Annotated in this window: 40 protein-coding genes (2 of these 40 running past the window's edge); 22 read left to right on the top strand and 18 right to left on the bottom strand. The window is 55.8% G+C overall.

The genetic code is table 11. The features are described from left to right. From CAUR_RS20575 to CAUR_RS20560, 4 genes are all read right to left on the bottom strand, one after another. Positions 1-485, bottom strand: partial view of a phosphotransacetylase family protein gene (locus CAUR_RS20575; RefSeq protein WP_242605001.1) — the beginning only. Its footprint begins 589 nt before the window's first position; the window shows 485 of its 1,074 coding nt (coding positions 1-485); the start codon lies at positions 483-485; the stop codon falls past the left edge of the window. An 8-nt stretch (positions 486-493) separates the two neighbouring features. Continuing rightward, the gene (acs, locus tag CAUR_RS20570; RefSeq protein WP_012259750.1) at positions 494-2,584 is read right to left on the bottom strand and encodes an acetate--CoA ligase alpha subunit; all 2,091 of its coding nucleotides are present in this window, start codon (positions 2,582-2,584) and stop codon (positions 494-496) included. 145 nt (positions 2,585-2,729) lie between these two features. Continuing rightward, positions 2,730-3,494 carry a putative photosynthetic complex assembly protein PuhE gene (gene puhE, locus CAUR_RS20565; RefSeq protein ID WP_012259749.1) on the bottom strand — a complete coding sequence of 255 codons (765 nt, stop codon included), beginning with the start codon at positions 3,492-3,494 and terminating at the stop codon, positions 2,730-2,732. A 260-nt stretch (positions 3,495-3,754) separates the two neighbouring features. Next, entirely contained in the window at positions 3,755-4,258 is a 504-nt protein-coding gene (locus CAUR_RS20560) for a ferritin (protein ID WP_012259748.1), read from the bottom strand. Positions 4,259-4,430: 172 nt separating this feature from the next. On the opposite strand from CAUR_RS20560, the gene topA reads away from it, so the two are divergent. After that, on the top strand, positions 4,431-6,761 hold the full coding sequence (gene topA, locus CAUR_RS20555) for a type I DNA topoisomerase (RefSeq protein WP_012259747.1): 2,331 nt from the start codon (positions 4,431-4,433) through the stop codon (positions 6,759-6,761). A 957-nt stretch (positions 6,762-7,718) separates the two neighbouring features. Here the strand turns inward: topA and CAUR_RS20550 are convergent. Next, positions 7,719-8,432 carry a cysteine hydrolase family protein gene (locus CAUR_RS20550; protein ID WP_012259746.1) on the bottom strand — a complete coding sequence of 238 codons (714 nt, stop codon included), beginning with the start codon at positions 8,430-8,432 and terminating at the stop codon, positions 7,719-7,721. Between the two features lie 381 nt (positions 8,433-8,813). On the opposite strand from CAUR_RS20550, the gene phoU reads away from it, so the two are divergent. The 3 genes from phoU to CAUR_RS20535 all read left to right on the top strand — a co-directional run bounded on the left by phoU (position 8,814) and on the right by CAUR_RS20535 (position 16,001). Next, positions 8,814-9,473 (top strand): phosphate signaling complex protein PhoU, encoded by a 660-nt coding sequence (phoU, locus tag CAUR_RS20545; protein ID WP_012259745.1) that lies wholly within the window; start codon positions 8,814-8,816, stop codon positions 9,471-9,473. A 268-nt stretch (positions 9,474-9,741) separates the two neighbouring features. Continuing rightward, positions 9,742-13,335 (top strand): methionine synthase, encoded by a 3,594-nt coding sequence (metH, locus tag CAUR_RS20540; RefSeq protein ID WP_012259744.1) that lies wholly within the window; start codon positions 9,742-9,744, stop codon positions 13,333-13,335. An 893-nt stretch (positions 13,336-14,228) separates the two neighbouring features. Next, positions 14,229-16,001: a choice-of-anchor Q domain-containing protein gene (locus tag CAUR_RS20535; protein ID WP_012259743.1), complete on the top strand. Its 1,773-nt coding sequence runs from the start codon at positions 14,229-14,231 to the stop codon at positions 15,999-16,001. Here CAUR_RS20535 and CAUR_RS20530 read toward each other — a convergent pair. Next, positions 15,975-18,140 carry a diguanylate cyclase gene (locus CAUR_RS20530; RefSeq protein ID WP_012259742.1) on the bottom strand — a complete coding sequence of 722 codons (2,166 nt, stop codon included), beginning with the start codon at positions 18,138-18,140 and terminating at the stop codon, positions 15,975-15,977. The genes CAUR_RS20535 and CAUR_RS20530 overlap by 27 nt on opposite strands. 159 nt (positions 18,141-18,299) lie before the next feature. Continuing rightward, on the bottom strand, positions 18,300-19,715 hold the full coding sequence (gene murJ / locus CAUR_RS20525) for a murein biosynthesis integral membrane protein MurJ (protein ID WP_012259741.1): 1,416 nt from the start codon (positions 19,713-19,715) through the stop codon (positions 18,300-18,302). A 270-nt stretch (positions 19,716-19,985) separates the two neighbouring features. Between murJ and CAUR_RS20520 the strand changes: the two genes are divergently transcribed. Continuing rightward, on the top strand, positions 19,986-21,320 hold the full coding sequence (locus CAUR_RS20520; RefSeq protein ID WP_012259740.1) for a DUF58 domain-containing protein: 1,335 nt from the start codon (positions 19,986-19,988) through the stop codon (positions 21,318-21,320). Positions 21,321-21,377: 57 nt separating this feature from the next. Beyond that, positions 21,378-22,673: a M14 family metallopeptidase gene (locus CAUR_RS20515; protein ID WP_012259739.1), complete on the top strand. Its 1,296-nt coding sequence runs from the start codon at positions 21,378-21,380 to the stop codon at positions 22,671-22,673. Here CAUR_RS20515 and CAUR_RS20510 read toward each other — a convergent pair. The 7 genes from CAUR_RS20510 to CAUR_RS20480 form a co-directional block, all read right to left on the bottom strand. Continuing rightward, the gene (locus CAUR_RS20510; protein ID WP_012259738.1) at positions 22,670-23,260 is read right to left on the bottom strand and encodes an acyltransferase; all 591 of its coding nucleotides are present in this window, start codon (positions 23,258-23,260) and stop codon (positions 22,670-22,672) included. The genes CAUR_RS20515 and CAUR_RS20510 overlap by 4 nt on opposite strands. Positions 23,261-23,279: 19 nt before the next feature. Next, positions 23,280-23,858, bottom strand: a complete 579-nt coding sequence (locus CAUR_RS20505) for a P-loop nucleotide/nucleoside kinase family protein (RefSeq protein ID WP_012259737.1) — start codon at positions 23,856-23,858, stop codon at positions 23,280-23,282. 287 nt (positions 23,859-24,145) lie between these two features. Beyond that, positions 24,146-26,755, bottom strand: a complete 2,610-nt coding sequence (locus CAUR_RS20500; protein WP_012259736.1) for a hypothetical protein — start codon at positions 26,753-26,755, stop codon at positions 24,146-24,148. Between the two features lie 118 nt (positions 26,756-26,873). Further along, positions 26,874-29,429 carry a VWA domain-containing protein gene (locus tag CAUR_RS20495; protein ID WP_012259735.1) on the bottom strand — a complete coding sequence of 852 codons (2,556 nt, stop codon included), beginning with the start codon at positions 29,427-29,429 and terminating at the stop codon, positions 26,874-26,876. A gap of 71 nt (positions 29,430-29,500) precedes the next feature. Then, positions 29,501-30,100: a TadE/TadG family type IV pilus assembly protein gene (locus CAUR_RS20490; protein WP_012259734.1), complete on the bottom strand. Its 600-nt coding sequence runs from the start codon at positions 30,098-30,100 to the stop codon at positions 29,501-29,503. Positions 30,101-30,112: 12 nt separating this feature from the next. Further along, the gene (locus tag CAUR_RS20485) at positions 30,113-30,691 is read right to left on the bottom strand and encodes a TadE family protein (protein WP_012259733.1); all 579 of its coding nucleotides are present in this window, start codon (positions 30,689-30,691) and stop codon (positions 30,113-30,115) included. 327 nt (positions 30,692-31,018) lie between these two features. Next, positions 31,019-31,687, bottom strand: coding sequence for an esterase family protein (locus tag CAUR_RS20480; protein ID WP_242605000.1), 669 nt, complete (start codon positions 31,685-31,687; stop codon positions 31,019-31,021). 137 nt (positions 31,688-31,824) lie between these two features. On the opposite strand from CAUR_RS20480, the gene CAUR_RS20475 reads away from it, so the two are divergent. From CAUR_RS20475 to CAUR_RS20460, 4 genes are all read left to right on the top strand, one after another. Beyond that, positions 31,825-33,015, top strand: coding sequence for an MFS transporter (locus CAUR_RS20475; protein ID WP_012259731.1), 1,191 nt, complete (start codon positions 31,825-31,827; stop codon positions 33,013-33,015). A gap of 76 nt (positions 33,016-33,091) precedes the next feature. After that, complete coding sequence (gene pdo, locus CAUR_RS20470) at positions 33,092-33,754, top strand: protein disulfide oxidoreductase (protein ID WP_012259730.1); 663 nt, start codon at positions 33,092-33,094, stop codon at positions 33,752-33,754. Positions 33,755-34,083: 329 nt separating this feature from the next. Further along, positions 34,084-34,710 (top strand): RNA polymerase sigma factor, encoded by a 627-nt coding sequence (locus CAUR_RS20465; protein ID WP_012259729.1) that lies wholly within the window; start codon positions 34,084-34,086, stop codon positions 34,708-34,710. Continuing rightward, positions 34,697-34,975, top strand: coding sequence for an anti-sigma factor family protein (locus CAUR_RS20460; RefSeq protein WP_015909527.1), 279 nt, complete (start codon positions 34,697-34,699; stop codon positions 34,973-34,975). Before CAUR_RS20465 ends, CAUR_RS20460 begins: the two co-directional genes overlap by 14 nt. Here the strand turns inward: CAUR_RS20460 and CAUR_RS20455 are convergent. Then, a complete protein-coding gene (locus CAUR_RS20455; protein WP_012259727.1) occupies positions 34,953-35,849 on the bottom strand; it encodes a LysR family transcriptional regulator in 897 nt (298 codons plus the stop codon). The two genes, CAUR_RS20460 and CAUR_RS20455, sit on opposite strands and share 23 nt — an antisense overlap. A 284-nt stretch (positions 35,850-36,133) precedes the next feature. Between CAUR_RS20455 and CAUR_RS20450 the strand changes: the two genes are divergently transcribed. The 3 genes from CAUR_RS20450 to CAUR_RS20440 all read left to right on the top strand — a co-directional run bounded on the left by CAUR_RS20450 (position 36,134) and on the right by CAUR_RS20440 (position 39,594). Next, the gene (locus CAUR_RS20450; RefSeq protein WP_012259726.1) at positions 36,134-37,534 is read left to right on the top strand and encodes an MBL fold metallo-hydrolase; all 1,401 of its coding nucleotides are present in this window, start codon (positions 36,134-36,136) and stop codon (positions 37,532-37,534) included. Positions 37,535-37,643: 109 nt separating this feature from the next. Beyond that, positions 37,644-38,339: a helical membrane plugin domain-containing protein gene (locus tag CAUR_RS20445; RefSeq protein WP_012259725.1), complete on the top strand. Its 696-nt coding sequence runs from the start codon at positions 37,644-37,646 to the stop codon at positions 38,337-38,339. A 64-nt stretch (positions 38,340-38,403) separates the two neighbouring features. Then, a complete protein-coding gene (locus tag CAUR_RS20440) occupies positions 38,404-39,594 on the top strand; it encodes an NAD(P)/FAD-dependent oxidoreductase (protein WP_012259724.1) in 1,191 nt (396 codons plus the stop codon). Between the two features lie 1,356 nt (positions 39,595-40,950). Here CAUR_RS20440 and CAUR_RS20435 read toward each other — a convergent pair. From CAUR_RS20435 to CAUR_RS20425, 3 genes are all read right to left on the bottom strand, one after another. Then, positions 40,951-42,369, bottom strand: a complete 1,419-nt coding sequence (locus CAUR_RS20435) for an FtsW/RodA/SpoVE family cell cycle protein (RefSeq protein WP_012259723.1) — start codon at positions 42,367-42,369, stop codon at positions 40,951-40,953. A gap of 339 nt (positions 42,370-42,708) precedes the next feature. After that, a complete protein-coding gene (gene ilvA / locus CAUR_RS20430; protein WP_012259722.1) occupies positions 42,709-43,944 on the bottom strand; it encodes a threonine ammonia-lyase in 1,236 nt (411 codons plus the stop codon). 39 nt (positions 43,945-43,983) lie between these two features. Beyond that, positions 43,984-44,199: a hypothetical protein gene (locus tag CAUR_RS20425; RefSeq protein ID WP_012259721.1), complete on the bottom strand. Its 216-nt coding sequence runs from the start codon at positions 44,197-44,199 to the stop codon at positions 43,984-43,986. Positions 44,200-44,309: 110 nt separating this feature from the next. On the opposite strand from CAUR_RS20425, the gene CAUR_RS20420 reads away from it, so the two are divergent. The 9 genes from CAUR_RS20420 to CAUR_RS20380 all read left to right on the top strand — a co-directional run. Beyond that, entirely contained in the window at positions 44,310-44,618 is a 309-nt protein-coding gene (locus tag CAUR_RS20420; RefSeq protein ID WP_012259720.1) for a nucleotide pyrophosphohydrolase, read from the top strand. Between the two features lie 125 nt (positions 44,619-44,743). Beyond that, positions 44,744-46,018: an isocitrate lyase gene (gene aceA, locus CAUR_RS20415; RefSeq protein ID WP_012259719.1), complete on the top strand. Its 1,275-nt coding sequence runs from the start codon at positions 44,744-44,746 to the stop codon at positions 46,016-46,018. Positions 46,019-46,955: 937 nt separating this feature from the next. Continuing rightward, positions 46,956-49,688 carry a phosphoenolpyruvate carboxylase gene (locus tag CAUR_RS20410; protein WP_012259718.1) on the top strand — a complete coding sequence of 911 codons (2,733 nt, stop codon included), beginning with the start codon at positions 46,956-46,958 and terminating at the stop codon, positions 49,686-49,688. A 964-nt stretch (positions 49,689-50,652) separates the two neighbouring features. Beyond that, positions 50,653-52,227 carry a sensor histidine kinase gene (locus CAUR_RS20405; protein ID WP_012259717.1) on the top strand — a complete coding sequence of 525 codons (1,575 nt, stop codon included), beginning with the start codon at positions 50,653-50,655 and terminating at the stop codon, positions 52,225-52,227. Between the two features lie 117 nt (positions 52,228-52,344). Continuing rightward, positions 52,345-52,977, top strand: coding sequence for a metallophosphoesterase (locus tag CAUR_RS20400; protein WP_012259716.1), 633 nt, complete (start codon positions 52,345-52,347; stop codon positions 52,975-52,977). A gap of 81 nt (positions 52,978-53,058) precedes the next feature. Further along, complete coding sequence (locus CAUR_RS20395) at positions 53,059-53,301, top strand: hypothetical protein (RefSeq protein ID WP_015909521.1); 243 nt, start codon at positions 53,059-53,061, stop codon at positions 53,299-53,301. Positions 53,302-53,360: 59 nt separating this feature from the next. Next, positions 53,361-54,278 (top strand): DUF4032 domain-containing protein, encoded by a 918-nt coding sequence (locus tag CAUR_RS20390; protein WP_012259715.1) that lies wholly within the window; start codon positions 53,361-53,363, stop codon positions 54,276-54,278. Positions 54,279-54,415: 137 nt separating this feature from the next. Then, a complete protein-coding gene (locus tag CAUR_RS20385; RefSeq protein WP_242604999.1) occupies positions 54,416-56,800 on the top strand; it encodes a glycosyltransferase family 39 protein in 2,385 nt (794 codons plus the stop codon). Beyond that, on the top strand, positions 56,797-57,671 hold the 5' portion of the coding sequence (locus CAUR_RS20380) for a winged helix DNA-binding domain-containing protein (protein ID WP_012259713.1). The gene runs 250 nt beyond the window's last position; only the first 875 of its 1,125 coding nucleotides appear in the window; it begins with the start codon at positions 56,797-56,799; the stop codon falls past the right edge of the window. The genes CAUR_RS20385 and CAUR_RS20380 overlap by 4 nt, the downstream gene beginning before the upstream one ends.

Raw genomic sequence — 57,671 nt, 5'->3', positions numbered from 1 at the left:
ACATAACGCTGCACGCTCAGAATGGTATCAACCGACAGGGTTGAGGTGTAACGACAGACGAGCAGACCAGGAGCCTGGAGCATATCAGTAACCTGATCGGCGGTCAGATCGACCAATGCTCCCTCGGCCCAGGTGTTTGTCCCTTCGAGGACAACAATATCTTTCTGACGCGACACGGCCAGGTAAGCATCGCGCAGCGTTTTGGCAAATGAGTGTGGTTGTCCACGTAAAATGGACTCGATCACTCCCGGTGTAATCAACACCGGCGCCACCTGCTCCATCGGCGCATCCAGGCCAATGGTTTGGCGGATAAAGGCAGCATCTTCATCGAGAACCGCATCAGGTGTGTGCGTTACCGAAACGCTCACCGGCTTCATATACCCGACGCGAAAGCCATCTTGCTGCATCCGCCGCAGCAATCCCACACACACCGCACTTTTGCCGACGTAGGTTTCGGTTGAGGCGACATACAGTGTTGCCATCATTGCCTCCATTAGTTGAGGATGATCCGGGCATCGAGGACGACTGCGCCCTCACCTTCATGATGGACGACGAGTGGATTGATATCCATCTCGACAATTTCCGGGAAATCGGTCACCAATTGGCTTACCCGCAGCACCGTCTCTTCAATTGCTGCGATGTCAGCCGGTGCTTCGCCACGCACACCACGTAAGAGCGGGTATGCACGGATCGAACGTATCTGCTCCTGCACCTCTTCAACACTGAGTGGTGCGAGGCGGAAGGCAACATCTTTCAACACCTCGACATAAATGCCTCCCATTCCCACCGCAATAAGTGGCCCGAACTGCGGATCGCGACTCACGCCGACCAAAACTTCACGGCCTTTACGAACCATCTCCTGTACCAGTACGCCCCAAATGCGGGCAGAAGGCAGGTACTTGCGTGCCCGGTATTCGATCAGTTCAAATGCATCGCGTACCGCACTCGCGTCACTCAGACCAACTCGAACGCCGCCAATATCACTCTTGTGCAGAATATCGGGGCTGGATATCTTCATCACGACCGGATACCCGAACTCATTGGCAATCGCGACCGCTTCGTCGGGAGTTTGGGCCAGGCGGCTTTTTGGCAGACGCATACCATACGCCTCGATCACTTCCCGCGCCTCAACTTCGCCTAGCTCTACCCGACCGGCTTCCCGCACACTCGCGAAGAGGCGGGCAACCCGTTCGCGATCAACCGAAAAGGTACGATAGGTTGGAGTGGGACGGCGTTGCCAGAGCGATTGCCGGTACATTGCGGCCAGTGATTGGACGGCCCGTTCCGGGAAGAGATAGTTGGGGATACGCGCAGCATTAAGCGCCTGCACCGCTTTTTCGATACTGGCGCCACCCATAAAACTGGTTACTACCGGTTTATCAGACCCTTTAACGAGATCGATAATCAGGTTGGCGGTCGTCAGGGGTTCAGAGACAGCCTGGGGCGTGAAAAGGATAATCAAGCCGTCCACGTTTGGATCGGCCAGGGCGGCTTTAATCGCCACAGCGTAGCGATCCGGGGTTGCATCACCGATCACATCAATCGGGTTAAAGACATTCGCATTCGGTGGTAATGTTTCCTGCAAATGCCGAATTGTTTCAGGCGTAAATTCGGCCATTGCCAGGCCACTACGTTCGACGGCGTCGGTAGCGATGATCCCCGGCCCACCGGCATTGGTAACAATCGCAACCCGGTTCCCGCGGATCATCGGCTGATAGGCAAAGACCAGCGCCAGATCGAACAGCTCGTTCATGGTGCGGGCGCGCAGAATACCACTTTGCGCAAACGCTGTTTCATAGGCAGCTTCAGAACCGGCCAGCGAGCCGGTATGCGACGAAGCGGCGCGGGTTCCGGCAGCCGTCGTGCCACTTTTGATGGCGACAACCGGTGTCGTCTTAGTCACTTCGCGAGCCACGCGGATAAAACCGGGGCCATCGTCGATAGCTTCGAGATAGGCCAGTATCACTCTGGAATGCTCATCGCGGTTCCAGGCTTCTAGCAACGCTACTTCATCAACATCTGTCTTGTTGCCCAGACTGACAAAACGCGAGAAGCCGATGCCCTGCTGGTGACTCCAATCAAGAATTGCGGTACAAATTGCACCCGACTGCGACATCAAGGCGATGTTGCCGGGGAGGGGCATAGCATTCGCGAATGAGGCGTTCAGCTTGCTGATGGTATCAATGATACCAAGCGAGTTGGGGCCGATCATGCGCATGCCGTACCGGCGCACGGTAGCTAACAGTTCGCGTTCCAGTTCGCGTCCGGCACCGCCAACCTCTTTAAAGCCGGCAGTAATTACGACCAGTCCTTTGATCCCCTTTCGACCGCATTCGTCAACCGCTGCAATCACGTGTTGCGGTGGAATGACGACCACGGCCAGATCAATCGGATTAGGAACATCAAGCACTGAAGGGTAGGCGCACAACCCAAGCACTTCGGTTGCGCGGGGGTGAATGGGATAGATATTGCCTTGATAACCGTGATCGAGAATATTTTTCAGAACACGGTGGCCGAGACGCGCCGGGTCCGGTGACGCGCCAATCACGGCTACCGATTGTGGAGAGAAGATAGCTTCTAGCATGATATGGGTGCTCCTTTTTCGCACACCTTGCGCATTCATCATAACCGATACAGCCGCTGGCGACAAGCGCAGGTTCAGGATGCATATGTACGCATCCTGTAATGCATGGTGCTCAGCCCGGTTACAAGAGTGGTGAGAACAGGCATTAATCGGTCGCCGGCGCGGGGACAGTCGCCGGTGCAGGAATCAAAAGGAGCCAGTGCTCAAGTGCGCCCAGGGTGAGGAGGCTGGCCAACAGGGCAAGCCGAATGGCTGCCGGATCACCGATATGAGCACCGATACTCAGCCATAGCATCAGTGCCAGCAATGTGCTTACCGAGACGCTGGGGCGGAAAAAGGCACTTGGTGGCCCTGGTTGCCAGTAGCTGGCCAGGAAGGCAAGATGCGCCGGAAAAAGATCAACCTGGAGCGAGCGTACCCCATACAGGACGTTCAGTTTTGCGCTCTGTTGCAGTGCCCAACTCAGGCCAAAGGTCAATGGCCCCAGCCAGTGGCTGGCATCCTGGAGCAGCCAAACCAGCAGGCCCAGTTCGAGCAGACAGCTCAATTGATGGTAAAAGTGGGTGCCAAGGGCGTAGTAGAAGCGTTGAAATCCACGAGCGTCGGGTGGACAGGGCTTGCGGCGTGGGCCGGCCAGGATACCACTGTAGAACGCAAGCTCGTGCCAGGCCCAGATCAACATACCGGCAGCAAAAGCCCGGTAGGCCCCGCCTGCGCTCAGATCGTGGCGTGTTGCGAGCAATTCACTGTGGGCGAAGATCAAGACCGGCAGGCTAAGAAATACCGCCCATCCGGCAACCCATTGCCCGCGTCGGTTCAGCCAGATCAAACCAAAGGTGAGACCCAACCATAATGCAACGACCGTGAGTAAGGGCAACAGGTAATAGAAGGCGATATCAGACCAGATCATAGCCTGCACTTTCTATACGTTTTTGCACTAATGTCATAATTGTACACGAAATGAAGAAAATAGTGAAGGGGGACGGCGAGAGGCGGAGTGAAAACGGTGCCTGGCACTGGGCCGGGAAGACTGTACCCTTACGTGAGCCTGGTGAAGGGAAAGGATGAAGGCGGTCTGGATGTCAGTAGGGGCGACGCATGCGTCGCCCCTACTGGTACGACAGGAACCGTAGAGGCACGGCATGCCGTCCCCTTACTCCCTACCACTCGCTACTCATCCTCTTCTTCTTCGCGCTCGGCCAGCTTCCGATCAAGCATCAACAGGCCAACGCCATCATTCCCGATGAGCTTAAGGTGCTGAATGATCTCATCAGCACTCTTCTCTTCCTCAACCTGCTCATCGATGAACCACTTCAACATACTCATCGTGGCGTAGTCGTTCTCCTGCGCGGCCAGCGCATAAATGGCATGGATCGCCGCCGTAACCCGTTGTTCATGCGCCAGCGCATGCTCGAAGGCGTCAAGCGGTGACGCATACTCGTTTTGCGGCTCGTCAATCGCACCGAGGGTTACTCGACCGCCACGGTCATTCACGTAGTCGAAGAAGCGGAGCGCGTGCTCACGTTCTTCTTCGCTCTGGATACGGAACCAGTGCGCAAAGCCGGTCAACGAGAGCGACTCGAAGTAGGCAGCCATGGCCAGATAGGTGTACGAAGCGGCGTATTCATAGGTGATCTGGCGATTCAATGCCTGTTGGATCTTTTCGCTGAGCATGGGACTTCTCCTTTGCTATAAAAACCTTACTGTTATCATACACCATTGTTGTCGGTGTTGCCTGCTCTTGCGCCCGAATCGTTCTTGACAAGCTGGCACGGGCCGCGTATAGTGCGAAAGCAAGATGGACGAGGCTGAAAGACGGACATTACATAATAATAGGAATTATCACATGGGTGAAAAAGTTGTGATTGTTGAGTCGCCGGCAAAGGCGCGGACGATTCAAAAATATCTGGGCAAAGGCTACAAGGTTGCTTCGAGTATGGGGCACGTGCGTGATCTGCCCAAGAGCGGCCTTGCAATCGATATTGAACACGATTTTGCGCCTTCGTATGAGATTGTCAAGCCAAAGGTTGTCAGCGAGTTGAGCCAGGCTCTGCGCAACGCCGAGGCGGTCTACCTGGCGACCGACCCGGATCGGGAAGGCGAGGCGATTGCCTGGCATATTACGCAGGCGGTCAAGCTGCCGAAGAAGACGCCGGTGTATCGGGTGGTCTTCCAGGAGATTACCCGCAATGCTGTGCAACAGGCGCTGCAACAACCGCGCCAGATCAATCAGAATCTGGTGGAAGCGCAGCAGGCCCGGCGCGTACTTGATCGGCTGGTCGGCTACCAGTTAAGCCCGTTGCTTTGGGATAAAGTAAAGCGAGGCTTAAGCGCCGGACGTGTGCAGTCGGTTGCCGTGCGCTTGATTGTCGAGCGTGAACGGGAGATCGAGCAGTTTCAACCGCAGGAATACTGGACTATCGAGGCCGATCTGCTGAAAGATGCCGGTGTCGCCCCGCGTGATCTCTTCCGGGCGGTGCTGATTGAGCGCGATGGGAAGAAGCTTGAAAAGTTTTCAATCGAGAATCGCGAACAGGCCGAGGCGATTGTGGCCGATCTGCAGGGGGCTGCCTATACCGTCGTGCGGGTGACGCGGCGCGACAAGCGGCGCAGCCCGGCTCCTCCCTTTACCACCAGCACCCTGCAACAAGAGGCAGCGCGCAAGTTGGGCTTTAGTGCCAAGAAGACGATGACCCTTGCCCAGCGCCTGTACGAAGGCGTTGATATTGGTGGTGAGGACGGGATGGTCGGTCTGATTACCTATATGCGTACCGACAGCGTCCAGGTTGCTGCGGAAGCGCAGACTGAAGCGCGTGATGTGATTGGCAAGCGTTTCGGCAAAGAGTATCTGCCCGATCAGCCGCCGGTGTACAAGACAAAGGCGAAGGGTGCCCAGGAGGCACACGAGGCGATTCGACCAACCAGCAGCGCCCGCTTGCCCGAACAGTTGAGTGGAAAGCTTGAAAACGATTTGTGGCGGCTCTACGATCTGATCTGGAAGCGGTTTATTGCCTCGCAGATGGCACCGGCAGTCTTCGATAGCACAACCGTTGACATTGCAGCAACACCGGTCGTTGCCGGTGCGCCGGCCTACCTCTTCCGCGCTACCGGATCGGTGCTCAAGTTCCCCGGTTTTCTCGCCGTCTATAACGTCAGCCTCGATGAAGGCGAAGAAGACGAAGACAGTGAACGGCGTTTGCCGCCGCTGGCTGAAGGGGAAGCGTTGCAACTGGTTGAGCTGTTGCCGATCCAGCACTTCACCGAACCACCGCCCCGCTACACCGAGGCCAGCCTGGTGAAAGAGCTGGAGCGGCTCGGCATCGGACGGCCCAGTACCTACGCCTCGATACTCTCGACGATTCAAGAACGCGAATATGTCGAGATGGTCGATAAAAAGCTGATCCCGACAACGCTAGGGCGGGTGGTGACCGATTTGCTGGTGGAGCATTTCGGCAACATTGTCGATTACGATTTTACCTCGGCCCTGGAACAGCAGCTCGATGATATTGCGGAAGGATCGAAGAAGTGGGTGCCGGTGCTGCGCGAGTTCTACGGCCCCTTCCGTTCAACGCTTGAACAGGCGCAGCGCCAGATGCGCAATGTCAAACGCGAAGAGATCGTCACCGATCTCGACTGTCCGAAGTGTGGTCAGGGGAAACTGGTGATTCGCTTTGGCCGGAACGGTGAATTTCTGGCCTGCTCGCGCTACAACCGCGAAGGCGACGGTGAGTCGTGCGATTTTACCAGTGATTTTCACCGTGATGAACAAGGTCAGATTGTGATCGACAAAGCCAGTGCGCCTGAGACGAGCGATGTGCTGTGTAATGTCTGTGGCCGGCCCATGGTGATCAAAAAGAGCCGCTTCGGCCCCTTCCTCGGCTGTTCGGGCTACCCGGAATGCAACAACACCCGCCGGATCGGGCGTGACGGCAAACCAGTGCCGCTTCCCGAACCGACCGGTGTCCAATGCCCGAAGTGCGGCGAGGGTGAATTGCTGCGCCGGCGAGGAAAATTTGGCCGCCCGTTCTACGGCTGTTCGCGCTACCCGAAGTGTGACTACATCACCAATACGCTCGATGAGGCGCAGGCGGGTGAGGCACCGGCAGAGCCGGCAAAGAACGAGCCTGCGTTGCCCTCACCTTCCCGTTCATCAAAGCGCACCCGCAAGAGTGCTTGAGTACTCGTCTGGATCATCTATATTGGTTTTACGGTATGGGCAGGCGGATATAACATCCTTGCCTGCCCTGTTCACATCTGGGTACAAGCCCGCCCTTCTGGTTGTGAGAGCTACCCCCCGGCGATGCGCATTCGTATCGAGGGGGTTGGATTGCGGGTGAGACACCGGCAGAGCCAGCGAAGAACGAGCCTGCGTTGCCCTCACCTTCCCGTTCATCAAAGCGCACCCGCAAGAGTGCTTGAGTGCTCGTCTGGATCATCTATATTGGTTTTATCTTATGGGCAGGCGGATATACCATCTTTGCCTGCCCTGTTCACATCTGGGTGCAAGCCCGCCCTTCTGGTTGTGAGAGCTACCCCCCGGCGATGCGCATTGGTATCGTGGGGTTTGGATTGCGGTTGAGACACCGGCAGAGCCGGCAAAGAACGAGCCTGCGTTGCCCTCACCTTCCCGTTCATCAAAGCGCACCCGCAAGAGTGCTTGAGTACTCGTCTGGATCATCTATATTGGCTTTATCTTATGGGCAGGCGGATATACCATCTTTGCCTGCCCTGGTCGCATCTGGGTACAAGCCCGCCCTTCTGGTTGTGAGAGCTACCTCCCGGCGATGCGCATTCGTATCGTGGGGGGTTGGATTGAAGTGCGATAGAAGCCATCGCTCGTGATCGTACCGTCAGGCTAGCGATGTTCGCTACTGAACACGTCGTCGTATCTCTTTCCGGAGAGGATACTGTTTCCAGCCGGGTTGCCCGTAGCGCATCGTTTGGCGTGCGGCAGCATGCTGCCGCAACAGCCGTGCTTCGTGACAGGCGTATATGATGCCGCTAACCCTGCTGGTCACGGGGATACGGTGTGTGCCCGGCACGATCATGTGGTCTGTAGGTGATTAAAGCGACAACTTCTACCCTACCACAACACCGGCTTTAGCTGGTGCTGCCTCACCATTACCACCACCGGCTACGCAATATTCATGACCTCCACGCCATTCTGCGCCATATGATGCAGGAAGAGGACATGGTGCAGATCGCCGTCGTGGGCGTAGATGCCCAGGTTGCGCGCAACTTCTACCGGCGTATCGAACGTATCAACCGCATTTGCCGCCACAATAACCCGTCGCTTGAGATTAAGCGCATTCGCCTCCAGGCGCAGGTGCATAGCCGCACTATACACACACAGATCAGTACAATCGCCAACCAGCACAAACGTATCAAGCTGGGGATGCTCGGCCAGCCACGACCCAAAGCGAGTACCCAGATGAGAACTGAGCGAATTCTTCTCAATCACCACAATCTGATCGGCGAACGGCAACTCGGCCAGCTCACGAATCGTCTGGCTCTCGGCAGTACCGGCGAGGCAGTGGGGTGGATACGCGGCAAATTCTGGCGTCGCCGGATCGTGGGTGTCCTGCGTTAACACAAACGCACGTACCCCCAGATCGTAAGCGCGCCGGAAGATCTGCACAACCGGCTCAATCAGAGCACCCACCCGTGGGCCGGCCAGAGGACCCTCTTTGCAGAAGCCGTTGATCATATCAATCGAGCAGAGAGCAACGCGCTCTGGGGTAGTGCCAACAATCGTCGCCAGATCGACCTGGGGCAGATTCGTGTACCACGCTTCCAGATAGTCGAGAAATGGTGTACTGCGCCGGGCCAGGTCTGTAATCGCAGCCATGACTCGCCTCCTTTCTTTGGTGTAAAACTGACACTATTGTACCACGCTTTGATCACCCCGTCAAGGGGAGATTGTTGGGGGACTGAGCGAAGAGATCGGTAGACAAAAACCCTGTAGCACAGACATCTTTCCCGCGCATGAACCTGTCAACTACCTCCTATCTCCTATCCTCTATCTCCTATCTCCTACCTCCTACTTCCTACCTCCTACTTCCTATCTCCTATCTTCTATCTCCTATCTTCTATCTCCTATCCCACGCCACACTGATGAGGTTTCAAGTATAATGAAAGCATCCTGGACTGTTCAGGACCGGCTTGTCCAACGTGGTGGTACAGGTATACGTGACATCGAGCCATACCAGGCTGAGGGAGGGATACACACATGGTGCGCGAGCGATATATTCGGCAGATCAGTGCCCTGCGCGAAGATTTGCTGCGGATGTTCAGTATGGTCGAGCAGCAGTTGCTGCGGGCGATTCGCTGTCTGGAGACGTGGGACTCGACGGCTGCGGCGCAGATTATCAACGATGATCGGCAGATTGATGATGCCTGGCGTGCGCTCGAAGAGAGTGTGATTCACGTGCTGGCCACCCAACAGCCGGTAGTAGCTTCTGATTTGCGTCTCACCAGTGTGGTGTCGGCGATTGCCAGTGAGCTTGAGCGGATTGGTGATTACGCGAATAGCATTGCCAAGCGGGTCCGGCGGGCTTCGCGGCGTGCAGTCTTCATTCCGCCACCTCCCCAGATTCACGAGATGGCGCAGTTGGCACTGCAAATGTTGAATACCAGCCTGGAGGCGTTTTTGCGGCAGGACGCTGATCTGGCTCGCTCGCTGACTGCCCACGATGAGCGGGTTGATGAACTGGAAGACACCCTCCGCGAGTTGATCATTGCCGAGGCGCGTCAAGACCCGGATCGCTTTGAGGCAGCGCTCGATCTCCTCGATATGGTGCATGCGCTGGAGCGAACTGCTGATCGGGCGACAAATATCGGCGAGCGTGTGATCTATCTGGCGACGAACAGTCAGACAACATTGAATTGAAGTCGATCCTTCATGTCTGGTGATAGTGGTGAGGAGTGGCCGTTGATGAAGCGTATGGGCTACTCTCACCCCGGCAGGTACGCGCTGTGACACAGGCACACTCATTGATGAATGTCGCTACGGGTTGACTGGCCCGCATCCCTTTGAAATCCTGCTGCATATCGAGTATTATTGCTAGTAGATGTGACGAGCGCCGGCGCTTTGATCAATCATCGCCGGCGCTCGTGTGTGAGTCTGGCAACAGTTATGTATTCCAGGTGAGGCAACTGTGAGTCGACCAACCTATCTTCAGGCGTTAGCCGAACGGGTTTTGATTTTCGACGGGGCCATGGGGACCTCGATTGATACCTTCGATCTGACAGCCGCTGATTACGGGGGCGAAGCAACGTTTGGTTGCCGTGATTATCTGGTGATCACGCGCCCTGATGTGATCGAGGCGATCCATACCTCTTTTCTTGAGGCCGGCTGTGATGTGCTTGAGACGTGTACGTTCCAGAGCACCCGGCCACGACTGGCCGAATGGGGGTTGGGCGAACGCACGGTCGAGATCAATCGGGCGGCTGCCGCGTTGGCCCGTCGTGTTGCTGATCGGTTCGCCGCTCGTGATGGTCGGCCACGCTATGTTGCCGGTTCGATGGGGCCAACCGGTAAGTTGCCCTCTTCCGACGATCCGGCGCTGAGTGATATTACGTTCGCCGAGCTGTCGGATATTTACTACGAGCAGGCAATCGGTTTGATCGAGGGTGGTGTTGATCTGCTGCTGGTCGAGACAAGTGTTGATATTCTTGAGGTCAAAGCTGCTCTCGACGGCATTCGGCGGGCGAAGATTGATCTTCAGCGACCCGATATTGCAGTGCAGGCTCAGGTGTTTCTCGATCTGTCGGGCCGTATGTTGCTCGGTACTGATGTGCCGGCTATGATCGCGACGCTCGAAGCAATGCCGGTTGATGTGATCGGGTTGAATTGCAGCACCGGCCCCGAACATATGCGGGCGGCCATTCAGTATCTCACTACCCACTCGCGCAAACCGATCTCGTGTATCCCGAACGCCGGCTTACCGCTAGAGGTCGATGGCCGCACGGTCTATCCAATGGAGCCGGAGCCGTTTGCGGCTATTCTGGGTGAGTTTGTGCGTGAGTATGGAGTCGCTGTGGTCGGCGGTTGCTGTGGTACCCGTCCTGCCCACATTGCCCGCTTGCGCCAGATATTGGGTGACGCACCGCGCCCGAAGCAGCGGCAGGTTGAGTATATTCCGAGCGTGAGTTCGGGGATTCGGGCTGCCGCATTACGCCAGGACGCAACCCTGACCATGATCGGCGAGCGCCTGAATACGCTCGGTTCACGGAAGGTGAAGCGCTTACTGCTGCGTGATGATTACGATGGCGCTCTGGAAGTCGCCCGTGAACAGGTTGAGAGTGGCGCGCATATGCTCGATGTCTGTGTAGCCATGACCGAGCGCAATGACGAAAAAGAGCAGATGACGCGCCTGATCAAAAAGCTGACGCTCAACATCGAGCTACCGCTGGTCATTGACACTACCGAGGCCGATGTTCTCGAAGCAGCCTTGTCGATCTATCCCGGTCGTGCACTGATCAACTCGGTCTCGCTTGAAGGCGGGCGTGGCGCTAAGATTGATAAGGTGTTGCCACTGGCAGCCCGCTACGGCGCAGCCGTGATCGCGATGACCATCGATGAGGAGGGCATGGCCCACACTGCTGAACGCAAGGTCGCCATTGCCGAACGCATCGCCCGCATCGCTCAAGAGGAATACGGTATTCCCGCCGAAGCGCTGGTGTTTGATGTGCTGACCTTCCCGATTACGACCGGTCAGGAAGAGTTGCGCTATTCGGCCATCGAAACGCTGGAAGGGATTCGCCTGGTCAAGCAGCGGATTCCCGGCTGTTTCACCACGCTTGGTGTCAGCAACCTGAGCTTCGGTGTTGCCCCGCATGCCCGTGCTGCGCTCAATTCGGTCTTTCTCTATCACGCTGTGGCTGCCGGATTGGATACCGCGATCATCAATCCGGCGCATGTCACCCCGTATGCCGAGATCGATCCGGCTCAGCGCGAAGTGTGCGAAGACCTGATCTTTGCTCGCCGCGAAGATGCCCTGGCACGCTTTATCGCCTATTTCGAGCAGCATGCGGCTTCGCAGGATAATGAACGCGAAGACCCAACTGCTGCGATGACGGTTGATCAGCGCCTGCATTGGAAAATCCTGCATCGTAAGAAGGAAGGCATTGAAGACGATATCGATCAGGCGGTTGATCAACGCTTGCAGGCGAGCGGTTTGCGCTTGAGCGATCCGGCGGCAGCGCTACGTAACGAACACGGTACCTCACCGCAAGGGCAGGCTGCGGTTGATGTGCTGAATACGGTTTTGCTGCCGGCTATGAAAGAAGTTGGCGATCTGTTCGGGGCTGGTCAGCTCATCCTGCCGTTTGTCTTGCAGAGTGCCGAAGCGATGAAGAAGGCGGTTGCCCGCCTTGAACGCTACCTTGATCGGATCGAAGGCGCAAGCAAAGGGAAGGTGGTGCTTGCCACCGTGTACGGCGACGTTCACGACATTGGCAAGAATCTGGTCTACACCATCCTCTCGAACAACGGCTACACGGTCTACGATCTCGGTAAGCAGGTACCGATTAATACGATCATCGAGAAAGCGCTCGAAGTACAGGCCGACGCTATCGGTCTCTCGGCGCTGCTGGTGAGTACCAGTAAGCAGATGCCGCTCTGTGTCCAGGAGCTGTACCGCCGTGGAATTCACATTCCGGTTCTGGTGGGTGGAGCGGCGATCAATCGTCAGTACGGTCAGCGGATCACCTTCGTTGATGATGAAGAGCCGTATCCTGCCGGGGTCTTCTACTGCAAAGATGCGTTCGAGGGATTGGAGACGATGGATCGCCTGAGCGATCCGGCGACACGCGAACAGTTTATCGAGCAGACGATCCGCGAGGCGGCGAATGTGCTTCACCGGCGCGTAACCGGTCGGGTCGCGCTCACCGAATTGGGTGAAGCGGCAAAAGCCAGTGCCGATGGTGTGCGGTCGGCTGTGCGCACCGACGTACCGGTACCGGTACCTCCGTTCTGGGGATGGCGGGCAACCAGCCGTATTCGCCTGAGCGACGTTGTGGAGTGCCTCGACCGCAACAGCCTGTATCGCTTACAGTGGGGGGCAAAGAACGCCAAAGGCGCCGAGTGGGAGCGCCTGCGCACCGAGTTTGATCAAAAAGTCCGGGAGCTGATCGCTGAAGCCGAGCGCGATGGCTGGCTTCAGCCGCGTGTCATCTACGGCTACTTCCCGGTGCAAAGTGATGGGCTGGAATTGATTGTCTACGATCCGGCAGATCGCCGTCGGGAACTGACGCGCTTCGTCTTTCCGCGCCAACCCGCCCGTGAACGGCTCTGCATCAGCGACTACTTCCGCAGTGTAGAGAGTGGCGAGTACGATCTGGCGGCATTCCAAATTGTTACCATGGGTAGCGCGGTTGATGAGCTGGTTGAAACCCTGCAACAACGCGGTGACTACAGCCGTAGCTACTACATCCATGGCCTGGGTGTCAGCCTGGCCGAGGCGCTGGCAGAGTACACCAACCGCATCATCCGCCAGGGCCTGGGCCTTGATGAACGGCGTGGCAAGCGCTACTCGTGGGGCTATCCGGCCTGTCCCGATCTGGCCGAGCATGCCAAACTCTGGCAGATTCTGCCCGGCGAAGAGATCGGGGTAACGCTGACCGAAGCCTTCCAGTTGGTGCCTGAGCAGAGTACGGCTGCCATCGTCGTGCATCATCCAGAAGCGAAGTACTTCAGTATCGGCAGCGCGCTCGAACGTGCAGAGATGGATCAGCGCGGTGATGATTAGATATGGTTTGCCTGGAGTGGATAGGGGCCGGTTGTCTGATCGGTAACACACGTATGTGGTGTTGAGCGTAGTGGGTGCGGAATTCCGGCTTCTGCGCTCCAGAACTGTGATACACGCAATTCCGTAGGGGCGGGTTCAGAACCCGCCCCTACGGAGTCTGCCCCTGCGGAATCCGCTCTTACGAAACCAGTTCCTACGGATCTCGTTAGGTCAGGTAATGATTGGTTAGCAATTTACTCCACGAGTTGTAATTTCACCAACGCTTCTCAGTTGTGGCAGCAGGTGAGTAGCAGTAGTGACGTACATCATCTGTGGTGCGGGTGTCTGGAACTTATTTCATAAAAGTTGTACTGTCAGCTACCCGACCATTACACAGGTGCATGGACGCTTGCCAATGACTAATGATAGTTTGTCCTGCGTCCAGGCTGCCGGTATGTAAAGCGAGGCAGGCTGACGACCATCGCCAGTGCCCTCGCTCGTTGGATGGGGTGCCTTACCTGCCTGTCATGCGCGTGACGCAGCGTTTGGAGTGCGGCAGCCATGCTGCCGCGCCAGCCGTGCTCACGATCCGGTGCGTAGCATGCCGTTGATCCGGCTGGTTACGTGGATCCAGGGTGTTCTCTCGTGATCCTTGAGTCGCTCGGCAATGAATGAGATAACTTCTAGTAGATGTTTTTTGAAATAGGTTCTATTCTGCCTTTGACAAATCCTCTCTTCGTGCCCTGCACGTGAGAGATGAAAGCTACATTACTATTTTGTCATCAAGTACCCCCTTTCTACCCCCCAGTCCTATATGCATATATAGCCAAAAAGTCATGTAGACCTGCCTGAACATACTGGTTATCTTCAAGATGAACGAAACTTCATCTCACACCAACGAGGTAGGGTTTACAATGACGAAAATTTCATATTCGGTACGCTGGCTGATCGCCCTTAGCATCCTGCTCATCTGGACAGCAACACCCGTTCGAGCTGCTGGCGTCGTTGGTAATGGTACTCCAGCGAGCTGTACCGAAGCCGCACTACGGGCTGCTGTAGCCGGCGGCGGTCGTATCACCTTCAACTGTGGCCCTCAACCTGTCACTATTACCCTCTCCAGCCAATTAGAGTTACGTCAGGATACTGAGATCGACGGCGGTGGCCCTCAACAGGGTGGCCGGGTGACGCTGAGTGGTGGTGGGCGTACCCGGATTATCTGGCTGTACGATGTGACCCTCACCATTCGTAATCTGACCCTGGTTAATGGGCGAAGTGTGGAAGGTGGCGCGATCCGTTCCGCCGGTCTCAACTCCCGCGTCTTCATTTACAACAGTATTTTCCGTAACAACGATAGCACTGCCGGCACTGATGAAGAGGGCGGTGGAGCAATTTCGATGCACTTCGGCCAGTTACACATCGAAGATAGTTTGTTCGAGAATAATCGGGGTATTAACGGTGGTGCCATCTATAACCTGCGTTGTCCGATCACCGTGCTGCGCTCGATATTTCGGAATAACGATAGTTCGCACGGCGGTGTGGTAGCGAATTTTGGCTTCGGTGGTGCCATCTACAACGACGGGGCCGGCCCGCGCGATGTTGGTGGACAAATTCTGATTCGGGACAGTATCTTTATCGGCAATAAGGCGCGTAACTTTGGTGGTGCGGTGTATTCATACCTCTACCATCCTGATCGCTCTGAAATTGAACGTAGCTTTTTTGCCGATAATGTGGTGTACCTCAACAGTAATGGCCGGGCCAGTGGTGGTGCTCTGGTTCACCATAATGGCCCATTAACCCTACGCGACTCAACGTTCGTGAATAACCGCTCTGAAGATATTGGCGGAGCAGTTCTGGTCGCACAATCGACATTCCATGCGGGCTGGAATACTGCTTTGTTGAGCAATTTGACCGTCGTCGGTAATCGGGCCGATGCGCCGAATGCCGATAAAGGGAACGGTGGCGGTCTTTACTTCAGTGGTGGTCAGGCAACGGTCGTCAATGTGACTGTGGCGCATAATTACGCTGATCGACTGGGTGGCGGTATCTACAATACCTCTAACAACAGTGCCGATGTTGAGTTGCGAAATGTGATTGTGGGTGCCAATCGTATCGGCAGTTCTCACGACTCGGTGCAATGCTTCGGCACGTTTCGCGGTAGTCGTAATTTGCAGAGTCCGGTTGGCCGGGCCTGTATTTCCGGGATTACGCAGGCCGATCCGCGAGTTGATACAGCGGTTGCCGCTCACGGCGGCCCGATGCCCACGCTTGCCTTGCAGGCCGGTAGTCCGGCGATCAACGCCGGTGCCAGTTGTCCGCCGACCGATCAACGCGGTGCCCCGCGGGTTGGTGCCTGTGATCTCGGTGCGTTCGAGTATGGCTCGGCTGCCCCATCTGCCAGTCTCGAACCACCGACATTACTTGGTTTGAACAGTAATGGTGGGCCGCTTGTCCAGCTCTCGTTTACGCCGGTCAATGGTGCTGTGCGCTACGACGTGGAAGCACGACGCTCTGATGGTGTGGTCTGGATGTTGCAGTTACTCAACAACAGTGTGTTGCTCGATCAGGGGCAGTATACGTTACGCCTGCGTGCCTGCAATGAGCTGGTATGTAGTGATTTCAGTAATGGGGTGGGAGTCACCGTGACGCAGTCCCCCATCAAGTCATTCATCCCCCTGGTCGGGCGGTAGATCGGCAAAATCAATCACGCGATTGCGTCCGCCGCGCTTGGCTGCATAAAGCGCGGCGTCGGCGCTTTGGATGAGGGTGGTGATGTGATACTCACCTCTCTCATACGTAATGTAGCCAATCGATATGGTCACCGGTCCTATCAGTTGGTTGGCGAACGTGATTCGGCGCTGCTGTACCGTATTGGCGAGTTGCTGTAAGCGAGTACGGGCAGTTTCCCGATTGACTCCCGGTAGTATCAGGACAAATTCCTCGCCACCGTAACGGCAGGCCAGGTCGCTTTGACGCAGATGCTCGCGAAAAATTACGGCCAGTTCGCGCAAGAGAACGTCGCCGGCGTCGTGGCCATACGTATCGTTGAATTGCTTAAAATGATCAATATCAATCATCGCTATCGTCAGCGGTAACTGCTCGCGCTGCGCCCGGTGGAGTTCCCGTGGCAGACTGCTCTCCAGATAGCGGCGATTGTAGAGGCCGGTCAGCGGATCGATGATCGCCTGCTCACGCAGGGTGGCTCTCAGTTCGAGGTTGGACAACGCCAGTTTAATCGTATCGCCGGTCATAACAATCAGTTCGCTTCGTGGTAGTTCCTCGCCGGCAATGTGCAACAGACCGTAAATTTCACTCTGCACAACAAGAGGGATACAGGAGGTGCAGGCCGGGGTGTTGCTGTGAATATGTGGGCAGCGAATGCCTGCATTGGTACAGGTGCGATGGATTAATCCCCGGCGTAGCGCCCAACATTCATCGATGGTCATGGTTGCCGGTGCAAGGTCTGCTTCGCCCCATTGGGCCAGTAAATTGAGATTGGCCGTTCCGGCCTGACGTACCATCAGATACCCACTCTGGCGTGGAAAGATGCGTTGCAGGCTGAAGGAGATGACCTCCGCCGCTTCCGTTGCGGTCTGACAAACCTGCAAGAGGTCGTGTAATTCGTTAACCATCATGATTTCGGCGGTCTGGCGGCGGGCTTCGACGATGGCTTGTTCGAGGCGCTGATTGGCTTTCATCAGTAACTGCTCGAAATGACGACGCTCGCTGATGTCACGGTTGACGGCCACGATGCCGGTGGGTGTGCCTTGTTTATCACGAATCAGTACGACAATTGAATGGATCGGCACATACTGCCCATCGCGTCGCCGTTGCTCCACTTCACCTTCCCAGCGTCCGCTCTGCCACAAAATTGCAGTCGCCTCTTCGGAATTGGTGTCGGCGAAGCGTGTTTCAATACGTTCACCTAAGCGCCGACCAATCATTTCGCTGGCCGACCAGCCGTATATGCGTTCGGCTCCACGGTTCCAACTGGTAACGACATAATCGAGATCGGTCGCAATGACGGCATCAACAAGTTGATCAAGGAGTTCGGCTTGCTGTCGTATCTTTTGATCGAGCTGCTGCTGAGCAGTTATATCACGCCAGATCGATACAAAGCCATTGGCGAGCTTGCCGGCATGCAATTCGATATGCCGCTGCACACCATGACGATCAAGGAGGGTCGTGGTACGTCGTACCGGTGCTCCTGACTCAACCAGGTGACGCAGACTGGCAAAGGTGCCGTCGTTGGTAAATTCGGGCCAGAGATCGAGCATGCGCTGGCCGAGCAGTTCTTCGCGTCGATACCCGGTAATCTGACACATTGCCGCATTGACAACCAGGATTTGTGCATCAACAATCTGGTTCCGCGGGTTGCGAATGACTTCATACATGCCAAATGGATCAGGCAGTGTTTCAATCGCAGCCCGGAAGCGCGTGTCATGTTCCGTTGTTGGAAAGGTGCCGGCGTAGCCGAGAATCCACTGCCGTACCGGGTCTATCGTGATCAATTGCAGGTGATAGGTGGTCGTGTTGGTGGTTATTGTGACATGCTCGCCATCTAGCGCACGCCGGTAGCTCTGCTGCCAGCGCTGGTGCTGAGTGACATCACTTTCGTCCGGTAGCATTCGTGTACCGGTACGAATTGGACGAGGTATGTCTGGTGGGGATTGAGTAATGAAAGCCGGATTAGCGTAGACGAGACGGTAGCCGGTATCGACAATCCATACTGCGAAAGGCAATTGATCAAGTATGTCAATTGCCGCTACAGTGCTTAATTCCGGCCAGCGCGACTCAGGGGTATCGGATGGAGGGGTTGCTGGTGTCATCGCGCTCTCCTGCGACGCGAGATCGATGCTTTTTTATATCATAACTCATTCCTATCATATTGAACGAGAAGATTTATTGATACTCAGAGGCAATGAATAAACTCGATCCTGGTTACTACCTCTGCTGATTGGTGGCCTGCGCATGAGCTGCCGGGCATACTATAGCGATACGGTTGGATCGCCGATAGTATGCCAATCCGTCACCATAGACAGCCGTCTCCACAAGATACCGCAGAGAATACTGACTTCGACAATCCCGCTGGCAACGGTAGCTATCGGCACTGCCAGTACTCCCACTATCGGCCATAGCAAGGTTGCTACGCCAATCCTGGTCAGCAACTGGACGCCGTTCGCAAGCAGGGGGGTACGGGCATCGCCGAGGGCCACCAGAGCGCGCCCGGTAATTTCGACGATGACGTAGATCGGTAGCCCAAGTGCAAAGAGTTGGAGAATGGCAAAGGTCAGATCACCCGCAGCACTATCGAACGCTCCGCGCTCGAAGATCAGACGAATCAACCAGCGTCCACCTCCGATCAGGGCAAGTGCGCTCATTGTCGCAAGGAAAGCCGCAGTTGTGATGGTGGTCAGCCAGCGTTGCTGAAATAGCTTGCGATCACGACTGACCGCCGCTGCGGCGAGGTACGGAAAGGCAGCCTGGCCGATTGCAATGCCGCACAGCCGCTGCGGTAGGTGACCAAGCAAGAGCGCGTTGTGCATTGCACCTAGTCCGGCGGCCTGTCCACCCAGGCTGGCAACCGCTGTATCAACAATCGCGTTGCTGTAGTTGATGGCACCTGAAATGGCACCGGGAATCGCCAGACGGAGTGTGCCGCGTACCAGCGGGTCGTTGATCTGCCAGGCCGGACGCACATGCAGACGATGGTGCCACAGGCCAGGAATCAGAATCAGCAGTTGAATGACCGAGTCGCCGAGCGAGCCGATGGCTACAGTGATGATGGTTGGTTCCGGCAGCAATAGCGAGAGAATGATCATCGTGTTGCGCAGGGCAATCCCGGCTGCCGGTAAGAAGAACTGGCCACGGGCAATCAAGACCGCACTGAGCACGCCTTCGGCGACCAGGAGCACAAGTTCGGCGAGCATAATTCGGGTCAACAACGTAGCCAGCGCCTGGGTTTGCGGATCGAGTCCCGGTGCGACGAACCAGCGGAGCAACGGTGGGGCAGCCAGCCAGAGGATAAAGGTGATGGGTATGACAACGACCAGCATCAGGGTGAGCACCCGACTTACCAGCAGCGAGATCGCACGCTGCTGGGTACGCGCAGCCAGTAGCAGGTGTGGCACAAGCGCATTGGTCAACGCACCACCGGCTATCAGGGTACTAATCGTTTCCGAGAGACGAAATGCTGCGTATAACGCTGCCGCCTCTTCGCCAATCCCAAAGTGCGCGTTGAAGAGTATCTGGCGCACAACACCCAGTGCGGCTGAGATGAGGAAGGCTGCCATAAAAATGAGCGAACCTTCTGCAGTTGAAAGCGGCAGGGTTGACCATTCCCGCAGCGGCACGGTGCGGAGACGGTGCCAGATGGTTGTTGGAAAGTATTTCTGAAAAAGCATGTTGATGATATGGGAATGAGTTGTAACAGTAATCTCTTTGTATGCCCGTTTGAGAGTGGCCGGCAATTTCAGTATTGTCCGTCAGATGAGGCACAGATTGGCGTCTGTGCTGTTATTCCTGTAGTGCCGATCAGATGTCACCGGATCACCCCAGTACGTACTCTCCGCAATCGGTCATGTCGCTATGACTCCTGCAATCGTTCCCTCCGCATGGTGATCCTGGTCGATTATAATAGATCAGGGCAAAGCTGACCATATGAAACAGACTGTATGCTTCCAACACCACGCCTCCTCATGCTCGTATTGCTGGCTGTACCGTTGATTGCCGGTGCAGCGTTTGTACCGTATCTGGCCTGGGTCGCAGTCATCTACCTGGTGGTGGTTGGTGGCGTGCTGGTTAGCGATGTCTTGCTCTCACCGCGACCTGACCAGATTGATGTTGAGCGACTACACGAGTCGCGGCTGTCGCTGGGTACGGCCAATCTGGTCACCATTCTGGTAGCCAATACCTCGGCTCGACCATTGCGCTTTGTTGTGCGGGATGAGTATCCGGTCGAGATGCCGGTTGACGTTGATTTGCTGCCGGGAGAAGCCGGGCCGTTTGGTCTCTGTGAGCTGCGTTATCATCTGCGCCCACAACGGCGTGGCGATTATCAGTTTGGTGATATTGTCATGCGTTACGATGGGGTACTCGGCTGTCATCGGCGGCAGGTGCGCTTCCCGGCTAGCCGACCGGTGCAGGTCTACCCAAATCTACTGGAAGCACGCAAATACGATCTGTTGATCCGGCGCGGTCAATTACGCACGATTGGTTTGCGCTCGATCCGGCAATTGGGGCTGGGGGGCGAATTTGAGCATCTGCGCAACTATACGACCAATGACGAGTATCGCCGGATTAACTGGAAGGCTACTGCTCGTCGTGCGCAACCAATTGTCGCCGAGATTGAGGCCGAGCGCAGTCAGCATGTCATTGCAGTGATTGATGCCGGGCGATTAATGGCGGCACCGGTGGCCGATCCGTCGCATCCTGACGATCCCGGTCTGACCCGCCTCGACTACGTTGTGAATACAGCGTTGATGCTCAGTTTTGTTGTCCTTGGCAAAGGTGATTATGCCGGTATGCTCACCTTTGCCGGTCAGGTTGAGAACTTTATCGCACCACGCAAGGGTAAGGCACAGTTCCATCGCCTCCTCGATGCGCTCTACAATGTCCAGCCGCAACTGGTAGAAGCCGATCTGCCGGCAGCCTTAACCTATCTCGATCAACATCAGCAGCGGCGTGCGCTGATTGTTATTTTTACCGATCTCTCGCATCCGGCGGCTGCACAGCCGCTTATCAGCCATCTGCGCCGGCTGTCGCGTCGGCATTTACCGTTGTGTGTGACGATCAGTGATCCTAATATTACTGGCGTTGCCGGCCATCCGGTACAGGATAGCCAGGCCCTGTTTCGCCGGTTAGTCGCAGAACAGTTGGCCGATGAGCGGCGAATGATTCTTGATCAGATTCAGCGTAGTGGTGCGCTGACGCTCGATGTGCCGGCGACGGCCCTGACCGTTTCGGTTGTGAATACCTATTTGCGCCTGAAAGAGGAGGCGCGGTTGTAAGAGGTTATTTATCGGCTCGTTGAGCTGATCCTTAGCGGGTCTGGTACTGAGACTGGCATGAAATATCTCATCTTTTTCTTGTTCGCTACCACTACCTGGTGGTCCTGGTTATCACCAATGCAGACATTGCCCATCCGCACGGTCGAGGTTGGCCGTTCGGCTGAGGGACGCCCGATAGAGGCAGTCATATTTGGTGATGGCCCGCGTAAACTGGTCGTGATCGGGGCTACGCACGGTGCGCCGGAGGCCAACACCTATCAGTTGGCGCTGGCACTGATCGAACATTTTCGCGCCAATCCTGCCGACATCCCGCCCGAAGTACGTCTGGTCATTATTCCGGTCCTCAATCCCGACGGACTGGCCCGCGGCTGGCGGTTTGATGCTGCCGGTGTTGATTTGAATCGGAATATGGACACGTCCCACGACGCCTGTCCAGACAATGACTGGCGGCAGCGTGTGCAGGGTGCGCGAGGGATCGTCTCGGATACCGGTGGTCCCTACCCTGATTCGCAGATCGAGAGCAGGCTCATCCGGGCCTTCTTGCTGGATGCGGCAGGGGCTATCTTTCTTCACTCGAACGCCGGTCTGGTCTTTCCGGCCAGTTGCGAACATCCGCCCTCAATCGCGATGGCCCAAATCTACGCCGCAGCCGCCGGCTATCAGTATGCTCGCTTCTGGGATCGCTACACGATTACCGGCGGTATGCACGATTGGGCGGGTGGTCTGGGGATTGCCGCGATTACCCCTGAACTGGTGACCGGTAATCAGCCGGAAGTCGCCGAGAATCTGGCCGGTTTACGGGCAGTCCTGATGAATGCGCAAGAGGTGTTACCCTTACCCGCAGAGGGAGAGGTTAACGACATGACGGTACCGGCTGTCATCTATCGTTTCTGGCAGGCGCTTGGTGGTGAAGCGCGGTTTGGGGTGCCATTAGCTCCGGCAGAGGCAACGGCGACCGGTTTCCGCCAGCGCTTTACACACGCAGTGATTGAGATTGATGAGACGCAGCGCGATACCGTTCGTTACGTGCGCATGGCTTCCCTGGGCAGCGAGGCGATGACCGCACGTGCGTATGGCGGAACCGATGCGATTGTGGAAGCTGTTCCCTGGCCTGCCGGGCCATTCGCTGACTTCTGGCAGCGACATGGTGCATCCCTGGTGTTTGGTGATCCGCTGAGCGAACCGTTCGAGACCCGCCTGGCCGATGGCAGTCGTCGTATCGCTCAATACTTCGCTCGTGCGGTCTTGCTACTTGATCCGGTCAGCGGTCAGATCGATCTGGCGCCGCTCGGCCTGTGGGACGCGGCGCGTGCTGAACTTGCCTTGCCTTCGGCGCCGCAGACCATTCGTTAGCTGTTCCCTTCAATCACCGTCACCCGTCCGCATGCCGGGCAGGTTCGTGCTTCCGTCTGGCGGGTTGGGCCACCCGGCAGACGTGATCCGCACGGACAGACATAACCGGCCAGACGGGCCGGATTACCCATCACCAGCCCATAATCAGGCACATCACGGGTAACGACCGATCCGGCGGCAACCATCGCGAACCGTCCAATGGTGATACCACAGACAATGGTCGCATTAGCACCGATACTGGCGCCGTACTTCACCAGGGTCGGGGTGACCGTCCAATCCTCCAGGCCTTTCAACGTACCATCAGGGTTGATTGCACGGGGTGTTTTGTCATTGGTAAAACAGGCATGTGGTCCGACAAAGACGCCATCTTCGATAGTAACCCCGCGAAAGACTGAGACATTGCTCTGAATTTTGACGCGACTCCCAACCCGAACACCTGCGTCGAAATAACAGCCTTTCCCGATAATCGACTCGCTGCCAATAACCACATCTTCACGAATTTGCGTCCAGTGCCAGACTCGCGTATCATCGCCGATTTGGGCCTGCGGATCGACTGTTGCAGTGGGATGAATAATAGCCGGCCTCATGATGATGATCTCCTCACTACTACAAGAAAGCGGTTCCTGATTGCAAATGCTGGCGTACCCATTGCACGATAGCATTCATATCGATCTGTTCGGGAAAGGTGGTGTCAACCGTCAGCAGTGGTCCTCCGAGCGGTAATGGTGGAATATCGCCGCGGCTGCGCACCAGTTCGAGATCGGCTGGCGACCGATCATCACAATGGCCGGGGTGACGCGCTCCCTGTGCGATGCGGGAGAGAATACGTTCAACCAGGACATCACCGCTGGCAACACAGCGAATCTGGATCGGAGTAAAGGGGGCAATTGTGTGCAGGTTTTGCATCCGTTCGGTATCGAGGTCTACCCGAAAATTGCTCTCCATAATCAGCGACTGACCACTCTGCAAGATTGTTGCCGCAGTATGGTAGAGCATCATGATCGCGGTTGCACCCACCCGGCGTGACCATTCCCGATCTGACCATCCTAACCCGTCAAACATCACCTCTTTGAAGGCATCTTTGCTCAGCAGCGGCAGGCGTAAGCCGGTGGCCAACGCCTGCGAGAGAGTGGTTTTACCGGTTGCCGGATGACCGGTCACGATGATCAGAGCTGGTGTTTGCACAGATTTTATTATATCAAAGACAAGCGTTACAAAAGTGAGTGCCAATTCGCGAGGAATATCGAAGCAAGTATAAAGTGAAGATACAATACCGCACTTGCACTACAGTTGTATATCGTGATCAATTCTCCTGACTTTCCCTCCAAATGAGGTCATGTACAAATGTGATAATTAAGGAACGTCATTCTTCCAACCTTCCATGTCATATTGTGATACAAGTACTGGGGAAGGATCATCTTCCCCAGTACTCCCTACAATCACATTTACCCTACACCCCGATCTCCACTCTGTTAGCGTAGGATCACCGGTACAAAAATGTCGTAGCTTGTCGGATTGGGATTCGGTGGTGCCGTAATCGTTACCGTCCGAATAATACCATTCGGCGGAGAAACATTTTCACCCCGGTTGTTACTGCGTCCCTGCGCATCTTCACCGGTAAGGGCATTGTAATCAACAACAATCCCAACGTCGTATGTACCCGGTTCGCCGAAGATCGCATTCCAGTCAACAGGCGTGCCTCCGCTTGCGGTTACCCAATCGGCAAACGGAACGGTATAGGTAGCCCCTGGATTCATGGCTTCTTTTGGTACTTGCGCCGATACCGTCGCACAGTCCGGGGTCGCACCTGCGCCGGCGTTCGGGTCAGGTGCCGGCACTGCCGTCAATGCCGGTGTTGATGGATTGGTTCGTTTCACGATACAGAGGTCGACAAAGAAACCACCACCGCCGACAGCAGCCACTACACTGCGAGTAGCACTGAGATCGTTATTGCGCAGATTTCGCAACGTGAGTGCAATGTTCGTAAAACTCCCACTCGTTGTCTGGACATTGAAGGTGTCGATTAAAATGTCGGGCTTAGCCGCGACAACCTTCTCAACGGCGAAGTACAGCAGTTTCGGCGTATAGGAGTTCTGACCGGGGTCTTGAATGAACTGCGCCCGATACTGCATACAGGTCGCCTTAATCTCTTCACCGGGGAACGCATTAATCAGGCGCACAACATTCTCGCCGTTTTTGGAACGTAATACAGGATCGGTGGTATCTCCATCAAGATCACGCCAACGTGATGGGTTGCTGGTGGATGTAGAGGGATTAAAATCGCTCTCGCGGCAGGTGCCACTTGTCACCACTGCCCGGAACTGAATCCGAATATCAGCTTCAGGGTTAGCCAGGGGGGGATTCAAGTCGGTAAACCACTTCATTGCCAGGAGTCGCGAGGTTTCACCCTGGGTTAATACTGAGAATGGTTGCGAGTAATACCAACCCTCTGAGGCGCGTATAGTGCCGGTGGTCTCGTTTGCACCACCCACCCCGCCAACAAAGATGGTGTTGGTTGGCTGGTTTGATTGATTCGAACCCCCGATGACATACATCCATGCTGCATTTACTTGCGTCGAGCCGCTCGCTGGCGGCACAGCCGGAACCAGCGCAACAGACGCATTGAGTCGACGATTCGGCTGGGGAAGAACATAGTCATTATTCTCGTCAAACCCTACGAAATAGTTACTGCTACTGGTTAAATCTTCGAGCAGAAATTGATCGTTGTAAATGGCAACCGGAATAGTCGCCGTGGCCCCGGCAGCTCCCGGTGTGCCTGTTGATGTAGATCCGGTCACGTAGTAGATGCGGTTATTGAAGCTAATGCCGGTAACACCCTGCCGTCCCTGAATACTGATCGCCTGGCTACCGCCGCTACCGGTACGGGCAACCTGGTTTGTCCAGGTCAGTGCGCCGGTTGTTGGATTGATGTCGGCCCGGTATACTGATGTATTCAGTGTCGTGCACTCAATATCGGTACAACCCCCTAGCAGGAAGATAGCGTCTTGCTGTACCGGCACACCACCTTCGATACGGGTGGTCCTGGCGGCGATAGCGGTACCGGAATGCAGGGCAAATGGTAGATCGGCCAGTCTGGCCCAGACGGTCGCCGATCCAGCAGAGGTTGGATGGACAAGATTACCGTTGGTGTCAACTTTTGTATAGAAGACGTAAGGATAAATATCTTCCTGCAAAAATTGTGCGGGCGCAATGCTTAGGCCGCCAATAGCGTAGATGAAATCAATCCCGGCACTGGTACGCACATGAACGACCTGCACATTTTGCACTCCACGCAGTTCGGGGAAGTTTACATCCGTGATAATGTTTCCATTATCATCGAGGGTCGGGAAGCGCCAACTGTTCTGTGCGCTCCAACCAATGATGTCACCGCTTGCATTTACTGTCGCTCGCTGCACCAGATTGGTGGAAAAATCATATGTCTGGCAGTCAGTATCGTACATACTGCCACCGATCACAAAGATGAAGCCAAGATTTGTCCCGCTGGTAGCCGGTACAGCAACTGCCCCTGCCCGTGATCGCCCTGCCAGAGGTGTGTCACAATCAGGGCCGGGGTCAGTGGGTTGGATCGCAAATGCGGCGAACGTATCGTTGCCGTTGGGGTACGGCTCTGCCCGTGCAACCAGTTCACCGGATTCCTGATCAACAATGCCGCGATAGACGTAGGATGAACGGTTTTCTGCTTCTGCATCTGGGCTGGTTGCGCCACCGATCACAAACAGGTATCGATCCAGGGCAACGACCGGCGCATCACTCAATGGCTGGGGTAATGTCGCAGTAGCAGTACGCCAGTTGTTGCGGTTCAAGGCTCCCACAGGAGCCAGCTCGATTGCGCCGATCTGATCGGGGTTTGTTGGTGAATCAGGTGTTGCCGCGACGACTGTGCGCTGGAACACGCCACTGGCAAACTCGGCCTGGGTATTGTCGATGATTTCGGTAACTCCAGTTTCATCCTCAAGCGCTTGAACAGCAACTGGTGGTAGCAGCACAAGCAGTAACGCAGCACCGATAAAGAAGAACGCAAGCAGCCGCAATGGTCGGTGCAAACGGGAAACAATTCTCATCAGGAACCTCCTCGCAGCCAGTGTGAACCTGATAGCGCAGTTGATGGGGAAATGACGTAATGATACACAAAAGCCGCAGAGACGCACCATGGCATCTCTGCGGCACAACCCTACCTACCTAGTTTACACTACATACATTCCCGTCAAGGCGCAGGCGCAGATTCTGCTCAATTGTCGAGATGAAGCCGGCCCCCTGCCCACTTGGTTCAAGCACAACTACCATATCAGACTGGCTCGAACTGCCGTTGAAGAGCTGGCTATACATCCGTGGCATCGCCGTGGGCGGGTCGAGCGGGTGGCGGTAGAAGAGATAGGCCTGCAAGCGGTAGGTACCGCGTGGAATCTCCTCGAAGGTGTAGCGCACCCGACCATCGGTACCAGCCACAATTGGTGTCCGATAAACACTTCCGGTCGAGAAGTCTTCGAGAATGACCTCACCCACGTTCGGATAGCGCAAACCACCAACCGACTGGAAGTGATTGCCGGGAATAGTTCCGCGCCATTCACCATCACTGCCGCTGATACAAGGTGCACCTTCAACCTCGGCGTTGATAGCCAGCATCATCCGATCTACATTGGTCAAGCCTTCTGAGTCTCGTTCAAGGCTCGATGCCATATAGAAGTGACGGGGTGTTGAGGCAACGCCATCTTTCAGACCAACTGTTGGTACAGTTGAAATCGCCAGTACGTAGATATCGGTCTGTACAGCCTGATTAGACTTAATCTTCGTGGCTTCCTGTACCATCTGAGTAATTGGTCGATCACGGCCCTGGTATTTACCACCGATCTCGGTAGTTTGACACGGAGCGTCATCAGCTACACCAGAATAGCGGCACGGGTGACCGGTCGGGTAAGTAGTCATGCCACTCTGACCACCATTCAGGTTACCATTGCTCGTATTGAGGAAGATATTGGCCAAACCATCGGTAACCAGAATGATTGCCCGTCGATAGGTCCACTCTCGTCCGAGTTGTGTCGTTCCTGTCGGTGCGCGTCCGAGCAGTTGACCAACCCGGTAGAATGCACCAGCCGTATTGGTACCACCTTGTGACAGATATGGATCGTTGTTGACTTTACCGGCATCTAACACGGCTCGATCAAGCGCGGCCGGATCAGAACTGAAACCACCCAGCATAATCCGGCTTTCCGGTACATCCTGGTTAAACCAAACGATGGCCATTTGATCGATTGGGCGAGTGGGATCGTATCCCGGATTTCCGGGCATATTGGTTTGTTTGATCAAGAGCCGAACCGCCTCTTTCGCAACATAGATACGGCGCTCTTCGCGCGGAGTCCAGGCAAAGTTTGGTGAACCATCACAACTGGGGTCATCCGGAAACGGCCACCCGGGCGGGCCGGTAATGCACTGGCGGGTTTGCCCATTGAGCTTACCTTGACCATTGAAGTTCATGCTCATCGAGCCGGTTGCGTCGAGGATAACTACATACTGAACCGGCGGGCGATCATTAGCCACGATTTGATACTCCGGCCACAGCTCAACACTACCGGTCAGACGTACGATGCTGGTATCTTCAGGGGGCGGTGGTGTAGCCGAACAAGCCGTACCCTGCCGATCAGGATCACCGAGGAAGATAAAATCCATGTAGGGGCGGTTACGCTCACGTCCATATGCTGTCATAACAAAGAGGCCAAAGCGGACAACACGATAGGCTGCATTCGATCCCTGGCCAACGGCAACGTCGTAGATTGGCAGGATCATGCGCGTACCGTTGCTGATGTGCGCATCGAGTGCAGCCCGCCGATCATTGCTGGCAGTGAAGCCAGAGCTGCCATAGACCCAGTCGCCGACATTCAGTTGACCGGGCTGTTCAGGATAGCCGGTGGGTTGGGGTAAATTCGGGGCCGGCCAGGGTGTAACTTCCATAAACCCTTTTGAGAGCGAACCGGTACCGCTCAATGCCAGCTCCAGCTCCTGGGCGCTGTTAGCATTGGCACCACTCGCTCCTCGGCCATTGAGCCAGCGCAGCCAGCCGAAGCCACCAGGCACGTTGTTTTCGGTCAGGTAGAGCCGCATCGTGGTATAGCCCTTGTACGTGCCGCTGGTGAGCTTTTGCCAGTTGTTATCAATCTTCCCATCACCATTCTGATCGCCCGGGTTGCGGAATTCATTGCCACTGATGTAGTCGTTATCAATGGCAATCGGATACACGCCATCTGTGGGCGGACAGGTGCCGGCGTAGGCGGTTGCGGCAATCGGCAACTGGTTTTGATTGACAACCCGGGCGAAGAAGGTATCTACTTCACCCTCCAGATTGACCTGAATATAGGCCACATTGTCCGGGGCTACCGTACCATCGCGGGTGATTTGGGCACCACCCTCAATCGGTTCGCCACGGGCATTCAAATAGTAGGCCTCCATCCGAATATTCGGGTTGTTGGCCAGATCGATCCCGTTTGAGCGGAGCGAATTGACAATCGAGTCGTAGATAACCGTATTGGTTGTCCCGGCCGGTCGGCGAATATAGGTATTCATCGCCGACAGCGAAGCAGCGTTAGCTGCGGCTACAGCGCGTCGCTCCTCAGAGAAGGTGCGCCCGACGTCAACCGACAGCGCAACCATTCCGATTAAGACGACGATCATCAGGGCCAGGAGCGGGATGCTCTGCCCGCGCACCCGTTTGAGCGGGCGATACGTGTGTGTTCTCTTCACCATACTTTCCTCCAGTTGCTGCGTTGACACCATAGTGTAGGAGCGTGACTTAAACGGTGGCGGGCTGTCGTCTGTCAGCCGACAAATTGACTACGAATAGGCATCGTGTGCGTAACGCGCAGAATAATCTCCTGTCCGAATGCCGGTGCGAATGGGAAGAAGAGCCGGTAACGATAGCGAATAGTTACTCTGATCCAGCAATTCTGACCGGCGTTGCGCATATCGACCCGCGGTGTCGTAGTTGCGCATGTTCCACTCAGGTTCGCTGGATTGGCACCTTTGGGGTTTTCAATAATCACAAAACCATTTGGATTCGTCGGGTTACTTGCATTGAAAACAGCCGTCTGGTTGGCATCATCCACCCCGTCGCCATTCAGATCAAGCAGATTTGCTACCCCCATCGGCTGGGTGCCACCGGCAGTACGAATACGACGAAAAATTTCGGTATAGTTCAGGGTTACTGCGGTCACTTGGCCACTGCTGTTGGTAACCACCACCGGATAGCTACCATAAGTGGCACCTTCCTGGGCTGCGGCCCGTAACGCCTGAAGCGTAAAGAAGATCAGACCGAGATCAACGGCTGCGGCGAGCAAGAGAAAAATGACCGTAGCCGAGAGGGCAAATTCAACTATCGCCTGGCCGACTGTTTTGCGACGACGTTTCGTGTTCATCATGTCCCCACTCTCCTACGGTTGCATCAGCACTTGCATCTCTTGCCAATCGGCAACATTGCGGGCACAGGCTACGCCACGTGGATTTCTGGGATCGACGCCCAGGTTCTCAATCGAACGGCGCTGCACGACACGCAGGTTGAGCGTGCCATCTTGCAGCCCAATCAAGTCGAAGAGCGGCGTAATGCTCCGTACCGGGTAGTTAATCTCGATCTCAATCGGCCCGCGGTCGTTGAGATTTCGAGTTTGACCACCATTCGGATAGCGAATGATGACATAATCCTCAATCCGCCGTCCCTCATTCCCGCTGCCATCGAACAGCACAATGTCCGACCGGATCGCTTCCATAATCCCGCGCACGCAGGCATCTGCTGTAAAGCCGGGATAATTAGCCGGCGGGTTGTTCCGCAATTGTAGCCAGCTTTCGTATGGCGGCAATTGCGCGGCTGCCTCGGCACCATTACGTGCCGCCTGCGATACCATCGAATAGGCGAAGATCAGATAGCCGAATTCGATGATACCAAACAAGACGATCAGCATAACCGGCAGCAAGAGTGCCATCTCAACGATAGATTGTCCGGGTTTGTTCTGCATAGCACGCACTCCCGCAAAAGCTTTTGCTCTGGTTATCAGTATAGAACGGCTCACAGGATGGTTGAATAGTCCGAAGGTACCGGCTTTTTTACAAGGGCATGACGGTGGATTCTGGCCGGGAATATACTGCGAGAAAGGATAGCACAGGCTTTGTGCCTGTGCCATGCTCTAATGTTCAGTCTGTTATGAATCAGACCCCTTGATCGCGACTAGAAGTAGCTTTTCTACTCAGCTCGCTAACAGCTCCCCTGGAATATATTTCTTCCGTGCCTGATATATTCAGGTTTCCGATCGGGTTTTCACGTACCCATTAGCCGTATATAGCCTTTAATCATGCCCGCCAATGTATTGTACAATCATACGTTGCCAGTAGGGCCAATCGTGGTACCAGCCATCCCAAATGCGCAACGCATTACCGATGCCTTTCGCCCACAATTGACTCGACAACAACTCATTCGACCACGCTGACGGATCGTCACGCCCGGTGACCAGTATGATGTCAGTTTCACGCAGGCGATCTATTGTCCATTGATCGTTTAAATTGGGCACAAAGTCTACCGGATTGTGAAAATAGACACCCTGCGTATAGGTGCTGAAAAATCGCTTTAGATCGTAGAGTCCCGATAAACCAATCACCCGCCGTACCAGACCCGGATGACGCAGGGTAAAAACCACAGCCTCACTGGCCCCGAATGAGCAGCCGGTGGCGATCAGGAACGGGTTAGGGTTGAGATGGCGCACAAGCGGTAACACTTCAGTTATCAGGTAGTGCTCGTACTGTTCTTCGCGCCAGATGCGGGCATCGGTGTCGGCAGTGTAGTTGTACCAGCTTTCGCTATAAACACTATCGACACAAATAAGCTGTATCCAACCCTGTTCAAGATGATGACTGAGTGCTGCCACCATCCCCCGGTCTTCGTACTCGTAAAAACGGCCATGCGATGTGGGAAAGACCAGGACCGGCGCACCAGCATGACCAAAAACAAGGAGTTCCATCGTTCGGTTAAGGGCAGGGCTGTGCCACGAGTGATATTGGCGTTGCATACGTATAAGGTTGTTGTCTAAACAGCGATTACGGTAGCTAAAATGATAGCCTGCTGTGAACTGACTGTCAATGAAAGAGTATCACGGGTATGATAACAGGCACCACAACGAATTTGCAGACACTATCGTGGTTCCACGTGGCAATGCTGGTTTGGATGCGCTGGCTGATCAGTCTGGTCTTTCGTCTGGTCTATCCATTGCTGACGTTTCTTGCTGCCAGTTTTGCCGTGGATTTGAGTACAGCCAGTCTGCTGATAACCGTCCAGGTTGCCGCATCACTGCTGAGTCCGTTGGGTGGGGTGTTGAGTGATCGGTTTGGTGATCGGATTGTGATCCTCTGGGGCGGGATTATCTTTGTGTTGGGGGTTGCAGTTTGTGGGGTGAGTAGTAGTTTTGGGCTATTCCTGTCCGGGTATGCGCTTGTCGGTCTGGCGGTGGCGATTGCGATGCCGGCATTGCAGAGCTATGTAAGCGCTCGCAGTCACTATTCTCAACGGGCACGTTTGCTGGGAGTGCTGGAACTGAGCTGGGCGCTCTCGGCGTTGCTCGGTATACCACTGGTAACCTGGGTAGCAGAACAGTTTGGCCTGGCAATGGTTTTTGCCGGTCTGACGGTTGTTGGTATTGCCACGGTTGCCTTGATGACAATGCTACCAAACGATGAACGCATTCACTACACACAGTTCGGTGGCGATACATCTGCCGGGGTCAATCCAATCCAGATCGTGCTCAAACCGGTTATCCTGGCCGCGCTGAGTTTTATCTTTGTGCAGATGGCAGCCGTTGAGTTGATTTTTGTCAGCTACGCGGGCTGGTTAGAGTACACATTTGGGGCTACCACGACAGAATTGGGTCTCGTCTTCGGATTGTTAGGGGTCGTTGAACTGATCGGTTCACTGGCAGCAACCCTCTTCACCGACCGCATCGGTAAGCGCCGGGCAGTACTTGGTGGGTTTGCGCTGGTAGGTGTCTGGTTGCTTTTGTTGCCGCAGAGTACGTCCTGGCTCACGTTTCTGATTTTGCTGCTGGCGTTTGATTTATGTTTTGAGTTTGCCATCGTCTCGACCTTCCCCTTGATCAGTGGTCTCAGTGCGCAGGGCCGTGGCACAGTACTCGCGGCAATGACGGCCAGTATCGGCGGTGGACGGATTCTCGGTTCGCTTGTAGCCCCGTGGTTGAGCGTGACTGCCGGTTATGCGGTGAATAGCACGTTAGCCGGAATCCTGGTGCTGTGCGGGGTAGGCTTTGGTATCATAGCTATGAGAGAAGGCCGTGCCTGAGACCGGCAATGTAACTAAACGCACCGGCCTTGCATCTTATTGGTAGTGATGCGAATTATTGTGAAAGGAACAACACATGGCTCTTATGCAGGAAAAAGATCGCAAGGCGGTGCAGGGAGCATTTACAGGTCTGAATCGACCGGTAGACATCGTGCTCTTCACCTCTGCCGAAAGTGGTGAGTACAGCGAGGTCACCCAGGAACTGTTGCAAGAAGTTGTGGCTCTCCATCCAATGCTGAGTCTGCACGTCTATGATCTGGATCAGGATAGTGCCTATGCTGCGGAATTGGGTGTTGACAAAGCGCCGGGAATTGTTTTCCTGGTTGGTGAAGAGCGGCAGAATCACGGCCTGCGCTTTGCCGGATTGCCCAGTGGTTATGAATTTGCTTCCTTAATTGAAGCTATCCGTCTGGCCGGTGGTGCGGTACAGCCTGACTTGCAACCGGCAACCATGGCGCTGTTGGAGACGATTCAATCCCCAATGCACTTGCAAGTCTTTGTGACGCCAACCTGTCCGTACTGCCCGCGCGCAGTGGTGATGGCGTACCGCCTGGCTCTGGCCAGTCCGTACATCTCTGCCGAAGGCATCGAAGTGACCGAATTCCCCGAATTGGGCGACCGCTACGCGGTGATGGGAGTGCCCAAGACCGTCATAGATGATCTCGTGCATATCGAAGGTGCAGTGCCCGAAGGGATGATGGTCAATAAACTGCGGGAAGCGATTGCTGCGGCGGCGTAATGCCTGCTCTGCGAGAGTAATACCTCTGTAGACTACAGGAAAGCTGGTGCCGTCCTGCTCTCCTATCGGGATAGCTGAAGTTGATGCTTTCAGCTATCCCGATAGCGTTGTGCAGACAGCCGCTTGAGGCATAGCCGGTTTATGAGGACAGGGCTACCGGCGATAGCTGTTGAACCTCGCGGATTGCTTTCGGTAGAGCGCAGGTTGATGTCTACGCAATGCGCTCTGCAACAGATTGCTGTGAAACGGGTTTAGCTGATCAAAGCACAGAGAGCTGTCCAGCGCAGACATGCTATACTGGAAAAAGTAGCTGTGCTGGAGGAATTGCTGTGTCGGGACTATCCATTGATCTGTCGCTGTACGATGATGAAGAGGCACTGCTGGCCGGTTTGCGGCGCGGTGACCCTGATGCCTGTACGTGTTTTGTAAAACGTTTTGCCCCGCTTGTGTATGCCCGCGCACTCAACCTGGTAGGTGATGCTGACGAAGCTGAGAATGTGTTGCAGACGACCTTCATCAAGGCGTGTGCAGCGTTACCGGAATATACCGGTGCAGGCAGTCTACGAAGCTGGCTCTACCGGATTGCATCGAATGAGGGATTGATGCTGCTGCGGCAGAAGCGGGCGCAGCTTGACCTTGACGAAATAGGTGATCTCAGCAGCGAAACCTCACTCTCGCAATTGGCACCACGCTGGGCTGTTGATCCGGCCAGGACTGTACTCGATGAGGAATTACGGCGCGAAATTATGCAGGCAATCACCACATTACCCGATGCATTGCGGGTCGTGATAGTCTTGCGCGATATTGAGCATTTGAGTACTGAAGAGACGGCCAGACAACTGGGCATCAGTCCGGCAGCGGTGAAGGTGCGTCTGCATCGTGCCCGCTTGCGCCTGCGCGAACTGCTGGCTCGCTATGTCGAAGCGGTGGAGGAGCAGCGTGATGTTGACCAGTGACCATCATTCCTGTCATGAACTCATCGATCTTCTGAACGATTATCTCGATGGTGAATTGAGTGCGACTGAATGTAGTGAGTTGGAAGAGCAACTTCGTCGTTGTCCAGATTGCCGGCAATTACTGGCGTCGTTGCGGCAGACAATTAGCCTGCTCCATCACCTTGAAGATGAACCACTGCCATTACCACCTGCTTTGGAAGAACGTTTAATTGTTCAGATGCAACAACGTCTGCGGGCAAAAATCAATGACCGTAATGCGCAATGAGTAATTGTCGGAAGGCATACGCCACCGGTGATAGGGGGCGGGTTGCCCGCCATAGCAGGCGTAGTGTGCGGCGTAGTGGCCGGCCCGCGATAGGGATGGGATGCAGGGCACCAACTTCTTGTTCGGCAGTTACAGCGTAGAGCGGCAGGATTGTCAGGCCGGTTCCGATCATCACCATGCGCTTAATCGACTCCAGATTGTCGAGTTCGGCGATGATGCGGGGCGTTAATGATTGCTCGCGCAGGGCATGATCGAGCCAGACGCGCGTTTGACTGCTCGATTGGCGCATCACCATCGGCTGACCGGCCAGCTCTTGCAAATGAACCTCACTGCGCCCCCACCACGGATGGCGGCGACCAACGACGACGTATTGATCGAATTCGCGCAGCGCCTGTTGCTGCAAATCACGTTCCGCGCTATCGAGTTCGCCCTCGATTGCACCCAGATCGAGGCTGCCGTTCCGTAATTCATTCACGATAGATGGCGTCGTGCCGGTTTGGGCGCTCACGGCGAGGTTGGGATAGCGCTGGCGAAACATCTGCACCCATTCAGGCAAGAGATAGGCACTTACACCGGGTGTCACCCCAATCGTCAACTGTCCATCTCGCAGACCGGCAACATCAGTCACTGCCAGTTCGGCCTCGGCGACCAGGCGAAAAATGCCCTCACAATACGCCAGCAGACGTTGACCGGCTGGCGTCAGCTCAACACCACGCCGGCCACGCACGAAGAGTTCAGTGCCTAACGAATCTTCGAGCGCACGGATATGCTGGCTCACCCCTGATTGCGTCATGTGTAGCTGTTCAGCCGCTTTGCTGAGACTCCCGGCGGCTACAACGCGGGTAAAGATATCGAGTTTGTAGAGATCGAGCATCGTTGCTCCTGGTTATGCTGTTTAGACAACCTGTCGATACCAAATGATCAAACCTGTGCATTCAGAGAAATGCATCTATTCCTGGATGCAATGATTCTTGTGTCGCTGAGCTATAAGTTTCTGCTTAGAGATAGTATAAGCATGTTTCGGCTTCTGCCAAGGGGGTATTTCTGCTATTGTCAGAACTGTCAAATCCCAACACTCTCAACAAGCGATTGGCGCCAAAGCTGTCATACGGGATCGGGTACGGCTAATCATACGTGAAAAAGAAGGGAAGCAAAGCGATGTTGCTGAAGTATTTCTACGACGAGATGCTGGCGCAGGCTTCGTACCTCATCGGCTGCGCTAAGACCGGTGAGGCAATGGTCATCGATCCAATGCGCGATGTAGAGCCGTATTTGCGCGTAGCCGCCAAAGAAGGATTGCGGATTACCCATGTAACGGAAACTCATATTCACGCCGATTTTGTCAGCGGTGTCCGTGAGCTGGCTGCCCGTACCGGTGCCCAGATGTATCTGAGCGATATGGGCGATGCCAACTGGAAGTATGCCTACCCAGAAATTGAGAAGGCCATTCTGGTGAAGGATGGCGATACGTGGATGGTTGGCAACATTAAGGTACAGGTGATTGCAACCCCCGGCCATACCCCAGAGCACATTGCTTTCATGATTACCGATACTGCCGGTGCCGATCAGCCGATGGGTGTGTTCACCGGTGATTTTCTGTTCGTCGGTGATGTTGGGCGCCCTGATTTGCTGGAAGAGGCCGCCGGTATTTCTGGTACGAAGGAGCCGGGTGCACGCAAACAGTTCCAGTCGGTGCGACGGTTTGCCGAACTTCCTGACTATTTGCAGGTGTGGCCGGCTCACGGTGCAGGCAGCGCGTGTGGCAAGGCGTTGGGCGCCATTCCATCGAGCACACTCGGTTACGAGAAGCGTTTCAACCCGGCGTTCCAGTTTGACGATGAAGATGCGTTTGTGCGCTGGTTGCTGAAGGGTCAACCGGAACCACCGCGTTACTTTGCCCGCATGAAGTATGTCAACAAAGTCGGGCCGGCGCTTTTGCACGATCTGGCAACCCCGGTAGAGGTCGAGCGGCCACTTCTCGATCAGGCAATGGCAGAAGGGGCAATGGTCTTTGATCTGCGCAGTGCTGCCGAGTTTGTCGCCGGTCACGTTCCGGGCAGCATCAGTGTTCCCATTCGCAAGATGTACAGCACATATGTAGGCTGGTTCGTCGATTTCAACAAGCCCACCTACCTGGTTGTGCCGGATGGCGCCGACATGAATCAGATTTTGAAGGATTTGCGGGCGATTGGGGTGGATGATATTCCCGGTTACCTGCCGGCGTCAGCGCTCGGTGATAATCTCGTGCAGTTGCCGACCGCTACGGTGAAAGACCTGAGCGCCGCTCTGAGCGATCATTCGGCAGTCATTCTCGATATGCGTAACCTGACCGAATACGAAGAGATTCATCTGCCCGGTGCGCTGCACATTCCGCTCGGCTATCTGCCGCGCCGCCTGGACGACATTCCACGGGATACCCCCATTATTGCGCACTGTGCAACCGGCTATCGCTCACAGGTTGGCACGAGCTTACTGCGCCGGTTTGGTTTTACCAACGTAGCGACGCTGGTCGATCCGCAGGGCACCTGGCGAGAACTGGCTTCAGCAGTTGCTGTTTGACAGCGTGCTGTTTCTGCCGGTAGGAGTGGCCATTACTACCGGCAGAAACAACAGCGAGGCGAATAGTGGTTAGCCCGCTGCGTAGCGGGCGCAAGACGCAGGGAGTACTATGACGTACACGCATACCAACAGTGGACCAGCCGGTGAGGTTCACACGCTGGAAGTCGGTCACATTGCTGAACTCCTCAACCAGTTGATGGAGCGGATGGATCGGCTTGAACAGCACCTGGCGAAGGTCAACACCCTCGCCGATGAAGCGCCGGCGCTGCTGGCGATGGCGACTGACACGGTTGATGGGTTGTACCGTGACGCTGCCAGTGCCGGGGTTGATATCGACGAACGATTGAAGGTGGGTCTCGTCGCGCTTGAGCGGTTAACCGATCCGGCGACCTTGCGAGCACTGGCTGGCTTGAGTGAACAACTGGTAACGCTCGATGAACTGGCCCGGCAGGCACCGGGTTTTGCGGCGATGACCGTCGATATGATCGATGAACTCTATGCAGCCATTCGTAAACAGGGCATCGATCTGGAAGACACGGCACGTCAGGGTTTAGTCGCGCTCCGCAATCTGGTTGCCTTAATGCAATCCGACGAAATGAAAGCCCTGATGAGTTCGGGTGTGCTTGATCCCAAGACCCTGCAGGTTATGGGGGCTGCGGCCCATGCGCTGGTGAGTGCTCAGCGCGAACCACGGCGGGCCGGGCCGATGGCGTTACTGGGAGCACTGTTCAACCGCGATGTCCAGCGGTCGCTCGGTTTTGCCCTGAATTTCGCCGAACGATTCGGTCAGAAATTACCGGGCTAGTTAGAAACTCGTTACTGGCATGTCGCAGCACAAGCTGCTATTCGCAAGAGAAAGAGGTACTGCTATGGCCAAGAGCCACTATCAGGTTGTTATTGCCGGTGGTGGTACCGGCGGTCTCACCGTTGCGGCCCAATTGATGGATCAACCGAATCCGCCAGAGGTGGCGCTGATCGAACCGTCAACGGTCCATTACTATCAGCCATTGTGGACGCTGGTTGGTGGTGGTGTGTTTCCCCGCGAGCAATCGGCACGACCGGAAGCCGATTATATTCCACCCGGCGTGACATGGATCAAGGAAGCAGTCAAGGCTTTTGACCCTGATGCGAATAGTTTGACCCTGAGCAACGGTGAGACTATCACCTACGACTATCTGGTTGTGGCATTGGGCATTCAAATTGATTGGGGCAAGATCAAGGGTCTGCCGGAGACGCTGGGGAAGAATGGGGTTTGCTCGAACTACTCGTATGACACCGTTGAGTATACGTGGCAGAATATTCGCACGTTCCGCGGTGGCAATGCGGTCTTCACCCATCCGAGTACGCCGATTAAGTGTGGTGGCGCGCCGCAGAAGATCGTCTATCTGGCCGATGACTACTTCCGCCGATCAGGTGCTCGCCAGCAGAGCAAGCTTAACTTCTACCATGCCGGTACAGCAATCTTTGCCGTCAAGAAGTATGCTGATGCGCTAAATCGGGTTGTTGCGCGCAAGGGTATCGATGTTCATTACCAGCACGATCTGATTGAAGTGCGCGGCGAAGCACGTGAAGCGGTGTTCATGAATCTGGCAACGAAGGAGACGGTGACTGTTCACTTCGATATGTTGCACGTAACACCGCCGATGAGTGCGCCGGATGTGATCAAGAGCAGTAAGTTGGCCCATACGACCGGTTGGGTAGAGGTTGATAAGCATACGTTGCAGCACGTGCGCTATCCCAACGTCTTTAGCCTGGGCGACTGCTCGAATCTGCCGACATCGAAGACAGGAGCAGCGATCCGTAAGCAGGCACCGGTACTGGTTGCGAATCTGATGGCAGCAATGGCAAATGAGACACTGCCTGCCACTTACGACGGCTATACCTCGTGTCCGTTGGTGACCGGTTATGGCAGCCTGATCCTGGCTGAGTTCGATTATACCAACCAACCCAAAGAGAGCTTCCCCTTCGATCAGTCCCAGGAGCGCTACAGTATGTATGCGCTGAAGGCATACGGCTTGCCGGCGATGTACTGGAACGGTATGCTGCGTGGTCGGATGTAAGAAGGGGTGAGGGTTTCTAAAGTTGATATAATTACCGCCAGCAAGAACCCTTTGTCTTATTGCCGTCATGAATTGCGATAACGGGACGGGTTTCAAAACCCGTCCCGTTGTCGTGTGTTAGACAACATCTTGACCAATGCTGTACAGCTTTCTGTTTGCCAGATCTGTCGGGTTTGCTACCGGCAGCTCGTTAGCAGGTTGTCGCGGGCGTTCCGTACCTTCGCGGTCAGATGCAGTGCCAGGGAGAGAGATTGTGCGCGACTTGCCCGTGCGCTGAGCGCAGGGCTAATGTGTGATTTGCCCCACCCGGCCCCCGCTGGGCTATGCAGTACCCACATGTCGCGCTGCGTTAGGCTGGGCTGCAAGTGCTCCCTGTGGCGCAGGCAGCCCGGCCTGCGTGCCGGCATCCCCGCTACCGCTGTCAGGTGCTGGCCCTGCCGGCAGGCTTCCTGCCTGCCCCACGGTCTGATACACCGTCTACCGCCGCTAGCACTGCGACCATCCGCTGCCCATTCGTGACGTGAGACCCACGCGACAGCGATGCAACGCGATAGTGCCCAGGATCGCGCACAATGAGATAGGTTCGACTGATGAGCGAAGCGGTTGATAACCTGGGTATGGGTAAGGCATAGCGCTGCGCGAGAGAGGGGGGCGTAGCGGCTGCAATCACCTCTGAACAACCATCCATTGCACGCCGTGCAAGACATTCCTATTCACCGCATCCCGTGGATGGTCGGGTGAACGGTACAGATACCGTCCGTAGGGGCGGGTTCTCAACCCGCCCCTACGGAACCCGCCTCTATGCACCACCGGCACCAGCACGCTGTGGGGCAGGCGGTCAGCCTGCGTTTAGCCATCGCCATCATCAGGGTCGCGTACCGGCACGGGAGTCCGCTGCAATCCGCGTCGGATCGTGAGTACGGCTGGCGCGGCAGCATGGCTGCCGCACTCCACACCGCGCGACACGCGCATGATGCGCGAGTAACGATGCGTTGGGAACACCGGCATGCAACGGAGGGGCGGGTTCGGGATGGGCGGGTTTAGAACCCGGGCGGGTTTAGAACCCGCCCCTACAGTGGACGGCACATGTGACCGTTCACATTGCCATACAGGGGATGCGGCGAATGAAGGGGGCGAATGGGTACGCCTTGGATCGCACGCTGTGCATTGTTTCGGATTTGCGATCACCTGAGAAAAATGAGGTGTGGTGCGAGATGCCTCCTCCATGCCATTGGCAATGAGTGTGATCGGTGCGGAAGCATAGCTTGCGCTCTCTGAACTGGCGTGGATGTGGATCGCTGAGCATGTAAGTGACATCATTCCGGTAGGGTACTCTTGGTATGACAAAGCGTCTGATCAGTACCGCTGATCGCTTACCGAGATGCGTAAGAGCAGGCCGATAATCAGGAAGTTCACCACAATCGACGAACCGCCGTATGAGATAAATGGCAATGTAATACCGGTTAGTGGGATCAGGCGTAAATTGCCGCCTAGAATGATAAATGCCTGTACGGCAATGATTGAGGTAAGCCCTACAACCAGCAGTTGCTCGAACCCGCGAAAACGACCCGGAATAGCTAATGCCAGGTGATAACCGCGAAAAATGAGGAGCATGTATGCGATCAGCACGGCCAGTGTCCCGGCTAACCCTAGTTCCTCACCAATGGCTACGAAGATAAAATCGGTATGCACCGCCGGCACATACTCTGGCACACCGCGCCCCAGACCTGCCCCGAAGATGCCGCCAGACGCCAATGCATAAATCGCCTGGACGATCTGATATCCCGATCCCTGAGCACTGGCCCAGGGGTCAAGCCAGACCGATACTCGTAAGCCAACGATGGGCAGCAGGCGGTACAGCAGATAGGCACCACCGGCAAAGGCAGCCACTCCCACGACAACGTACAGGCCGCGTCCGGTGGCGACGTAGAGCATCGTGAGGAAGACACCGAACAACAGGAGCGCTGCGCCGAGATCGCGTTGGAAGACGATGGTCAACATCGCGATAGCCCACATACCGACCAGTGGGGCCAGGTAGGGGAGCGGTGGTAAGGTAAACGGCCCGATCCGGTAGTTCGACTGCACGACTTCACGGTACTCGTTGAGGTACGAGGCCATGAAGATGACCAGAATGATCTTGAGCAGTTCCGACGGCTGGAAGTAGAAGAAGCCGAGATTGAACCAGACCCGTACTCCGCTGTTGTTGGGGTCAACGCCGAAGACAAAGGTAGCCAGGATGAGCGCCAATCCGAGCATCAGCCAGAGGTAGCGATAGTGATCGAGTACGTCAGTGAACGAGAGACGGAATAACCGGATGCAGAGATGATCGAGAGGAGTAAAAAGGATGGTTGCCATGATCAGCGTGCCCAGCGTTACCCACAGGGTTTGCCTGGCAGCAATCCCTTCGTAACAAGGGAACCGCTCACCAGCCGGGTTGCTACAAATGTAGATCTGATTGAGACCTGGCTCAAGTCGTGCCGTCATCATCAGGCTCAGTCCGGCCAGTAAGGCTACTAACGGCAGTATCACCTGATCGGCTGTTGGGCTGCGCCACGAAAGGCCAAGTGAAATGGCGAGAAACAGCACGAGGGGTAGGCTTGATGGCCAGAGAATGCTAACCAACCCTTCAATTGTCGTCTGCAATTCACTTTGGCCGGTGGCAACAACGACTAATAAATAACCGGCAGCAAAAAAGAGCAGCACGGTAACGAGCAGTTGCAATTCCACCATGCGCAACTGGCGGAGGCGGGCAAAGGTTGCACGGAGTGAGGCCATAATGTGTCTCCGTGGGAGAAAACCGGTCATCGTAATCGCGAGAGTGTATCCAAAAAACTGGCCGCGCAGGTAGCGTTGTCGCTGTTGTGCCTATCGCGTGATCATGATGGCGACTATTCGGGTAGCTTCCTGCTGCGGATACTCTCACCTTTCTGTGTCTGGCATTATAGCAGGCATTGCAGTCATCAAATGCAGTGTGCTGGGCCGAACGAGGGTTTTTTCTTCCTCTTCCAGATGTATCGCCATGAAGTGCGAAAGCACAGCTTCCGCACTTCAGGCAATGCAGGATGTGGATTACAGAGCACACCAGACGCACTGTTCCAGATAAAGCAGTGCGTATTATATCGGCCAGTTCGGTTCGCGCTCGCAATGGTAGCCGGCCTGTTCGAGAGAATTGATGACCATCTGAGCGTGTTCTTCATCACGGACTTCGAGGATGAGTTCAACGCCGGCACGGTCGATTGGCACTCGCCACATCCCACGGCGATGGAAGAGATCCATGACGCTGGCACCGGTCGAGGCAACGTGATTGACCAGGCCGGCCAGGCCGCCCGGACGATCATCGACGCTGGTGCGGAGCAAGAGGTAGCGTCCCTGGCGAACCAGGGCATACTCAATCACCCGCATCAGCAGATTCGCATCGATATTCCCACCGCAAAGGATCGTCGCCGTCACCTGGTGTGGTTGTACCGGCACCTTACCACTGAGCAGGGCAGCAACACCTGCGGCGCCGGCTCCCTCGACCACCAGACGACTGTATTGCAACACGTGCGCGATTGCCATCACAATCTCTTCGTCATCAACGGTGACAACGTCATCAACCAGGGCCTGGATCATCGGCAGGGTGAGTTCGCCGGGACGCTTCACGGCAATACCATCTGCAATCGTATGCGCAGTCGGTGCCGTCACCGGATGACCGGCGGCGAGCGAGGCCGGCACCGGCGCACAGCCGGCAGCCTGCACACCGATGATACGCACGTGCGGCAACAATGTCTTCACGGCCAGGGCAATCCCGCTGATCAGGCCACCACCGCCGATTGGTACGACCAGTTGGTTTAAATCGGGCAGGGCTTCAACCAGTTCCAGGCCAATCGTTCCCTGACCTGCAATCACCCGTGGATGATCGAAGGCATGGACGTAGGTTAAGCCACGTTCTTCTTTGAGAGCGTGTGCGTAGGCCATCGCATCATCGAAGGTGGCGCCGTGCAGAATGACCTCGGCGCCCAACCGGCGGGTTGCCACCACTTTGGTCAATGGAGCGCGCTCAGGCATCACAATTGTTGCTTTTACCCCCAATAACTGGGCTGCCTGCGCGACACCCTGAGCGTGATTCCCGGCAGACGGTGCAATCACGCCGCGTTGTTTCTCTTCAGGTGACAGATGAATGATCGTGTTGTAAGCACCACGAATTTTGAACGAACCACTCTGCTGGGTATTTTCAGCCTTGTAAAAAATTGACCCACCCAGTTCAGCACTCAGGCGGGTTGCCGGCAATACTGGCGTGGGTAGGATAATATCCCGCAACGCCCGCCGTGCAGACTGAATATCGGCCAGTTCAATTGCGAATCGGCTCATGGAACGTCATTGCTCCCTGGACTAATGGCCTGCATTGGCCTAATCTTCCCCGGTGATAAGTTCCTGGGCATTGGCGGCACGGGCAGCCAGGATGCGGAAACGCATAGCCGTCTCGCGGTCGCGAACCTGCTCGGCTGCCTTCATCAACACACCGATAGCCAGTTGCAGCCGCCGCAGTTCTTCGCGATCACCGGCCAGTTGCAACCGCGCAATTTCTTGTTCGCAGTATTGCGCTATTTGATTCACGGTGAGCATCGTCTTCCTCCTCTGGCACGGTCGCCAATTCCCTAGCAATATTCGTCGTTATTGTACCATTCTTGCTCTACAATGAAACAAATGGGTTGCAACGAAAGGAGAGCCTGCTCATGCCGATGACAATAGCCGAATTAACCGACGCAATTAATCGGTTTGTGACAGACAAGGGCTGGTATGCGCCTGATAGTATTTTCCCGCAGACACCACGCAATATCGCGATTTCGGTGGCGGTCGAAGCAGCGGAGCTACTCGAACATTTCCAGTTCCGTGACGAACCACGTGACCGGGAAGCGCTGGCCGGTGAGCTGGCCGATGTGGCTAATTACCTCTTTCAGTTGGCTTACCTGCTTGACATTGATCTGGAACAGGCCATCCTGACCAAACTGGCCGAGAATTACGGTCGCACGTGGGAAGGGTAGGGTGTTGTTTGCACTCACCTTCACAAAGATGTAACTACCCCGTAACGCAGAGTGTTATACTGCTAAGCATCAATACTTTTGAGACCGTGTTCGTCAGATTCAGCGCAGAAATTGGAGAAACGCACATGGATCGTGCCGCACAGATCAAGCAGATTGCCGACAGTTGGAACACGCCGCGTTTTGCCGGCATTGTGCGCCCCTACACGCCGGAGGATGTGTATCGTCTGCGGGGTTCGGTGCAGATTGAGTACACCCTGGCGCGGATGGGTGCCGAGCGCTTGTGGAACCTCTTGCACACCGAGCCGTACATCAATGCCCTGGGTGCCCTAACGGGTAATCAGGCAATGCAGCAGGTGAAAGCCGGTCTGAAAGCCATCTACCTGAGTGGCTGGCAGGTAGCCGCCGATGCCAATCTGGCGGGGCAGATGTATCCCGATCAGAGCCTCTATCCGGCAAATTCAGGCCCCCAACTGGTGCGCAACATCAACAATGCCCTCCGCCGTGCCGACCAGATTTATCACAGCGAAGGGCGAAATGACATTTACTGGTTTGCCCCGATTGTGGCCGATGCCGAAGCCGGCTTTGGTGGCCCACTCAATGTCTTCGAGATTATGAAGGCGTATATCGAAGCCGGTGCGGCAGGTGTACACTTCGAGGATCAGCTTGCCTCCGAAAAGAAGTGTGGTCATATGGGCGGGAAGGTGTTGATCCCCACCCAGGCTGCGATTCGTAATCTGGTGGCGGCTCGTCTGGCAGCCGATGTGATGGGGGTGCCGACGATCATTGTGGCGCGCACCGACGCAAATGCGGCTACGTTGCTCACCAGTGATATTGATGAGCGGGATCGGCCCTTCTGCACCGGCGAGCGCACCAGCGAGGGCTTCTACCGGGTGCGGGCGGGCCTTGATCAGGCGATTGCCCGTGGTCTGGCCTATGCCCCCTACGCCGATATGATCTGGTGTGAAACGAGCGAGCCAAATCTCGAAGAGGCACGCCGCTTTGCCGAGGCTATTCACGCCCAATTCCCTGGCAAGTTGCTGGCCTACAACTGTTCGCCATCGTTCAACTGGAAGAAGAAGCTGGACGATGCGACGATTGCGGCCTTCCAGCGCGAATTGGGTGCCATGGGCTACAAGTTCCAATTCGTGACCCTGGCCGGCTTCCACGCGCTGAACTACAGCATGTTTGAACTGGCGCGCAACTATCGTGATCGGGGGATGGCTGCCTACAGCGAATTGCAACAGGCGGAATTTGCCGCAGAAGCCTACGGTTACACGGCGACCCGTCACCAGCGTGAAGTTGGGACCGGTTATTTCGATGAGGTGGCGCAGGTGATTGCCGGTGGCGAGATCAGCACAACGGCATTGACCGGCAGTACTGAGGAAGAGCAGTTCCACTAGCGGTAGCGGATTAATACCCGATCAACAGCTTCTGACGCGAATATCCGTCCAGGGGGCAACCATCTGATTGCCCCCTGGATGTTTTGTCCGTTGTGTGCAGCCCTGGTGGGACGCATATCGCATCTTGACTGTCACTGTGCATCACTCAGGTTGTGAAATCCGTGCAGGAGTGCTCTGTCAGGCGTGCGACCGGCGAGGTGCTAGTGGATTGTTGTCGGCGTAGCAGTAGGGGCACGGCATGCCGTGCCCCTACTGGTGGATTGTTGTCGGCGTGGTCGTAGTAAGGGCGACGCATGCGTCGCCCTTACTGGCGTCCAGTGGTGCATCGTCCAGATGTAGCGTCGGGGTCATAGTTGGCTAGTGTGTCATGACTTCTCATCTACCAGATTTACAAGCACACCATCACCGGTTCGACGCATGCGCCCTCAGTGCGGCGTGCAGGGTGATGAAGAGCGTGTTAAGCGTTCTCTGTGTCCGAATGTGATGGAGACACGCCCTCACCCTACCCTGCCCCCGCTGGGGGGCGGAACCACCGGTGTCGGATGGCTTCCGCTAGCGCATGTTGGTTCAAGGCGGCGATACTCCACCGGACGCAGGCACAGGCTACTTCAGGTGACGAGCGAGCCGGATGTTTGCGCTCCCAGAGGCGTCGCAGAAAACGAGCATATAGCGCACTAGTCTTGGGCATAGGTGGGAGCGAGCCGGATGTTCGCGTTCTCAGGGAATATCAGCATTTGCGCACGGTGGTGTAGCACGCAAGGGTGCAGCGCAAGGATGGCGGTAGGTAGCGTGCGATGACTTTTTTGAACCAGATGTAATATTCAGATGGCCCAGGATTCTGCTTAGGGATTTGGGAGATAAGTCTCTCCCGTCTAAACTCTGATATGGTATTATCATTGCTGCCATATGTGTCGTTTGAATGAAAGGTGGCATACGCATGCAACCACTGGATCAGGAGAAGGTCGATCTGGATTTCACCTTCTTACTCGATTGTTTTGCCAGAGTATTGCGTGACGTCGATGCCGGGCCGGTATCGGAAGCATTGCCCTGGTTGGGTTCGCATACTCCTGGTGATCATATTCCAACTCGCGCACTGGCACAGGCACTCATTATTGCCTTTCAATTGCTCAATATCGCCGAGGAAAACGCAGCAGTGCAGCAGCGCCGGGTCGCTGACCGCGATCCGAATATCCCGCCGGAATTGGGGCGCTGGCGAGATGCCTTGCAGAAGCTGCACCAAAGTGGTTTGACCGGCGAAGAGATTGCTGCGGCGCTTCCCCATGTTCACGTCGAGCCGGTGCTCACAGCGCATCCCACTGAAGCCAAACGGGCAACAGTGCTCGCACATTATCGTGAGCTGTACTTGTTGCTGGTACGGCGCGAGAGTCAGCGCTGGTCGCCAGCAGAACAGGCAGAGATCACGGCAGATATTGAGACCCTGCTCGAACGATTGTGGCGTACCGGTGATGTCTTTCTGAGCAAGCCGGGTGTTCCTGCCGAAGTGCGCAATGTCCTGCATTACCTGGTCAATGTCTTTCCCGATGTTTTGCCCGTTCTTGATAATCAGTTGCGCTACGCCTGGCAGGAAGCCGGTTTCGATCCTGCGCTGCTGAGCGATACCTGGCCAAAGCTCAGTTTTGGTTCGTGGGTCGGTGGTGATCGCGACGGTCATCCCCTGGTGACTGCCGAAATTACTGCACAAACCCTTCGTGAGATGCGTCTGCAAGCCTTGCGTCTCCTGCGGCGTCGAATTCGACAGGCCGCCAGCCATCTCAGTATTTCTGATCTGCTCGTTCCAACGCCACCGGGGTTGATTGACCAGATTCGGCGGTTGTCGAGTGGTTTAGGTAGTCGTGGTGCGCAGGCAGTGGCGCGTAACCCCAATGAACCGTGGCGGCAGGCGCTGAACCTGATGCTGGCTCGTCTGCCAATAGACGATGCGCCGGCTGAAGCAGCACGGCTGGTCGACGATCCTGATCGTTATCGTTGTGCCGATGAACTGCTCAATGATCTGCGCGAGTTTGCCGGGTATTTACGTGCAGTAGGGGCCGGGCGACTGGCCGATGCCGAGATTCGTCCATTGATGCAACTGGTTGACACCTTTGGCTTTCATCTGGCTACACTTGATGTTCGCCAGAACAGCCAGTTTCATGATCGGGCCCTGGCGCAGTTATTGGAAGCTGCTGGCTTGTCGTCTGACGATCTGATTGGTGGTGATCCTGAGCGACGGCGGGCACTGTTAGAACGCGAGGTTGCTTCACCACGGCCATTTGCTCACCCCAACACACCGCTTGACTATGAGGCAGCGGCAGTCGTTGACAGCTATCGTGTTCTTGCCAATCACATTGCTCGCTACGGTACAGCCGGCCTTGGTCCGCTCATCATCAGCATGACACGCGATGTAACTGATGTCCTGGTCGTGTATCTGCTGGCGCGTGAAGCCGGTCTGGCATATGCTACCCCAGAGGGTCTGGTGTGTCGATTGCCGGTCGTTCCATTGTTTGAGACAATCGAAGATCTCGAACATAGCCCCCGCATTCTGGCTGATATTCTCGACCACCCGGTGACGCGCCGTAGTTTGATCGCCCAGGCTCAGGGTGGGGAGTTAGTGCAGCAGGTGATGATTGGCTATAGCGATAGCAACAAAGACGGCGGCATCCTGGCCAGTCAATGGGCATTGTATCAGGCCCAGCGGGCAATGACAGAAGTGGGACGGGCACGTGGAATACGGATTCGTTTCTTCCATGGCCGTGGTGGCACGATCAGTCGTGGCGCCGGACCCACCAGCCGCTTCATCTCAATGCTGCCACCGGGAAGTTTGAATGGTGATCTTCGTCTTACCGAGCAAGGCGAGGTCATTTCGCAAAAGTATGCCAATCGCCTTACCGCTGCGTACAACCTGGAACTGCTCATTGCCGGGACAACCAAGCATACATTACTCCAGCAACGGCAACCCGAAGAGCCGCATCCGCTGGAGCCGGTGATCGGCTGGCTGGCTGAGAAGTCACGTATTGCCTACCGCGAACTGGTTGAACGCGATGGCTTCATTACCTTCTTCCGTCAGGCCACGCCGATTGATGTCATTGAACAAAGCCGGATCGGCTCACGTCCATCGCGGCGTACCGGGCAGGCGACGCTGGCCGATCTGCGAGCCATCCCCTGGGTCTTTAGCTGGAATCAGGCCCGCTTTTATCTGCCGGGCTGGTACGGGGTTGGTAGTGCATTGACGGCCTTGCAAGAACAGGAACCGGCGTTATGGGAGCAACTGCGTGCAGAGCAGTGGCGGTGGCCGTTATTGCGTTACCTGCTGGCCAATGTTGGGACGAGTTTGCAAACGGCACACCGCGAGACAATGCATGCGTATGCCGGCCTGGTCGAAGATGACGAGATACGGCGACAATTCCTCAACCTGATTGATGCGGAGTTTACCCGTACAGAAGCGGCATTGACAGCTATTTTCGGTATGCCGATTGAGCAGCGGCGCCCACGGGTTACCGCGACACTGGCCCGGCGCCAAATTGGCCTGGCCCCTCTGCATCGCCGGCAGATAGAGCTGCTGGGTCGGTGGCGTGCCCAGCGGGCGGCTGATGATCCGGCAGCCGAAACCACATTGATCGATCTGCTACTGCTGGTCAACGCGATTGCAGCCGGCCTGCGCACAACCGGATGACCGGTGGGTGCAGGTACAGGTTTGATCGAGATGGTAAACCGATAACCACCGGGCAGGTCGGGTAATGATCTGACCTGCCCGGTGGTTATGTTGCCTGTTTCATCATCACGTAGTGCATGTTTGAGATGATACCGAGTCAAATGGCAGATAAGGCCAGCTCGAATCTCTTGCGGGTTGTCAAACTCGTGCTGGCGGGCTGCCGGTATCGGTGTGCTTCCAGCGCGTCACCGGTATTTCGTTAGCAGCGCACGACCCGGTTCACGCGCTGTGTGTCCTGGCACTGCATTAGAAGTTATCTCGTTGATTACGGACAGGCTCCATGCATCGTGACACGCACACACAGCATCTGCGTGACCAGTCGGGTTAACGGCGTGACACACGCTGGATCGTGAGCACAACTGGTGCGGCGGCAGTCTGCCGCACTCCACACGCTGCGACACGCACATGGCAAGCGGGTAAGGCACCTGATCCAACGAGTGATAGTACTGGTGATGGCGTCAGCCCTCCTCGCTTCCATACCGGCAGCCTTGGAGCAGGAGATACTATTGTTGGTCATCGGCAAGCGTTCATGCACCTGTGTGACAGTCAGGTAGTACAACCGCACAGCTTGTATGAAATAAGTTCTCGTGTGATGGGTGATGAGCATGTTATGGTGGTACTGCGTCTGGTGGTGGGATGCGACCTGCCCCCGCTGGAGATGGGAAACCACCAGTGTTAGATGGTTCCCGCTGTTGCATGTTAGTTCTGGCTTGCGATACCAGCGAGCCGGACTTGCGCTCTCAGGGAAGAGCAGCACTTTACGCACCACAGTGTGGTATTCAGGCGATGTTGGAGAATGTGCCATGACTTCCATGAAACCAGAGTTGATGTCACATCCGACAAACATACGCTGCGTGTGGTATGCTGATCAAAAATACAGGTGTCAGCTTCAGTTATCAAGCGCTACACCCGTTTGGGAGAAACGATGGATCGTGAAGCAGTAACAGATCAGGTAACGTCGGTAGACCAGTCGCAGCCGACTGCTGAAGGACTGGAACAACGACGCTCTCTCTTTAATCGTATAGGACTGCATTTGCCGCCGCTGCCATTTCGAGTGCGGCTGACGTTGTTGTACGCTGGTATGTTTGCTCTGGCACTCTGCGGAATTGGAGTTGGTGTCCATTTCGCGGTTTCCCAGGCCCTGTATGCCGGTGTGCAGCGTGATCTTACGTCGGCGTCCCAGCAGGTAGAGGCGATTCTTTCGGCAGTCGGGTTTCAGAGTATTCGTACTGCCAGTGGTGAATTGCAACTCTATCTGAATCGCGATTTTATCAAGCTGTTTACCAACCGTGGGGTTGGCGTTCAGTTTTTTCGGATTGACGGCACCCTGGCGAGTAGTACACCGAATCTTGAGTCGCACATGCTACCACTGCCGCCGGAGGCGATGCAATACATTAGCGCCGGCAATGATCAGATGAGTGTGGTGCGCGAAATTAACGGTGTGCCGGTCAAATCGCTGATCACACCGGTCACCCTGCGCAATGGTCAATTAATTGGCTTTTTGCAGGTCTCGCGTCCACTTGATGATGTTGTGAACACCCTGACGTTGTTGCAGCAGATACTGATTGGCGGCGGTCTTCTGGCATTGATCATCAATGGTTTAGGCGCGATGTACCTCTCGAAGCGGGCGTTGCGCCCAATTGAGCAGATCACTATGACGGCGCAAAGTATTGTGCGAGCCGAGGATTTGGGGCGGCGCATCCCCGAACCTGCGCAGCGCGATGAGTTGCAACTGCTGACGGTTACCATTAACGAACTTCTGTCACGCCTTGAGCGTCTCTTCGTGACGCAGCAGCGGTTTGTTGCCGATGTTAGCCACGAGTTGCGCACGCCATTGACGGCGATGCAGGGAAATCTCGAAATTCTGGATCGCGGTACCTGTCCCGATCCTGCGCTGCTCAAAGAGGTGATCGGTGACATGCGGCGTGAGACGGCGCGTTTGATTCGGATGGTGAACGACCTGCTCTTGCTGGCGCAAAGCGAAACTCACGTGGTGTTGCGCCATGAACCGGTAGAACTCGATACACTCTTGTTAGAGGTCTTCCGCGAGTTACGACCACTGGCCGGACAGGTACGCCTGCGGATCGGTGCTGAAGATCAAATCCTGGTGTACGGTGACCGTGACCGTATCAAACAGGCGTTGCTGAATTTGGGGGTTAATGCGTTGCAGTATACGCCACCCGGTGGACTGGTCATTCTGAGTTTAGAACGTTACGAGCAGTTTGCTTGTCTGAGCGTTGCCGATACAGGTGTTGGCATCAGTGAAGAGGCACGTGCGCATATCTTTGAGCGGTTTTACCGTGTGGATCGCTCGCGATCACGGCATAGTGGTGGGGCCGGTTTAGGACTATCGATAGTGAAATGGGTTGCCGAGGCGCATGGCGGCTATGTGACTGTGGCGAGTGAGGTTGGGCGGGGAAGTACATTCGCAATATACCTGCCGTTGCCGGAAGCAAATCCTGTCCCCGTTACTGAGGTTGAAGCGGGTAATACCAAATAATGGTAATCAGGTCGCGATAGTCTGTTGTGCGGTATGCATGACCTTTACGGTGGGAGTGCGTTGGCAACCATCCGGTTTCTGACCACGTCCAGAGCCAGATAGAGTACAATAGGCGGCATGCGAACTCTAACGATCAGCGATGAAATCGTTCCAGCCGTCTATAGCCTGAACATCAAGCAGCGCTTTGCTGATGTACAACTGGTGTTAGCGTGCGGAGATTTGCCAATCTACTATCTGGAATTTGTCGTCACGATGTTGGGTCAGCCCTGTTTTTATGTGTGGGGCAATCACGATGCGCCGGAAGTACAGGCCGATGGGCAGGTTGTCAGTTATGCTCGTGGTGCCACGTGTATCGAAGATCATGTTGTCTGTCATCAAGGACTGTTAATTGGAGGACTGGGTGGTTCGATCCGGTATAAGCCTGATGGTCATCATCAGTATACCGAAACCCAAATGATGTTACGGGTGTTGCGAATGGCGCCGCGCCTGTTCTTGAATCGGCTGCGGTATGGACGTTATCTTGATGTCTTGCTCACGCACGCGCCACCGCTCGGCATTCACAACGGCCCCGATTATCCGCATCGCGGTTTTCTGGCTCTTCTGCGCTTTATCCAATGGTTTCGACCACGGTATCTGATCCACGGTCACATCCATCTCTCTTACGGTTTTGGTCACGCGACAGAGACGCTCTACGGTCAAACGCTGGTGATTAACACAGCCGGTTATCGGGTGCTCGATCTGGCGATCTAGTCGGTTGTTAATTTGACATAAAATGTTTTTGTTGCATCTGGTAGGATAGCAGTCATCATACCTCGGCCAACGATTACCCTGATGCTGCATCTGAATGATGCATCGCTGGCGCCGGCGTTGTGGGGGCGACGCATGCGTCGCCCCTACGACCTCGCCAACGATAACCCATCAGCGACCTGCGTTCAGCTTGCCGGCGTGATAGTGCGATCACGAGCGCTAAGTGCCAGTAAAGCGGATTTGATATTAGTTGATAAGGTGTTGCAATCATCTCAGAACCATGGTACGCTACCCGCGACTACGGCCGTCGGTGTTGCCGGTCGGTGATGGAGCGCGTTGTCCTGTGCGCTGACTATCAATTACGGTAAGGCCGAAAGGAGAGGCCGATGTCAGCCATTCAAGCTATCGTCCATGATGAATTTACGCGCATTCGTCGCGATCAAATCGTGCGCGAGCTACTTGCGCTGGTAACACGTCGCCCGAACGAATTGTTGTCATTTGACGAAGTACGGGCCAGGCTCCGGGTGCGCGGTCAGCATTATCTCGGTCATCAGACGGTGCCGCTGGAGAAGATTGTGGGGAGTGAAGGTCGGTACAGTGATTTTGATCGGCAGTTCGCCCCGCGCCATAATGCGAATCGCTTTCGCTGGATGAGCATTGATCGAGCGCATCACGAAGGTATTCCACTCCCTTCGGTAGAGCTGTATAAGTTAGGCGATATCTATTTTGTGAAGGATGGGCATCACCGTATCTCGGTAGCTCGTTTTCAGGGACAGCGCGAGATTGATGCAATTGTCACCGAGCTGGTGGTTGATGTGCCACTTGATGCCAGCCTGAGCGTTAAAGATCTGCTCTTGAAGGAGGAGTATAGCGATTTTCTCGAGTGGACTGGTTTAGCCGATCTACGCCCCGATCAGCGTATTGAGTTTAGTGAACCGGGTGGGTATCTTGAACTGATCCGCCACATTAATGCCCATCGCTACTATCTGGGGCTGGAGCTGAACCGACCGGTATCGCGCGAAGAGGCAGTGGCGAGCTGGTACGATAATGTGTATCTGCCGGTTATTGAAGTGATCCGAAGTCAAAACGCACTGCGCTATTTTCCGGGGCGCACGGAAGCCGATTTGTACCGCTGGATAATGGATCACCGCTGGTATTTGCGTGAGCGTAACGGTGGTGCCGATCCAGGGCCTTTGATCGCCGCAGCCGATTATGTCCGTCTGTTTGGTAAGCGTAGTCTGATCGAGCTGACCAACTGGTTGCTCGGTGTGCTACGTGGCAATGCGACTGCCGGCGCCTCATAACTGGTCTTTCTCAGGCATTAGTTTGTAACGATGGTATCATACGCACCGTGATTCGTGCGCTGCATCATCCAATCTTGTTCAGGTGGCCTGCCCTGTGGCTACCGATTACGCTGGTTTTGCTCGCTGTAGGTGTACTGTTGACTGGTGCTGACCGTCCGGCGCAGTATTGGAAGGTTGGCGAAGACAACGAACCGCCACTGGTCAGGTTTCACGGCAACGAGCAGAATGAAGACGGGCTGTTCCGCTGGTCGTACCCGCAGGCGACGCTCTTCCTGTATGGGTATCGCGGTTCACCGGCATTGATTGAATTGCGATTAGCTGCCCCGCGTCGGGATGGGATGCATCCAGCGCAGGTGGCTTTTTCCTATCAAGACGGTCAACTGGCAACGACAACTGTGGCCGGTTACTGGCGGCGTTATCAGCTATTACTGCCGACCAGTACCACTACTGAGGCGTTCCTGTCCTGGCAAACGGACCCTTACGTAGCGTTGCCGGATGTGCGTGAGCTTGGGGTGGCACTCAGTGGCGTGAAGCTGCTGACAACAGTGACGCGACCGCCACTAAGTGGTCAGCTTATTGGGTGGGCCGTGTTGCCATTGCTGGTGTGGTGGGCAGGGAGCGTCTGGGGCTGGTCTGGGCGATGGCGTGATGGAGCGGCTATTCTGGCGCTTGTGCCGGCTATTGGGCTGGCCTTCGTTCCGGTTGTGGCCGAATACTGGTTGCCTACGCTCCCATGGCCGGCGTGGCCGTTGGTGCCGATAGGGTTGCTTGCCGGATGGCCGCTGATCGCAGCCGGTTTTGCTCGTGTTTCGCATTGGGTTGCGCTACAACCGCAGTGGCCATGGTTGGGCTTGATAAGTGCATTTGCCGGTCTGCTGGCGTTGCGCTTCGGCGCACCTGTCTGGCTGATGCTGCCAATCAGCATTGCTGGGGTCTGGCTGGCGTGGTCGCTGCTGCACGATTGCGAAGAGTCCGCTTCCTGGCCGATTGGGTGGATGCTGGCAGGGGTTACCGGTGTAGCGTTGATCACACGCCTGATTGCGCTTGATCAGATGCCACCGGCGCTGTGGCGGGATGAAGCGCGCCATGGGTTGCTGGCTCTGCAAATCTGGACGGATCCGACGTTTCGGCCTGTATACGTGGTTAAAGATGCTGACCTGCCGGCACTGTTCTTCTATCTGGTTGCGCCGTTTGTCGGTATCCTGGGGCCACACGCCTGGAGTGTGCGGCTGGTGAGCGCACTGGCCGGTGCGCTGACACCACTGGCTCTTTACTGGTTTGCGGCTCCAATTGTGGGGCGGCGTGCAGCAGTGTTGGGGGCTGCGTTGCTGGCCTGGGCGTCATGGTCATTGAGTATGAGTCGCTGGGCCTTCCCGGCTACGCTTGACCATGTGTTGGTGCTGACAGCCGGCGGTTTGTTGTGGCGAGGGCTTGATCCGGATCAACCGCACCGGCGTTCGTGGCTGTACATCGGCGGTGCAGCATTGCTGGGCGGATTAGCCGTCTACACCTACCACACTGGTCGTCTGGCACCGCTGGCTCTTCTGGTTGTTGCTCAGTTTCGTCTTGGTCGTGACTGGAATCGCTGGCGATTGTTCTGGTCGCGGTTGCTGGTAGCTGCACTGGTAGGGGCTATTGTGCTGTTGCCGCTGGTGCTTTACATTGTTAATGATAGTGCCGGTTTTAATCGTCGAGTTGGTTTTGTCTCAATCTTTCAGGCTGACGATCTCACCCGCCACCGACCACTCGATTTTCTGGTTGAACATCTCGTTCGTTACGGATTGATGTGGCACGTCCAGGGTGATGCCAATGGTCGGCACCATTTGCCGTTGGCGCCCATCGTGGACCCCGTGGTCGGTATATTCTTGTTGGTCGGGTTGGGGCTGGCCTGGCAGATGCGCCGACAGGCGGTGGCCGGGATAGCGGCACTATGGCTGCTCTACCACTTGCCGGGATTGTTGAGTTTCAACGCGCCGCATGCAATGCGGGCGTTGGGCACACTGGCCCCGGCTTGTGTGCTGGCGGGGTGGGGTTTGAGCCGATTGGGTAGTGGTCGTGCATGGCAGCGGTGGTTCATCTCGGCGATGCTGGTGATCAGTGTCGTCTTCAATCTGTGGGTCTACTTTGGGCAAATGCGAACTCATCCGCGGGTGTATGGTGAGTTTGATCGGGTGGAAACCGTGATGGCACAGATCGCTCATCTGGCTGCGAAGCGGAATGAGCCGGCGGTAACGGTCTATCTACCACGTGAGTGGGCATTGAGTGACTCGGTGCGCTTTCTTACCTCTGATTTGCCACCGGACCGGCGACCCCAGATCTGGCGCGGTACAAGCGCCGCAGATAATGTGTTGGTAGTGTTGCCGGCATTCACCAACCCAGAAGAGGTAGCAGCAGTACTACAGGCACTCGGTCCGACAGCGGTGGAGGTGTTGCCCACGCCAACCATTCCTGCCGATAGCGAGCCATTGGTAAGAGTGTTTGGGCGTGGCGTGGCTGCGCTAGAATTGATGAAAGAGCCATGAAGATTGGTGCCGTCCTGACAAGAGAACAGGTCATTAGTGCGAGGTATGTTCACCACGGCCTGTTGACCCCATTTCCCGACCCGCTCGTTGCGGCGCAGCGGCTGGCAGGTGTGCAGGCCCAAATTCTACCCGCCGCCGGATTGGCGTTGTGGAATCGAGTGGCAGGCTTCAGTGCTGATCAGCTCGAACATCTGCTGTATCACGAACGGTCGCTGGTACGGCTCTGGGGGCAGCGTGGTACATTGCATCTGTACGCCATGACTGACTGGCCGTTAGTGTACGGTATGCAGGCCGGGCAGGCCACATATTGGGAACAAGAGGCCCAACGTGACGGTTGGGCGGTAGACGAGTATGAGGCATTTATTGCGCGGGTAGGGGATTTGCTCTACGAACACGAGACATTGGGGCGGAGTGACCTGCGCCGCCTGTTGCCGGCGATTGATCAGCGCCATTTGTCAGGGTGGGGAGGTGTATTTGCCATTCTAACCCGGCGTGGTCTGGCGTGTCACGCGGCGCCGCGTGGCGGGGAAGCACGCATGACGCACCGATTGCGCTGGCGCCCCGATCTGGTGTGGGAACCGCCTGATACCGATACGGCAAATGCAGAGATGCTTCGGCGCTATCTGGCTGTGTTTGGCCCGGTCAGGCTGGTCGATATGACGTGCTGGCGCGGACGCACGCAGGCTGAAATGAAACGTTGGCTGGCGTTGATTGGTGAAGAGGTGGTACGGGTATCAGTAGATGGGCAACCGGCGTGGTGGTTGCAGAGTTATCTGGATCGGCTGGCCGATCTACCGACACCTGCCGATTTGCCACCGCACTTGTTGGGACGTTTTGATCCGTTATTGCTCGGTACCCGTGATAAAAGCTG

The organism is Chloroflexus aurantiacus J-10-fl, assembly GCF_000018865.1.
Classification (GTDB): Bacteria; Chloroflexota; Chloroflexia; order Chloroflexales; family Chloroflexaceae; genus Chloroflexus; species Chloroflexus aurantiacus.
Note: the sequence above shows the minus strand (reverse complement) of the source record. Positions and strands in the feature narration are given on the sequence as shown.

What these genes read in the sequence shown, in the direction of transcription:
- acs (WP_012259750.1), bottom strand. Translation starts at nt 2,584, where the DNA reads ATGCTAGAAGCTATCTTCTCTCCACAATCGGTAGCCGTGATTGGCGCG.
- puhE (WP_012259749.1), bottom strand. Translation starts at nt 3,494, where the DNA reads ATGATCTGGTCTGATATCGCCTTCTATTACCTGTTGCCCTTACTCACG.
- CAUR_RS20560 (WP_012259748.1), bottom strand. Translation starts at nt 4,258, where the DNA reads ATGCTCAGCGAAAAGATCCAACAGGCATTGAATCGCCAGATCACCTAT.
- topA (WP_012259747.1), top strand. Translation starts at nt 4,431, where the DNA reads ATGGGTGAAAAAGTTGTGATTGTTGAGTCGCCGGCAAAGGCGCGGACG.
- CAUR_RS20550 (WP_012259746.1), bottom strand. Translation starts at nt 8,432, where the DNA reads ATGGCTGCGATTACAGACCTGGCCCGGCGCAGTACACCATTTCTCGAC.
- phoU (WP_012259745.1), top strand. Translation starts at nt 8,814, where the DNA reads ATGGTGCGCGAGCGATATATTCGGCAGATCAGTGCCCTGCGCGAAGAT.
- CAUR_RS20535 (WP_012259743.1), top strand. Translation starts at nt 14,229, where the DNA reads ATGACGAAAATTTCATATTCGGTACGCTGGCTGATCGCCCTTAGCATC.
- CAUR_RS20530 (WP_012259742.1), bottom strand. Translation starts at nt 18,140, where the DNA reads ATGACACCAGCAACCCCTCCATCCGATACCCCTGAGTCGCGCTGGCCG.
- murJ (WP_012259741.1), bottom strand. Translation starts at nt 19,715, where the DNA reads ATGCTTTTTCAGAAATACTTTCCAACAACCATCTGGCACCGTCTCCGC.
- CAUR_RS20520 (WP_012259740.1), top strand. Translation starts at nt 19,986, where the DNA reads ATGCTTCCAACACCACGCCTCCTCATGCTCGTATTGCTGGCTGTACCG.
- CAUR_RS20515 (WP_012259739.1), top strand. Translation starts at nt 21,378, where the DNA reads ATGAAATATCTCATCTTTTTCTTGTTCGCTACCACTACCTGGTGGTCC.
- CAUR_RS20510 (WP_012259738.1), bottom strand. Translation starts at nt 23,260, where the DNA reads ATGAGGCCGGCTATTATTCATCCCACTGCAACAGTCGATCCGCAGGCC.
- CAUR_RS20500 (WP_012259736.1), bottom strand. Translation starts at nt 26,755, where the DNA reads ATGAGAATTGTTTCCCGTTTGCACCGACCATTGCGGCTGCTTGCGTTC.
- CAUR_RS20495 (WP_012259735.1), bottom strand. Translation starts at nt 29,429, where the DNA reads ATGGTGAAGAGAACACACACGTATCGCCCGCTCAAACGGGTGCGCGGG.
- CAUR_RS20490 (WP_012259734.1), bottom strand. Translation starts at nt 30,100, where the DNA reads ATGATGAACACGAAACGTCGTCGCAAAACAGTCGGCCAGGCGATAGTT.
- CAUR_RS20485 (WP_012259733.1), bottom strand. Translation starts at nt 30,691, where the DNA reads ATGCAGAACAAACCCGGACAATCTATCGTTGAGATGGCACTCTTGCTG.
- CAUR_RS20480 (WP_242605000.1), bottom strand. Translation starts at nt 31,687, where the DNA reads ATGGAACTCCTTGTTTTTGGTCATGCTGGTGCGCCGGTCCTGGTCTTT.
- CAUR_RS20475 (WP_012259731.1), top strand. Translation starts at nt 31,825, where the DNA reads ATGATAACAGGCACCACAACGAATTTGCAGACACTATCGTGGTTCCAC.
- pdo (WP_012259730.1), top strand. Translation starts at nt 33,092, where the DNA reads ATGGCTCTTATGCAGGAAAAAGATCGCAAGGCGGTGCAGGGAGCATTT.
- CAUR_RS20460 (WP_015909527.1), top strand. Translation starts at nt 34,697, where the DNA reads ATGTTGACCAGTGACCATCATTCCTGTCATGAACTCATCGATCTTCTG.
- CAUR_RS20455 (WP_012259727.1), bottom strand. Translation starts at nt 35,849, where the DNA reads ATGCTCGATCTCTACAAACTCGATATCTTTACCCGCGTTGTAGCCGCC.
- CAUR_RS20450 (WP_012259726.1), top strand. Translation starts at nt 36,134, where the DNA reads ATGTTGCTGAAGTATTTCTACGACGAGATGCTGGCGCAGGCTTCGTAC.
- CAUR_RS20445 (WP_012259725.1), top strand. Translation starts at nt 37,644, where the DNA reads ATGACGTACACGCATACCAACAGTGGACCAGCCGGTGAGGTTCACACG.
- CAUR_RS20440 (WP_012259724.1), top strand. Translation starts at nt 38,404, where the DNA reads ATGGCCAAGAGCCACTATCAGGTTGTTATTGCCGGTGGTGGTACCGGC.
- CAUR_RS20435 (WP_012259723.1), bottom strand. Translation starts at nt 42,369, where the DNA reads ATGGCCTCACTCCGTGCAACCTTTGCCCGCCTCCGCCAGTTGCGCATG.
- ilvA (WP_012259722.1), bottom strand. Translation starts at nt 43,944, where the DNA reads ATGAGCCGATTCGCAATTGAACTGGCCGATATTCAGTCTGCACGGCGG.
- CAUR_RS20425 (WP_012259721.1), bottom strand. Translation starts at nt 44,199, where the DNA reads ATGCTCACCGTGAATCAAATAGCGCAATACTGCGAACAAGAAATTGCG.
- CAUR_RS20420 (WP_012259720.1), top strand. Translation starts at nt 44,310, where the DNA reads ATGCCGATGACAATAGCCGAATTAACCGACGCAATTAATCGGTTTGTG.
- aceA (WP_012259719.1), top strand. Translation starts at nt 44,744, where the DNA reads ATGGATCGTGCCGCACAGATCAAGCAGATTGCCGACAGTTGGAACACG.
- CAUR_RS20410 (WP_012259718.1), top strand. Translation starts at nt 46,956, where the DNA reads ATGCAACCACTGGATCAGGAGAAGGTCGATCTGGATTTCACCTTCTTA.
- CAUR_RS20405 (WP_012259717.1), top strand. Translation starts at nt 50,653, where the DNA reads ATGGATCGTGAAGCAGTAACAGATCAGGTAACGTCGGTAGACCAGTCG.
- CAUR_RS20400 (WP_012259716.1), top strand. Translation starts at nt 52,345, where the DNA reads ATGCGAACTCTAACGATCAGCGATGAAATCGTTCCAGCCGTCTATAGC.
- CAUR_RS20395 (WP_015909521.1), top strand. Translation starts at nt 53,059, where the DNA reads ATGCTGCATCTGAATGATGCATCGCTGGCGCCGGCGTTGTGGGGGCGA.
- CAUR_RS20390 (WP_012259715.1), top strand. Translation starts at nt 53,361, where the DNA reads ATGTCAGCCATTCAAGCTATCGTCCATGATGAATTTACGCGCATTCGT.